The sequence below is a fragment of the Photobacterium marinum genome (genome assembly GCF_000331515.1).
In the GTDB taxonomy this organism is placed as follows: Bacteria; Pseudomonadota; Gammaproteobacteria; order Enterobacterales; family Vibrionaceae; genus Photobacterium; species Photobacterium marinum.
The window spans coordinates 1-57671 of sequence record NZ_AMZO01000002.1 but is presented as its reverse complement, the minus strand read 5'-3'; the positions used below and the strand labels follow the sequence as shown (position 1 = coordinate 57671).

55 protein-coding genes and 1 pseudogene (1 of these 56 running past the window's edge) are annotated in these 57671 nt (G+C 46.7%); 28 read left to right on the top strand and 28 right to left on the bottom strand.

From position 1 onward, the window contains the following. The 4 genes in view from C942_RS01635 to sdhC are tightly spaced (at most 15 nt apart) and all read right to left on the bottom strand, a layout consistent with a single transcriptional unit that may run on beyond the window. On the bottom strand, window positions 1–128 hold the start of the coding sequence (locus C942_RS01635) for a succinate dehydrogenase iron-sulfur subunit (RefSeq protein ID WP_007461737.1). The gene continues 586 nt to the left of window position 1, outside the view; only the first 128 of its 714 coding nucleotides appear in the window; it begins with the start codon at window positions 126–128; its stop codon lies off the left edge, out of view. 15 nt (window positions 129–143) lie between these two features. Beyond that, window positions 144–1910: a succinate dehydrogenase flavoprotein subunit gene (gene sdhA / locus C942_RS01630; RefSeq protein ID WP_007461736.1), complete on the bottom strand. Its 1767-nt coding sequence runs from the start codon at window positions 1908–1910 to the stop codon at window positions 144–146. Next, window positions 1911–2258 carry a succinate dehydrogenase, hydrophobic membrane anchor protein gene (gene sdhD / locus C942_RS01625; protein WP_007461733.1) on the bottom strand — a complete coding sequence of 116 codons (348 nt, stop codon included), beginning with the start codon at window positions 2256–2258 and terminating at the stop codon, window positions 1911–1913. After that, window positions 2252–2632, bottom strand: a complete 381-nt coding sequence (gene sdhC / locus C942_RS01620; RefSeq protein ID WP_036798341.1) for a succinate dehydrogenase cytochrome b556 subunit — start codon at window positions 2630–2632, stop codon at window positions 2252–2254. The genes sdhD and sdhC overlap by 7 nt, the downstream gene beginning before the upstream one ends. Window positions 2633–3041: 409 nt before the next feature. On the opposite strand from sdhC, the gene C942_RS01615 reads away from it, so the two are divergent. Continuing rightward, complete coding sequence (locus C942_RS01615) at window positions 3042–4331, top strand: citrate synthase (protein ID WP_007461729.1); 1290 nt, start codon at window positions 3042–3044, stop codon at window positions 4329–4331. 80 nt (window positions 4332–4411) lie between these two features. Here C942_RS01615 and C942_RS01610 read toward each other — a convergent pair whose 3' ends face one another. Further along, the gene (locus C942_RS01610) at window positions 4412–5170 is read right to left on the bottom strand and encodes a Nif3-like dinuclear metal center hexameric protein (protein WP_007461727.1); all 759 of its coding nucleotides are present in this window, start codon (window positions 5168–5170) and stop codon (window positions 4412–4414) included. 116 nt (window positions 5171–5286) lie between these two features. After that, the gene (locus C942_RS24520) at window positions 5287–5520 is read right to left on the bottom strand and encodes a DUF2517 family protein (RefSeq protein WP_007461726.1); all 234 of its coding nucleotides are present in this window, start codon (window positions 5518–5520) and stop codon (window positions 5287–5289) included. A gap of 134 nt (window positions 5521–5654) precedes the next feature. On the opposite strand from C942_RS24520, the gene C942_RS01605 reads away from it, so the two are divergent. Beyond that, complete coding sequence (locus C942_RS01605; protein WP_007461724.1) at window positions 5655–6458, top strand: DUF1853 family protein; 804 nt, start codon at window positions 5655–5657, stop codon at window positions 6456–6458. Between the two features lie 81 nt (window positions 6459–6539). Here C942_RS01605 and pgm read toward each other — a convergent pair whose 3' ends face one another. Then, window positions 6540–8186 (bottom strand): phosphoglucomutase (alpha-D-glucose-1,6-bisphosphate-dependent), encoded by a 1647-nt coding sequence (pgm, locus tag C942_RS01600; RefSeq protein ID WP_007461722.1) that lies wholly within the window; start codon window positions 8184–8186, stop codon window positions 6540–6542. A 36-nt stretch (window positions 8187–8222) separates the two neighbouring features. Beyond that, a complete protein-coding gene (gene seqA / locus C942_RS01595; RefSeq protein WP_036798469.1) occupies window positions 8223–8765 on the bottom strand; it encodes a replication initiation negative regulator SeqA in 543 nt (180 codons plus the stop codon). Between the two features lie 102 nt (window positions 8766–8867). Here seqA and C942_RS01590 point away from each other — a divergent pair, with 102 nt between their 5' ends. The 3 genes from C942_RS01590 (at window position 8868) to fldA (ending at window position 10723) form a co-directional block, all read left to right on the top strand. Then, a complete protein-coding gene (locus C942_RS01590; RefSeq protein ID WP_007461718.1) occupies window positions 8868–9632 on the top strand; it encodes an alpha/beta fold hydrolase in 765 nt (254 codons plus the stop codon). A gap of 73 nt (window positions 9633–9705) precedes the next feature. Then, on the top strand, window positions 9706–9927 hold the full coding sequence (locus C942_RS01585; RefSeq protein ID WP_007461717.1) for a DUF2788 domain-containing protein: 222 nt from the start codon (window positions 9706–9708) through the stop codon (window positions 9925–9927). Between the two features lie 268 nt (window positions 9928–10195). Next, entirely contained in the window at window positions 10196–10723 is a 528-nt protein-coding gene (fldA, locus tag C942_RS01580; protein ID WP_007461715.1) for a flavodoxin FldA, read from the top strand. A 45-nt stretch (window positions 10724–10768) separates the two neighbouring features. On the opposite strand, the gene C942_RS01575 is transcribed toward fldA, so the two are convergent. Next, a complete protein-coding gene (locus C942_RS01575; RefSeq protein WP_007461714.1) occupies window positions 10769–11278 on the bottom strand; it encodes a DUF4442 domain-containing protein in 510 nt (169 codons plus the stop codon). Window positions 11279–11469: 191 nt separating this feature from the next. Here C942_RS01575 and fur point away from each other — a divergent pair, with 191 nt between their 5' ends. Continuing rightward, entirely contained in the window at window positions 11470–11916 is a 447-nt protein-coding gene (fur, locus tag C942_RS01570) for a ferric iron uptake transcriptional regulator (protein WP_007461712.1), read from the top strand. Window positions 11917–12110: 194 nt separating this feature from the next. Here fur and glnS read toward each other — a convergent pair whose 3' ends face one another. Together glnS and nagE are read right to left on the bottom strand one after the other, a co-directional pair. Beyond that, entirely contained in the window at window positions 12111–13775 is a 1665-nt protein-coding gene (gene glnS, locus C942_RS01565; protein WP_007461710.1) for a glutamine--tRNA ligase, read from the bottom strand. A gap of 415 nt (window positions 13776–14190) precedes the next feature. Further along, window positions 14191–15684 (bottom strand): N-acetylglucosamine-specific PTS transporter subunit IIBC, encoded by a 1494-nt coding sequence (gene nagE / locus C942_RS01560; protein ID WP_007461708.1) that lies wholly within the window; start codon window positions 15682–15684, stop codon window positions 14191–14193. 260 nt (window positions 15685–15944) lie between these two features. On the opposite strand from nagE, the gene nagB reads away from it, so the two are divergent. The 5 genes from nagB to asnB all read left to right on the top strand — a co-directional run bounded on the left by nagB (window position 15945) and on the right by asnB (window position 22856). Next, window positions 15945–16745, top strand: coding sequence for a glucosamine-6-phosphate deaminase (gene nagB, locus C942_RS01555; protein WP_007461705.1), 801 nt, complete (start codon window positions 15945–15947; stop codon window positions 16743–16745). 14 nt (window positions 16746–16759) lie between these two features. Beyond that, on the top strand, window positions 16760–17896 hold the full coding sequence (gene nagA / locus C942_RS01550; RefSeq protein WP_007461703.1) for an N-acetylglucosamine-6-phosphate deacetylase: 1137 nt from the start codon (window positions 16760–16762) through the stop codon (window positions 17894–17896). A 2-nt stretch (window positions 17897–17898) separates the two neighbouring features. Continuing rightward, entirely contained in the window at window positions 17899–19113 is a 1215-nt protein-coding gene (gene nagC / locus C942_RS01545; protein ID WP_007461701.1) for a DNA-binding transcriptional regulator NagC, read from the top strand. 180 nt (window positions 19114–19293) lie between these two features. After that, on the top strand, window positions 19294–20880 hold the full coding sequence (locus tag C942_RS01540) for a cation:proton antiporter family protein (protein ID WP_007461699.1): 1587 nt from the start codon (window positions 19294–19296) through the stop codon (window positions 20878–20880). Window positions 20881–21185: 305 nt separating this feature from the next. Next, entirely contained in the window at window positions 21186–22856 is a 1671-nt protein-coding gene (gene asnB / locus C942_RS01535; RefSeq protein ID WP_007461697.1) for an asparagine synthase B, read from the top strand. Window positions 22857–23053: 197 nt separating this feature from the next. Here the strand turns inward: asnB and C942_RS01530 are convergent, their stop codons facing one another. The 4 genes from C942_RS01530 to htpG all read right to left on the bottom strand — a co-directional run bounded on the left by C942_RS01530 (window position 23054) and on the right by htpG (window position 28325). Beyond that, a complete protein-coding gene (locus C942_RS01530; RefSeq protein ID WP_007461695.1) occupies window positions 23054–24358 on the bottom strand; it encodes an inosine/guanosine kinase in 1305 nt (434 codons plus the stop codon). 133 nt (window positions 24359–24491) lie between these two features. Next, window positions 24492–25472 carry a ferrochelatase gene (gene hemH / locus C942_RS01525; protein ID WP_007461692.1) on the bottom strand — a complete coding sequence of 327 codons (981 nt, stop codon included), beginning with the start codon at window positions 25470–25472 and terminating at the stop codon, window positions 24492–24494. A gap of 130 nt (window positions 25473–25602) precedes the next feature. Further along, on the bottom strand, window positions 25603–26247 hold the full coding sequence (gene adk, locus C942_RS01520; RefSeq protein ID WP_007461690.1) for an adenylate kinase: 645 nt from the start codon (window positions 26245–26247) through the stop codon (window positions 25603–25605). A gap of 176 nt (window positions 26248–26423) precedes the next feature. After that, window positions 26424–28325, bottom strand: coding sequence for a molecular chaperone HtpG (htpG, locus tag C942_RS01515; RefSeq protein ID WP_007461688.1), 1902 nt, complete (start codon window positions 28323–28325; stop codon window positions 26424–26426). Window positions 28326–28571: 246 nt separating this feature from the next. On the opposite strand from htpG, the gene C942_RS01510 reads away from it, so the two are divergent. After that, window positions 28572–29444 (top strand): winged helix-turn-helix domain-containing protein, encoded by an 873-nt coding sequence (locus tag C942_RS01510; RefSeq protein ID WP_007461686.1) that lies wholly within the window; start codon window positions 28572–28574, stop codon window positions 29442–29444. Continuing rightward, window positions 29435–29983 carry a regulatory protein ToxS gene (locus C942_RS01505; protein WP_007461684.1) on the top strand — a complete coding sequence of 183 codons (549 nt, stop codon included), beginning with the start codon at window positions 29435–29437 and terminating at the stop codon, window positions 29981–29983. The genes C942_RS01510 and C942_RS01505 overlap by 10 nt, the downstream gene beginning before the upstream one ends. Window positions 29984–30073: 90 nt before the next feature. Here the strand turns inward: C942_RS01505 and C942_RS01500 are convergent, their stop codons facing one another. The 6 genes from C942_RS01500 to C942_RS01475 all read right to left on the bottom strand — a co-directional run bounded on the left by C942_RS01500 (window position 30074) and on the right by C942_RS01475 (window position 35955). Further along, window positions 30074–31120: a porin gene (locus C942_RS01500; RefSeq protein WP_007461681.1), complete on the bottom strand. Its 1047-nt coding sequence runs from the start codon at window positions 31118–31120 to the stop codon at window positions 30074–30076. Between the two features lie 396 nt (window positions 31121–31516). Further along, window positions 31517–32119 carry a recombination mediator RecR gene (gene recR, locus C942_RS01495; protein WP_007461679.1) on the bottom strand — a complete coding sequence of 201 codons (603 nt, stop codon included), beginning with the start codon at window positions 32117–32119 and terminating at the stop codon, window positions 31517–31519. Between the two features lie 3 nt (window positions 32120–32122). Beyond that, complete coding sequence (locus C942_RS01490) at window positions 32123–32452, bottom strand: YbaB/EbfC family nucleoid-associated protein (protein WP_007461677.1); 330 nt, start codon at window positions 32450–32452, stop codon at window positions 32123–32125. 28 nt (window positions 32453–32480) lie between these two features. Further along, the gene (gene dnaX / locus C942_RS01485) at window positions 32481–34703 is read right to left on the bottom strand and encodes a DNA polymerase III subunit gamma/tau (RefSeq protein ID WP_007461676.1); all 2223 of its coding nucleotides are present in this window, start codon (window positions 34701–34703) and stop codon (window positions 32481–32483) included. A gap of 113 nt (window positions 34704–34816) precedes the next feature. Further along, window positions 34817–35362, bottom strand: a complete 546-nt coding sequence (gene apt, locus C942_RS01480; RefSeq protein WP_036798468.1) for an adenine phosphoribosyltransferase — start codon at window positions 35360–35362, stop codon at window positions 34817–34819. 182 nt (window positions 35363–35544) lie between these two features. After that, window positions 35545–35955: a YbaN family protein gene (locus C942_RS01475; RefSeq protein ID WP_007461672.1), complete on the bottom strand. Its 411-nt coding sequence runs from the start codon at window positions 35953–35955 to the stop codon at window positions 35545–35547. A gap of 393 nt (window positions 35956–36348) precedes the next feature. Here C942_RS01475 and C942_RS01465 point away from each other — a divergent pair, with 393 nt between their 5' ends. Beyond that, complete coding sequence (locus C942_RS01465; RefSeq protein ID WP_007461667.1) at window positions 36349–36711, top strand: TraR/DksA C4-type zinc finger protein; 363 nt, start codon at window positions 36349–36351, stop codon at window positions 36709–36711. A 117-nt stretch (window positions 36712–36828) separates the two neighbouring features. On the opposite strand, the gene C942_RS01460 is transcribed toward C942_RS01465, so the two are convergent. After that, window positions 36829–37467, bottom strand: coding sequence for a YccT family protein (locus tag C942_RS01460; protein ID WP_036798462.1), 639 nt, complete (start codon window positions 37465–37467; stop codon window positions 36829–36831). A gap of 93 nt (window positions 37468–37560) precedes the next feature. Then, window positions 37561–38523, bottom strand: a complete 963-nt coding sequence (locus C942_RS01455; RefSeq protein WP_007461663.1) for a porin — start codon at window positions 38521–38523, stop codon at window positions 37561–37563. A 539-nt stretch (window positions 38524–39062) separates the two neighbouring features. Between C942_RS01455 and dinG the strand changes: the two genes are divergently transcribed. From dinG to C942_RS01420, 8 genes are all read left to right on the top strand, one after another. After that, window positions 39063–41141 (top strand): ATP-dependent DNA helicase DinG, encoded by a 2079-nt coding sequence (gene dinG, locus C942_RS01450; RefSeq protein ID WP_007461661.1) that lies wholly within the window; start codon window positions 39063–39065, stop codon window positions 41139–41141. A 25-nt stretch (window positions 41142–41166) separates the two neighbouring features. Continuing rightward, on the top strand, window positions 41167–41940 hold the full coding sequence (locus tag C942_RS01445; RefSeq protein WP_036798335.1) for a sulfite exporter TauE/SafE family protein: 774 nt from the start codon (window positions 41167–41169) through the stop codon (window positions 41938–41940). Between the two features lie 14 nt (window positions 41941–41954). Then, window positions 41955–42506: a primosomal replication protein PriC gene (gene priC, locus C942_RS01440; RefSeq protein WP_007461656.1), complete on the top strand. Its 552-nt coding sequence runs from the start codon at window positions 41955–41957 to the stop codon at window positions 42504–42506. 3 nt (window positions 42507–42509) lie between these two features. Next, entirely contained in the window at window positions 42510–43445 is a 936-nt protein-coding gene (locus C942_RS01435) for a histone deacetylase family protein (protein ID WP_007461654.1), read from the top strand. 89 nt (window positions 43446–43534) lie between these two features. Next, complete coding sequence (rsmS, locus tag C942_RS24515) at window positions 43535–43705, top strand: pleiotropic regulatory protein RsmS (RefSeq protein ID WP_007461651.1); 171 nt, start codon at window positions 43535–43537, stop codon at window positions 43703–43705. Window positions 43706–44059: 354 nt separating this feature from the next. After that, a complete protein-coding gene (locus tag C942_RS01430; RefSeq protein ID WP_007461650.1) occupies window positions 44060–45391 on the top strand; it encodes a hypothetical protein in 1332 nt (443 codons plus the stop codon). 195 nt (window positions 45392–45586) lie between these two features. Continuing rightward, a complete protein-coding gene (gene dmeF, locus C942_RS01425; RefSeq protein WP_007461648.1) occupies window positions 45587–46525 on the top strand; it encodes a CDF family Co(II)/Ni(II) efflux transporter DmeF in 939 nt (312 codons plus the stop codon). A 13-nt stretch (window positions 46526–46538) separates the two neighbouring features. After that, window positions 46539–46955, top strand: coding sequence for a MarR family winged helix-turn-helix transcriptional regulator (locus C942_RS01420; protein ID WP_007461645.1), 417 nt, complete (start codon window positions 46539–46541; stop codon window positions 46953–46955). A gap of 74 nt (window positions 46956–47029) precedes the next feature. Here C942_RS01420 and C942_RS01415 read toward each other — a convergent pair whose 3' ends face one another. Then, window positions 47030–47770, bottom strand: coding sequence for a glycerophosphoryl diester phosphodiesterase (locus tag C942_RS01415; protein ID WP_036798332.1), 741 nt, complete (start codon window positions 47768–47770; stop codon window positions 47030–47032). Between the two features lie 338 nt (window positions 47771–48108). On the opposite strand from C942_RS01415, the gene lpxM reads away from it, so the two are divergent. Beyond that, a complete protein-coding gene (gene lpxM / locus C942_RS01410; protein ID WP_007461639.1) occupies window positions 48109–49047 on the top strand; it encodes a lauroyl-Kdo(2)-lipid IV(A) myristoyltransferase in 939 nt (312 codons plus the stop codon). A gap of 82 nt (window positions 49048–49129) precedes the next feature. Here the strand turns inward: lpxM and C942_RS01405 are convergent, their stop codons facing one another. The 3 genes from C942_RS01405 to C942_RS01395 all read right to left on the bottom strand — a co-directional run bounded on the left by C942_RS01405 (window position 49130) and on the right by C942_RS01395 (window position 52639). Beyond that, window positions 49130–49636, bottom strand: coding sequence for a glycine cleavage system protein R (locus C942_RS01405; protein WP_007461637.1), 507 nt, complete (start codon window positions 49634–49636; stop codon window positions 49130–49132). Window positions 49637–49898: 262 nt separating this feature from the next. Next, window positions 49899–51377, bottom strand: coding sequence for a methyl-accepting chemotaxis protein (locus C942_RS01400; RefSeq protein ID WP_007461635.1), 1479 nt, complete (start codon window positions 51375–51377; stop codon window positions 49899–49901). 290 nt (window positions 51378–51667) lie between these two features. Next, complete coding sequence (locus C942_RS01395; RefSeq protein WP_007461633.1) at window positions 51668–52639, bottom strand: leukocidin family pore-forming toxin; 972 nt, start codon at window positions 52637–52639, stop codon at window positions 51668–51670. 607 nt (window positions 52640–53246) lie between these two features. Between C942_RS01395 and C942_RS01390 the strand changes: the two genes are divergently transcribed. The 5 genes from C942_RS01390 to yedF all read left to right on the top strand — a co-directional run bounded on the left by C942_RS01390 (window position 53247) and on the right by yedF (window position 57306). Continuing rightward, the gene (locus C942_RS01390; RefSeq protein WP_007461626.1) at window positions 53247–54398 is read left to right on the top strand and encodes an aminotransferase class V-fold PLP-dependent enzyme; all 1152 of its coding nucleotides are present in this window, start codon (window positions 53247–53249) and stop codon (window positions 54396–54398) included. A gap of 104 nt (window positions 54399–54502) precedes the next feature. Continuing rightward, on the top strand, window positions 54503–55687 hold the full coding sequence (locus C942_RS01385) for a double-cubane-cluster-containing anaerobic reductase (RefSeq protein ID WP_083882287.1): 1185 nt from the start codon (window positions 54503–54505) through the stop codon (window positions 55685–55687). Further along, window positions 55684–56469 (top strand): acyl-CoA dehydratase activase, encoded by a 786-nt coding sequence (locus C942_RS01380; protein ID WP_007461622.1) that lies wholly within the window; start codon window positions 55684–55686, stop codon window positions 56467–56469. The genes C942_RS01385 and C942_RS01380 overlap by 4 nt, the downstream gene beginning before the upstream one ends. Before the next feature lie 11 nt (window positions 56470–56480). After that, on the top strand, window positions 56481–56759 hold the full coding sequence (locus tag C942_RS01375) for a DUF3343 domain-containing protein (RefSeq protein ID WP_007461620.1): 279 nt from the start codon (window positions 56481–56483) through the stop codon (window positions 56757–56759). Then, window positions 56743–57306 (top strand): sulfurtransferase-like selenium metabolism protein YedF, encoded by a 564-nt coding sequence (yedF, locus tag C942_RS24265; protein WP_007461618.1) that lies wholly within the window; start codon window positions 56743–56745, stop codon window positions 57304–57306. The genes C942_RS01375 and yedF overlap by 17 nt, the downstream gene beginning before the upstream one ends. 101 nt (window positions 57307–57407) lie before the next feature. Here yedF and C942_RS01365 read toward each other — a convergent pair. Continuing rightward, window positions 57408–57671 (bottom strand): annotated as a pseudogene (locus C942_RS01365) (calcium-binding protein); the annotation flags it as partial.

Genomic DNA, 57671 nt, shown 5'->3' with positions numbered 1-57671 from the left:
TTCAGCAAGATCAAGGCGTCAAGCACCATCATGTCAGAACCATCAGGCACTTCAAGGATATAACCTTTCATGTGCGGCGCGTTATCTACATCAGGGTTGTAACGGTAAATTGAGAAATTCAGCTTCATAATCCCTTCCACCCCTTAGTAAGTACGCGCTTTCGGCGGAAATGCCTCACGATAAATCGGTGTCATATTCACATCACGCTTTGACATTTCTTCTGTCACAGGGTTGTAAATAGAGTGACACAACCATTGTGTATCATCGCGCTCAGGAAAGTCGAAACGGGCATGGGCACCACGGCTCTCTGTCCGGTAGTTTGCCGCTACTGCTGTGGCATAAGCCGTTTCCATCAGGTTATCCAGCTCCAGGCATTCGATACGCTGAGTATTAAACTCAGTCGACGTGTCGTCCAGTCGTGCTTCTTTCAAGCGCTCGCGGATAACCTTCAGCTCTTCAAGCCCTGTTGCCATTGCTTCGCCTTCACGGAATACCGAGAAGTTATTCTGCATACAAGTTTGCAGGTCTTTTCGAATTTGAACCGGATCTTCACCCTTCTGGGTATTATTCCAACGGTTAAGGCGGGCAAGCGATGCTTCTATGTCTGACTCTGTCGCCGGACGGGCTTCAGCCTGCGCCAACAGCGTTTCACCAAGATGCAAACCAGTCGCACGACCAAATACCACCAAATCAAGCAGCGAGTTACCACCCAAACGGTTGGCACCGTGCACAGATACTGATGCAATTTCACCACAGGCGAACAGCCCCTGTACTTCGACATCCTGACCGGCTTCATTTTGTTTGATCGCCTGACCGGATACCTGAGTCGGTACACCACCCATCATATAGTGACAGGTAGGAATAACAGGGATCGGCTCTTTCACCGGGTCAACATGGGCAAAGGTACGAGAAAGCTCACAAATACCCGGCAGGCGGGATTCAAGCACATCTTTACCAAGGTGATCCAACTTCAGTTTGATATGAGGTCCCCATGGGCCATCACAACCACGACCTTCGCGAATTTCAACCATCATGGAACGGGCAACAACATCACGGCCGGCCAAATCCTTCGCATTTGGTGCATAACGCTCCATGAAGCGTTCACCATCTTTATTAAGCAGGTAACCACCTTCACCACGACAACCTTCTGTTACCAGAACCCCGGCTCCGGCAATGCCTGTCGGGTGGAACTGCCACATTTCCATATCCTGCATCGGTACACCGGCACGTAACGCCATTCCGACACCGTCACCGGTGTTAATATGGGCATTAGTTGTCGAAGCATAAATACGGCCTGCACCACCTGTTGCCAGAATCGTCGCTTTGGATTTGAAATAGCAAAGCTCACCGGTTTCCATGCATATAGCGGTACAACCTAAAATTGCACCATCCTGATTTTTCACCAGATCCAAGGCGTACCACTCAGAGAAAATCGTCGTCTGGTGCTTAATGTTCTGCTGATACAAGGTGTGTAATAAGGCATGACCAGTACGGTCAGCAGCAGCGGCTGTACGAGCTGCCTGCTCGCCGCCAAACTCTTTAGACTGTCCACCAAAAGGACGTTGATAAATAGAGCCATTATCAAAGCGCGAAAACGGCAGTCCCATTTTTTCCAGCTCAATAACTGACTTCGGCCCATTCTTACACATGTACTCGATGGCATTCTGATCACCGATATAGTCAGAACCTTTGACTGTATCGTACATATGCCACTGCCAGTTATCCGGATGGGAATTCCCCAGCGCAACAGTAATACCGCCCTGAGCCGATACGGTATGAGAACGGGTCGGGAAAACTTTAGACAGCAAGGCACATTTCAGGCCCTGCTCAGAAATTTGAAGTGCGGCACGCATGCCAGCACCACCAGCACCGATTACTACGGCATCAAATTCACGAACTGCAATGCTCACTTACGCACCCCACACAATAAAGAAACCAGAAAACAGGTAAACAAATAAAACGGTTACCACAGCAAACTGGATCAATGCCCTAATCGCCGCGGGTTTAATGTAATCAGTCAATACCTGCCACAAGCCAATCCATGCGTGGATCAGCACCGAAAGCAGTGCCAGCATAGTAAACACCTTGGTGCTCAGCTTGCCGAAAAATGCCGTCCATGTTTCGTAGTTAAGGTCAGGGCCGAAAGTAAAAAATCCGACCATATAAATGGTGTAAAAGGTAAGAATTACTGCGGTTGCACGTACAAGAATGAAGTCATGAACACCATTACGGCCGACTGTTGATACGTTGTTTACCATACTAAGCCTCCTGCAAAGAGGGAAAGCACACCAACGATCACGAAACTAATTTTCGCACTCGCAATGCCGGTTTCCATTTCTTCGAAATATCCCATATCCATCAGCAAATGACGTATCCCCACCACAATGTGGTAGAAAAGAGCCGTCAGCACACCCCAGAGCACAAATTTCACGAAGAAGCTGTCAACAATGCTGGCAGCACTTGCGAAACCTTCCGGGGAAGAAAGGGACAGGCCTAATAACCAAAGTAAGATTGCAACAGAAATGAACGTAATGACGCCCGATACACGGTGTAGGATTGACGCTATCGCAGTCAAAGGAAAGCGAATCGTCTGCAGGTCGAGGTTGACAGGTCTTGGCTTATTTACTTTCACGGTATTTGCCCACTCAGCTCCATTGAAGCATTTATTCTTATTGATCTCTCCGGTTCAGTGCTAACCCTCGTCATCCAATTAAACAATTTTGCAACTTTTCGTTACGATAATGTTTTTTTTGAGCCGTGAAACATTACCGCGGCTAAGTGCTTAATATTGTTAATAACTTAAACATTGGATTCTGGCAACGACAGAACCAGAGGCCTGTCGCGAGTATACGCCCCGTAACAACCAATTACAAACCTTGTAACATGACCTCTAACACGATTTGGGAACTTTTCAGATTTTCACACACTCTTATTAACAAGCGCACACATAACGGCACAAAAATTGACAAACGAGCCACCTAACGGTACAACATTTAAACATCCGTTTTTGGATCAGGACTATAAAAGCAAAGGAGATTGTTATGGCAGACAAGAAAGCGACTCTTCATATTGAAGGGAAAGCGCCAGTCGAACTGCCGATTCTCGGGGGCACACAAGGTCCTGAAGTAATTGACGTGCGCAAACTTGGCGCCAACGGTTACTTCACATTCGACCCTGGATTTATGGCTACTGCATCATGTGAATCTCAAATTACTTACATTGATGGCGATAAAGGTATCCTGCTACACCGCGGTTATCCGATCGACCAATTAGCCAATAATGCTGATTACTTGGAAGTCTGTTACATCCTTTTATACGGCGAAGTGCCAACTCGTGAGCAATACGAGACATTCAGGACTACGGTCACACGCCACACTATGGTCCATGAACAAATTGCCAGCTTCTTCCACGGCTTCCGCCGCGATGCTCACCCAATGGCAATTATGTGTGGTGTAGTTGGTGCACTGGCTGCTTTCTATCACGACTCTCTGGATATCAATAACGATACCCACCGTGAGATCACGGCATTCCGTCTGTTGTCAAAAATGCCGACACTGGCTGCGATGTGTTACAAATACTCTATCGGTCAGCCATTTATCTTCCCACGCAATGACCTCGATTATGCAGAGAACTTCCTGCATATGATGTTTGCAACTCCGTGTGAAGAATATGAAGTCAGTCCGGTTGTTGCCCGTGCAATGGATAAGATTTTCACTTTGCACGCCGATCACGAGCAGAACGCATCAACCTCAACAGTGCGACTTGCAGGCTCTTCCGGTGCAAACCCGTTTGCCTGTATTGCAGCTGGTATTGCTTCACTTTGGGGACCGGCACACGGGGGCGCCAACGAAGCATGCCTGAAGATGCTTGAAGAAATTGGTTCCGTAGACAAAATCCCAGAGTTCATAGAACGAGCGAAAGACAAGGATGATCCATTCCGCCTGATGGGCTTCGGTCACCGTGTTTACAAGAACTATGACCCGCGGGCAACTGTGATGCGCGAAGCTTGCCATGACGTTCTGGAGGAGCTGAATATTCAAGACCCACTGCTCGATGTGGCAATGGAGCTTGAGCGTATTGCCCTTTCAGATGAGTATTTTATCGATAAAAAACTATATCCGAATGTCGATTTCTACTCAGGTATCATCCTGAAAGCGATTGGTATTCCGGTATCTATGTTTACCGTGATCTTTGCCATGTCCCGTACTATTGGCTGGATTGCCCACTGGAATGAAATGCACAACGATCCGCATAATCGTATCGGTCGTCCTCGTCAGCTATACACTGGCTACAAGCAACGAGACTTCCAGCCAATTCACGAACGAGAGTAAAACTAACGTACCTTAAGGTATTAAACAAAAAAGGTTGAGTTGCAAGGCTCAACCTTTTTCTTTTCAATCAGCAAAAAATGTTATACCGGGTTATCAATATCGATGAAAGTGACGTCGAAATCGTGCTCCTGAGCCAGCCACTCACCTAACGATTTCACACCATAGCGTTCAGTAGCATGATGTCCGGCGCTGAAGTAATGGATCCCCAACTCACGGGCGGTATGCACAGTACGCTCTGAAATCTCACCGGAGATAAATGCATCAAGGCCTTTTTGCGCAGCCAGCTCAATAAAATCCTGACCGCCACCTGTACACCAACCCACCGTTTTGATCTCTGCTGGCGCATTATCGCCGATATGCAGCGGCTCACGATGCAGCGCAATAGATAAACGGGATGCCAGCTCTTCACCTGTCAGCGGTTGCTCAAACTGACCATAGACAGAGACAGAATTTGGATTACCGTCTTCAAGACCACCCAACACTTCAATTTCCATCAGTTCAGCCAGCTTAGCGTTATTACCAAGGCGCGGATGAACATCCAATGGCAGGTGATAGGCGTACAAATTAATACCGTTTTCAATCAGTGCCTTAATTCGACGAAATTTCATGCCGCGAATTTCCGCCGGCTCCCCTTTCCAGAAGAAACCATGATGAACAAGCAGCGCATCTGCCTTTTCTTCGATAGCGCGTTCTATCAGAGCCTGGCATGCCGTAACACCAGTAATAATTTTCTTAACTTCGGACTTACCTTCAACCTGCAAACCATTCGGGCAATAGTCTTTGATCAGGTGAGGGCTCAGCAGCTCGTTGAGTACGGCTTCCAGTTTTAGGTTATTCATTTTCGCTTCCTTTTATACCATTCAGGGTATTACGGTTAGCGTTATTCTATACCAACTGACAGAATCAAACCGGAAATTATCACCGTTAAACAAGACGATGACAGCTGTAAAATCGTTTAATTATTTACACGAGGAGCCGTCTGGATCTTTAACTCTTTGGACCAGGATTCCGCCTGCTGTAACCAAACAGGTTTATCACTGGTTTTGAGCCAATATCGATACAGATAGCTATAAAATTTTGACCGAGTTGAAACAGGCAGGCATACCATGACGGGAAAGGCAAACACACCGACAATAATAGCCAAGCTACGACGTAGAATAATGCGAGGAACTGAGAATGGTGTATACATGAGACCTCCAAAACTGGTCCAACCTGTAAACACTCTAATTGATGACGTCCTGTGTCTCTATACCATAAAGCTTGTTTTTTACCCAAGTTTGAACTAAATAGCTAAATTAATATCCTTTGATTCCTTTTGTTTACATGACAGAAACAAAGCCTCAACAATATACAACTGATTTAATATCAATTCTCCACTATCCCCTACTTTTTGACAGTGCTCCCTTTGCGGCAGATGACGACTGGTTAAGTCAATTTCGTCGCAGAGCTACCATCCCTGAGCCATCCGGTTATCAGGGCAACCGGAGGCTTGGCTTTTATTATCAGTGGCTCTGGAAACAACTGATAAAGGCTCACCCGGACTATGAACTGGTTGCTGAAGAAGTCCAGATTCAATGGCAAAAACAGACAGTGGGAGCCATTGATTTTCTGGTCCGAAACCTAATGAGCGGAGAACTGGAACACTGGGAAGTTGCGATTAAGTTCTACCTTGCGTATCAATGGTCCTGGCCCGGTCCCAATGCCAAAGATAATCTGGATAAGAAAATTCAGCGCATGCTCGACCACCAGCTAAGGTTATGTGAACATCCAGCATACCAATCACAACTGGCGAAAAGATATGGTCAACCGACTAAAAAGCGACTGATCATGCAAGGGCGTCTTTTCTACCCGGTGCAGAACAATGCTTATGGTTCTAGCCCTGGTTCTGATATACAGCTAAACCCCAAGGCATTTACCGGATTATGGGGCTATCGTTCTGAGACCAAGGAACGGCCACTAAAATGCATTGGCAAAGAAAACTGGATCAGCCCGCCAACCTATCATGCCCTGGAAATGACACAGGTCCCCGACCCAATTAGTACGCCGGTTCAGGCAGTTGATCCTGATAACAGGATCTGGTTCATCATGCCAGATGACTGGCCACATAATCAAAGCAACTGTAAATAACATCAAAAAACGCCCCGACTTGATATTATTCAAATCGGGGCGTTTTAATTAATTGATGCTTCAATCGATGGTAATTAAACCTTACAAGCCAGCATCCGAGAAGACTTTACTTACAATTTCCTGTGCTTCTTTTTCAATCAGAGCAAGGTGCTCCTTACCCTTGAAGCTTTCACAGTAAATCTTATAGATTTCTTCAGTACCTGACGGACGAGCAGCAAACCAGCCATTTTCAGTGGTTACTTTCAGGCCACCAATTGCAGCACCGTTACCCGGTGCATGGGTCAAACGGGCTGTAATTGGATCACCAGCCAGCGTTTCCGCAGCAACCATTTCAGGCGACAGCTTGCTAAGTACCGCTTTCTGCTCACCATTCGCAACAGCCTGAAGACGGTTGTACTCAGATGCACCGTGCTTAGCAGCCAACTCTTCGTAGTACTGCTGTGGGTTCTTACCCGTAACTGCGGTGATTTCGGCAGCAAGCAGACACAGCAAAATGCCGTCTTTGTCTGTTGACCATGGTGTGCCATCCATACGCAAGAAAGATGCACCGGCACTTTCTTCACCGCCAAAGCCCAGTTTGCCGGAGTAAAGGCCATCAACAAACCATTTGAAACCAACCGGTACTTCACACAGCTCACGACCAAGGTCAGCAACAACGCGATCGATCAAGGCACTGGAAACCAGCGTTTTACCAACAGCAACTTCCTGACTCCAGTCAGGGCGGTGACGATAAAGATAATCAATGCACACTGCCAGGAAGTGGTTAGGATTCATCAGACCAGACGGAGTAACAATACCGTGGCGGTCGTAATCAGGGTCATTACCAAAAGCAAGATCGTACTTGTCTTTGTGAGCCAGCAGACCAGCCATTGCGTAAGGTGATGAACAGTCCATACGAACCACGCCGTCTTTATCAAGAGACATGAAACGGAAAGACGGATCAATAGACTCATCAACCAGAGTCAGATCCAGACCGTAATGGCTAGCAATTTGGCGCCAGTATTCGATACCAGAACCACCCAGCGGATCGACACCGATTTTCAGGTTGGCTTTCTGGATCGCTGCCATATCAATGACATTCACCAGATCATCAACATACGGTGCAACCAGATCATGCTCCTGTACCAGCTCGCTGGCAAAAGCATCCTGGATAGATACACGCTTAACATCTACCATACCGTTGGCAATGATTTCGTTCGCGCGTTTTTCGATAGCTGATGTCAGCTCACCTTCAGCCGGGCCACCATGTACTGGATTGTACTTGATACCACCGTCCTGAGGCGGGTTGTGAGAAGGCGTGATTACAATGCCGTCAGCCTTATCTTCATTGGCACAGTTGTAGCAAAGAATAGAGTGAGAAATACCCGGTGTCGGTGTATAACCACGATCTTTCTGAATAACAACTTTCACATTGTTCGCAACCAGCACTTCAAGTGTTGACGTGAATGCAGGCTCAGACAATGCGTGGGTATCTTTACCCAAGAATAGCGGACCTGTAACACCGTTAGCGGCACGAACTTCCGCAACAGCCTGAGCAATAGCCCAGATATGGTGCTGGTTAAATGTTCCCTTATCAGCCGTACCACGGTGACCAGAAGTACCAAAGGCAACTCGCTGCTGTGGTTCAGAAGCACTCGGCTCAATCAGGAAATAGTTCGCAACCAGTGCGGGAATGTTGTGCATATCTTCTTGCTGGGCACGCTGCCCAGCACGAGGATGGATCGCCATTAACTTATCCTTGTAAATTGTGAGGCATATAGCCGATTAAATTTCGCCGCAAACTTTTTCAACGATATCCGCACCGAAGCCCATCTTGGTCATCAGTTGCTCTACCATCTGGCGTTTGCGATCAGTATTCGTATTGGTAATCACCCAGAATGGGGTGTTAGGAATGGCTTTCGGCTTAGTCGTTTTACCACTTGCCAGCAAGGTATCTTCATCCTTGGCAAAGTATACGCGTGTACGACCTTTAATTGCCGTGGCATCAGTAAAGCTTTCCGGATCGATACGATAGAGCGAGGACAGGATCAGCATAAATCGGCCGATCGCCTTTTCCTGAGCAGCAAACTCATCAGAAATCAGCACAGATCGCATTTCCTTAACACGATCCACTTTAACCACGTTACCCGCGTCTTTACTTACCACAACACCCTTTGGACGCACAGGCATCACAACTTCCGGCTGTGCTGAGGTTTGATCCGGCATCATAAGCAAGCGGCGCAAAATGTCAGATGCACTCTCACCAATATGCTGGGTTTGGCTGGCGATATAACGATATAGCTCTTCGTCTACCTCAATACTCTTCATCGTAGTGTTCATTATCGTTCCGTTTGAAAATCACCGTGAGATTATAACGTGATCCGAGGTTATACTCTACGGTAAAGCGTTATCAACAAGAGAAAATAGTCAGTGAATCTTCATTATCAAGTGGAAGGACAAGGCGATGCGATCATTTTGATCCACGGCCTGTTCGGCAGTGCCGACAATTTAGGCCTTATCGCCAGAGCATTGAAAGATAAATACAAAGTCATCAGCATTGATCTTCGTAACCACGGACGATCCCCTCACACCGAAACCTTTACCTATCATGAAATGGCTTCTGATGTCGTCAAAGTGATCGATCAATGTGATATAGAACGCTTCTCACTGATTGGTCATTCTATGGGCGGAAAAGTGGCCATGGCGATGACACAGCTGGTTACAAACAGACTAAACCACCTGATCGTACTTGATATGGCGCCGGTACATTACCACGTTCACCGCCATCAAAATGTGTTCGCAGGGCTCCAAGCAGTCGCCAGGCAGAGCGTCAGCAACCGGAAAGAAGCCGAAAGCTATCTCGCCCAACATGTTGTTGAACCCGGCGTTCGCCAATTCCTGCTCAAATCATTTGCGAAAACCGACACCGGCTATGACTGGCGTTTCAATGTTGAAGGCCTGATTGCCAATTACGACACCATCATGGGTTGGGAAGAAATCCCGGCATTTCACGGCAAAACCCTTTTTATCAAAGGCCAGGATTCAGAGTACATCCTGCCAGAACACCGCGAATCTATCGCCCGCCAATTCCCGGCTGCCAAGGCCCATATGGTAGCCAACACCGGCCACTGGCTTCATGCAGAGAAACCGGAAATCGTAAATCGTATTATTCTTAACTTCTTACAATCGGCCTAACCGTTAACAGTCGCCTGTTCTCTGTGTTATAGTGCGCGACTGGCTCGGTTTCGACCGCGGTATGGAGACTGAAATGCTATACGAGCATATGGAGTTGCTTGAATCGATTGGGCTGGACTTGCTGTTTGCTGCCATTTTTTTCTTTATTGGCATGGCCATTAAAGATGTTCTGAAGCAGGGCAATGTGCCACCTTTTGGCCGTAAAATCGTCTGGCTGGTTCTTTTTCTCGGCTGTGCCGGTTTTGTAGCCAAGGGTCTGATCCAACTAAGTTGGGAAGGAGCCGGGATCGGTTAACATATCTTTCAGGCATCAGAAGTTAGCTTCAGCAGCCATTGAGCTTCATGTCAGTAATCACATGAAGAGCATGATGCCTGAACACAGCGCAAAAACTGCGTGCACATTAAAAAACAGCACCCGGTTAAGCGCATTCGATCTCTCGCTTAGTTAAACTCGTAGATCGAACTAAATGTCATTGAAACTCAGGGTATTCCCCTGACAGGATTTTTGTATACCGTTACCAATAGAGGTGACGGTCAACAACTAAATACAGGTAATCTCTACTATGGCGAGTGTAGGACTCTTCTTTGGTAGCGACACTGGTAACACAGAAGCTGTCGCTAAAATGATTCAAAAACAACTGGGTAAACACCTGGTTGAAGTAAAAGATATCGCGAAAAGCAGCAAAGAAGATATCGACAATTTTGACCTGCTGATCTTGGGTATCCCAACCTGGTATTACGGTGAAGCACAGTGCGACTGGGATGACTTCTTCCCTGAACTGGAAAACATCGATTTCTCAACCAAGCTGGTAGCAATCTTCGGTTGTGGTGATCAGGAAGACTACGCAGAGTACTTCTGTGATGCAATGGGTACTCTACGCGAGATCGTAGAAGGTCGTGGCGCAACTATCATCGGTCACTTCTCGACTGAAGGCTTTGAGTTTGAAGCTTCTAAAGCACTAGTTGATGACAACCACTTTGTTGGCCTCTGTGTCGACGAAGACCGCCAGCCAGAACTGACTGAAGAACGCGTTGAAAAGTGGGTTAAGCAAGTCTACGAAGAAATGTGTCTGTCTGAGCTGGAAGACTAATCCTTCGCTTTTTCAGCATTTAAAAACGCGCCTCAGGGCGCGTTTTTATTTTGAATCATAATCGCCAATCTCATCAAACCATGCCTGCTGCCTGTGCTGAGGCTTCTTTCTCACATATAGCACTCTTCGAACTCTTGAAACGGCCTCTCCCCTGTCGTTCATCACATTAACAATAAACTCAGGCAAGTATTTCTCGCCATTGACGGTAGCCTGTTTGATTTCCTGTACAGTTTCGTCAGACAAGATAAAGTCAGCCGTCAGATCTGTATCACCCGGCTTAATAAAACTAATCTCAGCCTGTTTATCCCAAACATAATATTCATCCCCTAATATCCCCATAAGCATCAGTGTATAAATAGGATCTGTCAGAGAAAATATACTGCCACCGAATTGGGTTCGGTAAGGGTTCCTGTTCCACCACCTGAGTTTCAGACGCAACCTTACCCGTCGGTAGTCTTCAGAAATGCTCTCTACTTTAATACCGGCTCCCCAAAACGGCGGCCACATATTCAGGGCAAAACGGAGCAAACCCGGACGATAAAATTGGTTCTCCATAACCTCCCCTTGTTATGTTACAACACGCATACTGTACATTTTTATAACAAACCTGCAAAATAAAGAAAAGTTACAGATCAGGTAGATTCATCGTTTTTTAAGGTTTATTGTTACCTTGTGGTCACTTATAATGAAGTTATATGAGAAGACTACCGCATCATGTTGTTGCGGCTAGCCAATAGGAAACTCGGATGTCAGATAATAATCACGCACTTAAACAAGCAGGTTTAAAAGTTACACTTCCGCGCCTTAAGATTCTGGAAGTTCTTCAACAACCTGACTGCCAACACATTAGTGCTGAAGACTTGTATAAGAAATTAATCGATATTGGTGAAGAAATTGGCCTGGCGACAGTTTATCGTGTTCTGAACCAGTTCGATGATGCCGGTATTGTTACCCGTCACCACTTTGAGGGCGGTAAGTCTGTGTTTGAGTTGGCAACTCAGCATCATCACGATCATCTGGTTTGTCTTGATTGCGGCAAAGTAATTGAGTTTTCAGATGAAATTATCGAGCAGCGCCAGAAAGAAATTGCAGCTAACTTCAATGTTCGCCTGACAAACCACAGCCTGTATCTATACGGTCACTGCATGGAAGGTGACTGTACTGAAGACCCAAGTCTGCATGATAATAAATAATTAACTGACAACAGACCTTCAAATTAACGACTTATCACTTAGGTGCTCAACCCTAAGTAAAAAAACCAGCCAAATGGCTGGTTTTTTTGTTATACCAAACTGAAGAATAATCTTATCGAAAACGATCACGCATAAAAAAAAAGCCAGAATTAATCTGGCTTTTTTATCAGTCCGGTTTTACTCACAATTTGTGATTAGTCGCCGATCTTAGCCCACGTATCACGCAGACCAACAGTGCGGTTAAATACCAGATTCTCTGCTGATGAATCTTTATTATCAGCACAGAAGTAACCGGTACGCTCGAACTGGAACGCCTTCTCAGCTTCTGCAGATACCAATGACGGCTCAACAAAGCCTTTCTTCACTGTCAGAGACTCTGGGTTGATCACTGAAACAAAATCTTCTGCTGAACCTGGGTTTGGTACTGTGAACAGACGGTCGTAAAGGCGGAACTCAGCAGAAACACCTGCATCAGCTGATACCCAGTGAATAACACCTTTAACTTTACGACCATCAGCCGGGTTCTTACCCAGTGTTTCGTTGTCGTAAGTACAGAAGATAGTAGTGATATTGCCAGCTTCATCTTTTTCGATGCGCTCAGCCTTAACCACGTATGCACCACGCAGGCGAACTTCTTTACCCAGAACCAGACGCTTGTACTTCTTATTTGCTTCTTCGCGGAAGTCTTCACGCTCAATGTAGATTTCACTGGTAAACGGAACCTGACGGGTACCCATCTCAGGCTTGTTCGGATGGTTAGCAACTTCCAGCATCTCAGCTTCACCATCGAAATTTTCGATAACAATCTTAACCGGATCCATTACAGCCATCGCACGAGGTGCATTCTCGTTCAGGTCATCTCGGATACAAGATTCCAGAGAGCCCATCTCGATGGTGTTTTCCTGCTTAGTAACACCGATACGCTTACAGAACTCACGAATAGATGCAGACGTGAAACCACGGCGACGCAGACCTGAAATAGTCGGCATACGAGGATCATCCCAGCCTGAAACCAAGTTATCTGTTACCAGCTGGTTCAGCTTACGCTTAGACATCACCGTGTATTCTAGGTTCAGACGGCTGAATTCATACTGACGAGGCTGGCAATCAATCGTAATGTTATCCAGAACCCAATCGTACAGACGACGGTTGTCCATGAATTCCAATGTACAGATAGAGTGCGTAATGCCTTCAAGTGCATCAGAAATACAGTGAGTAAAGTCGTACATTGGGTAGATGCACCACTTATCACCAGTCTGGTGGTGATGTGCAAAACGAACACGGTAAATTACCGGATCACGCATAACCATGAACGGTGACGCCATGTCGATTTTTGCACGAAGACACATCTTGCCTTCTTCTACTTCGCCGTTCTTCATTTTATCGAACAGCTCTAAGTTTTCTTCTACGCTGCGATCGCGGTATGGGCTTGGCTTACCAGGCTCAGTAAGTGTACCGCGGTACTGACGCATTTGCTCTGGACTTAGCTCATCAACGTACGCTAAGCCTTTATTAATCAATTCAATAGCAAACCCGTATAGCTTGTCGAAGTAGTTTGATGAGTAACAAATCTCACCGCTCCACTCAAAGCCCAACCAGTTAACATCGCTCTTAATAGACTCAACGTATTCGATGTCTTCTTTCTCAGGGTTTGTATCATCAAAACGTAAGTTACATTGACCCTGATAGTCCTGAGCAATACCGAAGTTCAAACAAATTGATTTCGCATGGCCGATGTGCAGGTAGCCATTTGGCTCCGGCGGAAATCGGGTATGTACGCTTGTATGTTTGCCACTTGCTAAATCCGCATCGATAATTTGACGGATAAAGTTAGTTGGACGAGCTTCAGATTCACTCATCAATTATACCTCGTGTGCTGACAGGATTTTCGAACTCTCTATGATCCATAAATATGGGTCACGACTCAACAAATAGTGTGCATTGTTTGCCGATATGTATAAAAAAACCCCGCAATTGCGGGGTGAAATATAAGTATAGGTCTAAAAGCAGACCTAATAGACAACATTCCACTCAGGATTTCACAACGGAAAAAGAAAACCTGAAATATGAAACCGCCTCAGCAGCTTCTGATTGTACTCAGCATTAAGCACACTCAGAAACAACCATTCAAACAGTAACGTCGTAAAACCTGCAATTATTTACCAAAGATAATCGCATCTAATTAAAGGATAAAGTTCGTATTAGTCTTGTGAGGGAGTTACCGGCCCTTATCAGGACCGGTAACAATCAGGATTACTTACTGCAATGAAGTAATTAAGGTAGTTTTACTGAAGATAGGTCTTCTGAAACCGGGATTTTCTTCATCTCACCAGCTACGATTTCAGCCAGTGGGCCAAGAATAACCTGAAGGTTGTTTGAGCCCAGTTTAACAACACCCATTGCACCCAGAGCTTTCAGCGTTTTCTCATCAGCCAGGCTGCTGTCTTTAAGAGTAAGACGCAGACGGGTAATACATGCATCGATATTCTCAAGGTTACCGTGACCACCCAGTGCTTTCAGGTACTGCTTAGCCAGTTCACCTGTTTCAGCAGAGCCCGCAGCAACAGCACCTTCTTCTGCATCATCATCTTCACGGCCTGGCGTTTTCAGGTTGAACTTGATGATAACAGTACGGAAGATTGAGTAGTACAGACCGAAGAATACCAGCCCCTGTACAACCAGCATGTACCAGTTAGTTGCCAGTGGGTTACGTGTCTGCAGAACCATATCTACGAAACCTGCAGAGAAACCGAAGCCTGAAATCCACTGCATTGACGCTGCGATGTATACAGAGATACCTGTCAGCAATGCGTGAACAACATACAGGGCAGGAGCCAGGAACATGAACGCAAACTCAAGAGGCTCTGTAACCCCAGTGAAGAATGATGCAAAGCCGGCAGCGATCATGATAGAAGCAACTTTTTCTTTGTTCTGAGGCTTAGCTGTGTGGTACATAGCTAGTGCTGCACCAGGCAGACCAAACATCATGATTGGGAAGAAACCACCCATGTAAATACCAGTCACACCCGGAGTTGCAAGACCAGCATCAATAGAAGCCTGACCACCAAGGAAGTTTGGCAGATCATTTATACCTGCAACGTCAAACCAGAATACTGAGTTCAGGGCATGGTGTAGACCAACAGGAATCAGAAGACGGTTGAAGAATGCGTAAATACCGGCACCAACTTCACCCAAGCCCTGGATACCTTCACCGAAAGATACCAAGCCGCCGTATACAGCAGGCCAGATATACATAAGAATAAAAGAAATCAGGATACCGGCAACAGACATCAGGATAGGAACCAGACGCTTACCAGAGAAGAAGGCCAACGCTTTGTGCAGCTCAACATGTGAATAACGGTTGTAAATTTCCGCTGCAACAATACCCACAAGAATACCAACAAACTGGTTGTTAATCTTAGCGAATGCAGCAGGAACGGCACTTAGTTCAATACCTTGAATGTGAGCCACAGTTGCAGGAGCAAGCAGTGTTGTAACGACCAGGAAGCCAACAAAACCGGACAATGCAGCCGCACCGTCTTTATCTTTAGACATACCGTAAGCAACACCTACAGCAAACAGTACCGACATATTATCAATAATGGCCGCCCCTGCTTTAATCAAGAAGGCCGCCAATGCACTGTTCGCACCCCAGCCTGTTGGATCGAGCCAGTAACCGACACCCATAAGAATTGCTGCGGCAGGCAGCGTGGCGACTGGCACCATCAACGCCTTACCTACTTTTTGAAAATATCCAAGAATGTTCACCCTTAGTTCCCCCTATGGTTTTCTTATCTTAGATTCGAAACAGATAACTTATTTTAGTTACCCGATTAAGTAATATGCAGTTTAAGAGTTTAAATTCGCCCCGCAAATTAAACTCTCATCTTTTGTGATCATTATCACCCGGATGAACGATGACGGAGCGATTTTGCTAGCTCGATCATAAAACTTATTTTATTATCCAAAACAAGAGTTGTAATACGCTATTATTCTATTGTTATTTTTTCTTGAAACGAGGTGTAACCGTGAGACTTATCCCACTGAATAATGCAAGAGATGTCGGTTTGTGGTCTGCTCGCTATATTGCTGATCGTATTAATAAATTTCAGCCTACAGCAGAGCGTCCTTTTGTCCTTGGTCTGCCAACTGGTGGTACTCCATTGGCAACATACAAACGCTTAATCGAACTTTATGAAGCAGGTGAAGTAAGTTTTAAACACGTTGTTACTTTCAACATGGATGAATATATCGGAATTCCATCCGATCACCCAGAATCCTACCGTAGTTTCATGTACAACAACTTCTTCAACCATATTGATATTCAAGAAGGAAATATCAATCTGCTCAATGGCAATACGCTAGATCACGAAGCAGAATGCCAGCGTTACGAAGAAAAGATTAAATCTTATGGCAAAATTAACCTATTCATGGGCGGCGTAGGCAACGATGGTCACATTGCCTTCAATGAACCAGCCTCATCTCTGGCATCTCGCACCCGTATTAAGACGCTGACAGAAGATACACGTATTGCTAATTCTCGATTTTTCGATAACGATATCAACCAAGTACCTAAATACGCACTGACAATTGGTGTAGGCACTCTGCTTGATTCTGAAGAGATCATGATTCTGGTTACCGGTCACAACAAAGCGCTAGCACTAGAAGCTGCAGTAGAAGGTTCAGTCAACCACCTGTGGACGGTTTCCGCCCTGCAAATTCATCCTAAATCACTGATTGTCTGTGACGAGCCCGCGACTCAGGAATTGAAAGTAAAAACAGTTAAATACTTCAAAGAGCTCGAAGCAGAAAATATTAAACATCTTTAACAAAGGACTTGTTCATGTACGCGCTTACCAACTGCCGCATATTCACCGGTAGCGATGTGCTGAATAACCACGCCGTTATTATTAACGGCGTGAACATTCACGCTGTTTGCCCCATCGCAGAGCTACCGCAAGACATTAAAACCCTGGATCTTGAAGAGGCTAACCTGACACCAGGCTTCATCGACCTGCAACTGAATGGCTGTGGCGGCGTTATGTTTAACGACCAAATTAACGCTGATAGCCTGCATACCATGCACAGGGCAAACCTTAAATCAGGTTGCACAAGCTTCCTGCCAACGCTGATCACCTCATCTGATGAGGATATGAAAGCAGCTATCACAGCAGAACGAGAGTATCAGAGTCGTTACCAGAACCACACTCTTGGCCTGCACCTGGAAGGCCCTTACCTTAGCGTCATGAAAAAAGGTATTCACTGTGTGGATCACATCCGCCGTTCTGACGACGATATGATCCAATACATCTGTGATAATGCCGATGTGGTAACCAAAGTAACCATGGCACCTGAACAGAACCGGCATGAACATATTGAGCAGCTGGTTGATGCGGGTATTGTTGTCTCTGCCGGTCATACAAATGCTACTTATGCAGAAACTCGTAAAGGCTTCGCTGCCGGTATGACCTTTGCTACCCACCTGTTCAACGCAATGACACCAATCGCAGGGCGTGAACCAGGCGTTGTCGGTGCAATCTACGACACACCGGAAGTTTACACCGGCGTCATTGCCGATGGTTTCCACGTCGATTATGCCAACATCCGCATCGCTCACCGCCTGAAGGGCGATAAACTTATTTTAGTGACCGACGCAACTGCGCCAGCAGGAGCAGACATTGATCACTTTATTTTTGTCGGCAAGAAAGTATATTACCGTGATGGAAAGTGTGTTGATGAAAACGGCACACTCGGTGGTTCGGCGCTGACAATGATCGAAGCAGTTCAGAACAGCGTCGAACATGCAGGTATCGCCCTGGACGAAGCGATTCGTATGGCTACCCTATATCCCGCTCGAGCAATCAGTGTGGACAACAAACTGGGAGCTATCAAAAAAGGTATGGTTGCTAACCTGGCTATTTTTGATCGTGACTTCAACGTTCGGGCGACTGTTGTTAACGGTGAATACGAGCAGAACTAACTATGACAGGCGGACAAATTGGTAATGTCGATCTGGTAAAGCAGCTGAACAGTGCAGCTGTTTACAGACTCATTGACTTGCAAGGCCCTATATCACGCATTCAGGTTGCTGATGTCAGTCAGCTGGCCCCAGCAAGTGTTACTAAAATCACCCGCCAATTGCTTGAGCGCGGCCTGATCAAAGAGGTCGCGCAGCAAGCATCGACCGGTGGTCGACGTGCTATCTCGCTGACCACAGAGTCAGCCCCATTCCACTCAATTGCGATCCGCCTTGGACGTGATTACATTGAGCTTTCTTTATTTGATCTGAGCGGCAAACACCTTGCCGGTACAGCACATCAATTTATCTATACCAATCAACAAGAGTTGACCGACGGGTTACTTAACCACATTCGCCAGTTTATTGGTGAAAACCAGGGAGTCATGCGCGAACTGGTTGCATTTGGTATTACCCTGCCGGGCCTGATTGACCCTGAAAATGGCATTATCGAATACATGCCGCATATTTCAGTTGACCGATTCCCGCTTTCTGAAATCATCAGTGAGAAGTTTGGCGTTTCCTGCTTTGTCGGTAATGACATTCGTGGCTTAGCTTTGGCTGAACATTATTTTGGTGCCAGCCAGGACTGTGTTGACTCTATCCTGGTCAGTGTCCATCACGGTACCGGTGCCGGTATTATCGTTAACGGACAGGTATTCCTTGGCCATAACCGTAACGTCGGTGAAATTGGTCACATCCAAATCGATCCTTTGGGTGATAAATGCCAGTGTGGCAACTTCGGTTGTCTTGAAACTGTTGCTTCTAATCCGGCTATTATTACTCACGTTCAGAAGCTACTGGATCAAGGTTACCAAAGCAGCCTACAAGAACTTGAAGACGTAACAATGCCTGCTATTTGTGAAGCTGCAAACAAAGGTGATGAGCTTGCCAGCCAGGCATTGATCAAAGTCGGTAATCAACTTGGTAAAGCACTAGCAATGACCATCAATCTGTTTAACCCGCAAAAGATTGTAATTGCAGGCGATATCACCCAAGCCAAAGATGTCGTGTTCCCGGCTATTCGTCGCTGCATTGAGACTCAATCTCTGTCTACATTCAACAAAGATTTACCCATTGTTGAATCAGAACTTTATAACCAACCGACGATTGGCGCCTTCTCAATGATCAAACGTGCGATGCTTAACGGCGTTCTTCTACAACGTTTACTGGAAGATTAAGGTGTCAGACTGCACTCAGATGAAGATGGAAGAGATCGTCACGAATAGTTAATCAGGCTTACTCAGAATAGCGCCAAGGGGCATGTATCAGACAGATACATGCCCCTTGTGTTATATTGCAACAATAACTGCTGTACCAGCATCCCACCAAGACCATAAGAAAGGATTGCTAAGCTCATTATGGAACTTGTTTATATTATTGCCGCCTTTCTGGCAGGCTTCATTGCACTCAGGTGTAAGCTCCCACCGCTAGTGGGATTTCTGATTGCCGGCTTTGCTCTCAATAGCGCTGGCTATCATTCCACAGAAGTCCTAACGTCACTGGCAGATTTAGGGGTCACCCTATTGCTGTTCTCGATCGGACTGAAGCTCGATGTAAAAACCTTGCTCGCCAAAGAAATCTGGGGCGGTGCAACCTTGCACAATTTGCTTTCAACCGGTTTATTCACCCTGATACTGCTTGCGCTTAAACAGCTGGGCATTGGTATGCTGGTTGAACTCGATATCATGCAGCTTGCTCTGCTGGCCTTTGCACTCTCCTTCTCCAGCACCGTATTTGCCATCAAAGCACTACAGGAGAAAGGTGAACTGAATGCCACCTACGGCACACTGGCAATCGGTATTCTGGTAATGCAGGATGTCTTTGCGGTAATTTTCCTGACGGTTTCTACCGGAAAAATTCCTGAAATTACCGCTCTGGGATTGTTTGCCCTGCCGTTGCTACGCCCTTCTCTGTTTAAGATCCTTGATCGGGCCGGTCACGGTGAAATGCTGGTATTGTACGGTATCTTCCTGGCGCTGGTCGCCGGAGCCGGTTTATTTGAAGCCGTTGGCATGAAAGCTGACCTGGGGGCTCTGATTATGGGGATGATGCTGGCAGCTCACCCGAAAGCTTCAGAGTTATCCAAATCTTTATTCAACCTGAAAGAACTACTGTTAGTTTGTTTTTTCCTCAACATCGGCTTGTCAGAAGAACCAACCGTTAACGGCTTCCTCATGGCCATGGTCTTTATTCTGCTGCTGCCGATCAAAGGCGTGCTCTACTACGTTATCTTCAACCTTTTCCGGTTCCGGGTCCGTACTTCACTACTGGGGACCCTGACTCTGTTCAACTACAGTGAATTCGGCCTAATTGTGAGCGGTTTGGCCTACAACATGGGGCTTCTGCCGGGCAGCTTCCTGGTTGCCATCGCTATTGCGGTTTCCATTTCCTTCCTGCTTGCTGCGCCGCTGAACAGTATCAGTCACCGCATCTATAAAGATGCCTCAAAATGGCTCAAAGAATATGAACCGGAAAAACTGAACGCAGGCGATCGTCTTATCGACCTTGGTGACAAGAAGATCATGATCCTCGGGATGGGACGTATCGGTACCGGAGCCTATGACGAACTGGTTCAACGCTATGGCCAACAAGTTATCGGTATTGAAACCCGTGAAGACTCAGTACAAGGCCATCGCGATGAAGGACGTAACGTGATTCATGGCGATGCAACTGACCCCGACTTTTGGGCTAGAGTCATCTCCCGCCACAATACCGAGCTCATTTTGCTGGCGATGCCACACAGCCAGGCCAACAGCTTTGCACTTGAACAAATCCGCGAACGCAATTACCAAGGTAAAATCGCAGCTATTGCGAAATACAGTGATGATGTGGATCTGCTGAATGAAATGGGGGTTGATGCCGCTTTCAACATCTACAATGAGGCCGGCAGCGGCTTTGCCCGTCATGTTTGCGAACATTTATCACCTCAAATAAAGCCTCTCTAGCGCATTATTCTGTTCTTTTCTTCCAACGGCAGCTTCGGCTGCCGTTCGTTTTTCTGCTCAAAACACCAACCAATATTAGATGAAATTCATTTAAATCCAATTTTATTAAATAAAATTCACCGCAAAGCCTTTTCTTTAATTGAATTAAGGTTTCTGGTTGCATTTATTTGCTGAATACGCAATTTTAAAAATCAAGAACGGCGAGGCAAGGTTCTAAGCCCGAATAGTAAGTTCCTTACACATGGAACTTACTCGCCAAGAAATTCAGGGACAGCAACAAGCAATTTAAAGTTGGAGTGGGAAGTATGTGTTCAATTTTTGGTATCTTAGACATTAAAAGCGATGCAGCAGCATTGCGTGAAACCGCACTGGAAATGTCTAAAAAAATGCGCCATCGCGGCCCTGACTGGTCAGGCATCTATTCATCAGACAAAGCGATCCTAGTGCACGAACGCCTGGCTATCGTTGACCTGAACAGCGGTGAGCAGCCTCTGTATAACGCCGATAAAACACATGCCCTTGCTGTTAACGGTGAGATCTACAACCACAAAGAACTCGAAGCGGAATTCGCACCGGACTACCCTTTCCAGACCCAATCTGACTGCGAAATCATCCTGGCATTGTACAAAGAGAAAGGCCCTGAACTGCTGGATTACCTGAACGGTATTTTCGGTTTCATCCTGTACGATGAAGTAGAAGATGCTTACCTGATCGGCCGTGATCATATTGGTATCATCCCGCTTTACCACGGCTACGATGAGCACGGTAACTACTATGTTGCTTCTGAAATGAAAGCCCTGGTTCCGGTTTGTAAGAGCATCAGTGAATTCCCTCCAGGTCACTACCTGTGGAGCAAGAAAGGCGAGCCAGTTCGTTACTACAAACGTGACTGGATGGAATACGACAGCGTAGCCGAAGCGAAAACAGATAAAGTTGAACTGGCTGAAGCCCTGGAAGGCGCGGTTAAACGTCAACTGATGACAGACGTACCTTACGGTGTACTGCTATCCGGTGGCTTGGATTCATCAGTTATCTCAGCGATTACTAAGAAATTTGCTGCTCGCCGAATCGAAGATGACGAGCAATCAGAAGCCTGGTGGCCAACCCTGCACTCTTTTGCTATCGGCCTTGAAGGTGCACCTGATCTTAAAGCAGCTAAAGAAGTTGCCGACCATATCGGTACCGTTCACCACGAGCTGACTTACACCATTCAGGAAGGTTTGGATGCAATCCGCGATGTGATTTACCACATCGAAACTTATGATGTGACAACTATCCGTGCATCAACACCGATGTACCTGATGTCACGTAAAATCCGCGCTATGGGTATCAAGATGGTACTTTCCGGCGAAGGTGCAGACGAAGTATTCGGTGGCTACCTGTACTTCCACAAAGCACCAAACGCGAAAGAGTTCCATGAAGAAACCGTTCGTAAGCTGCTTGCGCTGAACATGTTTGACTGTGCCCGTGCCAACAAGTCGATGGCTGCATGGGGTATCGAAGCACGCGTACCATTCCTGGATAAGGAATTCCTGGAAGTGGCAATGCGCCTGAACCCTGAAGACAAGATGTGTGGCGGCGGCAAAATGGAAAAACACATCATCCGTGAATGTTTCGGTCACTACCTGCCAGAATCAGTGGCATGGCGTCAGAAAGAACAGTTCTCTGATGGTGTAGGTTACAGCTGGATTGATACCCTGCGAGAAGTTGCAGAAGCTAAGATTACTGAGCAACAACTTGAAACAGCGAAGTTCCGCTTCCCGTACAACACGCCAACGACAAAAGAAGGCTACATGTACCGTGAGATCTTCGAAGAGCTGTTCCCGCTGGCTGATGCTGCGAAATGTGTTCCGGGCGGACCTTCAATCGCATGCTCAAGCGCTAAAGCAATTGAGTGGGATGAAAGCTTCAAGAACAGCGCCGATCCATCAGGCCGTGCCGTAGCAGCCGTTCACAACGAAGCGTACGACAAATAAGTATCAGTTTCTGAAACAAAACTTAAGCGGGAACCAATGGTTCCCGCTTTTTTATATTAAAAGTAGCGATAAGTGTTTATCTCTACTCAATTAATGACTGATGTACAAACATAAAAAAACCGCCTTCCGGCGGTTTTTCTGTCTATTACGGCGAATCACTTGCTCAAAACTATTTTTTCAAGGACAAAGAGCAGGAATTAACGTTCCCAGTATGCTTCTTCCAGGCTATCTTCACGCTCAGGCAGACAACGAGAAAGACGTGGAGAGTGCTGCGCCAGTACCTCGTAACTTACACGGTTAGAGTACAGACATACCTGAGAGAAAGAAGAATAAGTCAGGTAGTTATACTGATGCTTGCTCGACTTAGGCACATTCTCTTTGTGGTAACGATTTGCAGCCATATCATGCAGCAGTGCAGACAGTGCACCGTCACCAGCACCGTTAGTATTCTTGATTCGCTCTGGTCCACCCATGTATGGCGCGATATGCGAGAATACCTTGATCGGATCGCTACAATCTTTCTTGATCATCGGACGGCTGAATTCGTAGCGGTTGAATTCTGGGATTTCACCCGGTAGCAGTGGCAGGCTGGTTTCACGCTTAGCTGAATTTTCAGTGTAGCCAGCAGTGTACAGACCAACAGGTCCGGCAGTACAAAGAACCAGGTCAACCCACTCCAGCGTTTTTTCAGAAGCCATCAGCGGATCCGCGATGCCGGTCAGCGCTTCTGCTTCGTCTTCGTTCATCGCAACCACTGATACGTGATCACGCAGGAAATCACGCCACCACTGTGGATCGTCTTCGATTACAAACTTAGTACCCAGTGTCAGTACAACCGGAACATCATGCTTTTTCGCATATTCGATAGCACGCATGGTTGCTTCAGGCATCGGGTCACCATCTTTACAGCGAACCAAGTACGCAGTCAGAACCAGTGCAGATGCACGCTCAAACACTGACTCAGGAATGCTGTTCGGGCAAAGCTGGTTCATACGACCTTCGTTGATTGCAAAGGTACGCTCACCTTCTTTGGAAATCAGGGCAAAACAACGACCAATAGGACCTTCAACAGGCTGCAGGTGGTTCATATCCATGCGGCTTGATGTGTTGCAAAGATAGCGGTAAGCATAGCTGCCGATTTCAATATCTTTACTCATCACACCCAGAAGTACTGAACGGTCATCAGCCAGTACCGAGTAGTTGTGCAGGGTATTACCGATTGTACCACCGGCAAATTCATGGCTGATCAGATCATTTTCTTTCAGCTCCTGATACAGGGCTTCTGCTTTCTCGTCGGTAATAACCAGAGAGTGACCTTTACTCAGCTCATAACGATCCAGGAATTCATCATCGACACACGCTTCGATATCAACCAAAGTCTGATCGATCCCTACCACATGGGTACGCGTCAGACGTTTTTCTTGTTTGGTTTGACTCAGAAGAGGATCACGCGCATGTACTGGAAAATAATGCTTTGATTTTCTTTGACCTGGAAATTTCATGTTAATGAGCTGTCTGTTGGGAAATTTTGCGAATTCTATCACAGAATATAGAACAGAAAAGAAAAAGCTCTCACACTTTTTGAGAGCTTCAACTTTTTTTAAGGAAAGTTTTGAGTACAGCCTTTACAAGTCGTTACCAGCCCTGACAGTGTTGTTCCACCAGCGCTGCCATCATATTGATATGGGCCGGGTTATCGTTCAGGCAAGGGATCAGATTAAATTCTTTCCCTCCGGCTTCCAAGAAGATCTCTTTGCACTGTTCAGCGATTTCTTCCAGTGTTTCGAGACAATCAACAGAAAACGCCGGGCACATCACATCCAGACGCTTAACGCCTTTTTTAGCCAACTCTTCAATGGTCTTATCCGTATAAGGCTTTAGCCACTCTTCCCTACCGAAAATTGACTGATAGCTCATACTCATTTTTTCGCGCGGCATATCCAGAGCGTCAGCCAGCAAAGCCGTTGTACCGTTACAGTGCTCCGGATAAGGATCACCGTTATCAGCATAACGTTTGGGGATACCATGATAGGAACACAGCAGGTAATCCGGCTTACCATGCTTATTCCAGAAATCTGTCACCGAGCCCGCCAGCGCCGAAATATAATCAGGATGGTCAAAGTACTGATTAACAAAACGCAACTCAGGAATTTCTGCGCGCTGTTTTAGTACTTTGGCAACTTTATCGAAAACCGCCGCCGTTGTAGTTCGTGAATACTGCGGATAAAGCGGCAATACCAGCACCCTGTCGCAACCTTGCTGCTTAAGGCTGTCAAGACCGGAAAGAATACTTGGGTTACCGTAAGTCATTCCCAACTCAACCTGAATTCCAAGCTTAGCACCAAGCTGCTTCTGCTGGCGGCGCGAATACACCATTAACGGTGAACCTTCATCCATCCAGACAGACTGGTACAATTTGGCAACTTTCGGTGAACGGACCGGCAGGATCACACCGTGCAGGATTGGGCACCATAACCAGCGGGTAAGATCGACCACACGCTGATCATGCAAAAATTCAGACAAGAAACGTTTCACTGCCGCCGGGGAGGCTTCATCAGGAGTGCCAAGATTAACCAGTAACACCCCATATTTATTGTTATTGCTTTTCTGGCTCATAGTATGCTTCGTTAAGTGCTGACATATCAAAACTTTAACAGCTTTAGGCTAAACTGAACACCCATAAAAAAACGGGCCGGCCTCAGGGCCAACCCGTCTGTCACTTTCGTTTAATCGCTTATCTATGCGATTAAGCCAGTGCTTTTTCCAGTTCTGCGCTAACAGCTTCAACAGTCTGAGTACCGTCGAATTTCAGGTAAGTTGTGTTACCTGCTTCAGCTTCTTTGCCGTAGTAAGCAATCAGTGGTGCAGTTTGATCGTGGTATACACCCAGGCGAGCACGTACTGTTTCTTCTTTGTCGTCGTCACGAACAACAAGATCTTCACCAGTTACGTCATCTTTGCCTTCAACTTTAGGCGGGTTGTAAACAACGTGGTATGTACGACCTGAAGGCAGGTGCGCACGACGGCCAGCCATACGCTCAACGATAACTTGGTCAGGAACGTCAAACTCGATAACGTAATCTACGTTTACGCCAATTTCTTTCAGGCCGTCAGCCTGAGGAATTGTGCGAGGGAAACCGTCCAGCAGGAAGCCATTTGCACAATCTTCTTCAGCGATGCGCTCTTTAACCAGACCCAGGATGATGTCATCAGATACTAGCTGACCAGCATCGATAACAGCTTTAGCTTGCTTGCCTAGTTCAGTACCCGCTTTAATTGCAGCACGTAGCATGTCACCAGTTGAAATTTGAGGAATACCAAATTTCTCCATGATGAATTGAGCCTGAGTACCTTTACCGGCACCTGGAGCGCCCAGAAGGATGATGCGCATTTTGATCCCCTTTTAATAAAATGGAGTTTTGCAAAAAAATGAAAAATACACTGATTAGCCTGATGTAGCAAGCCCGGCACACTGACCGGGCTGCAATTTCATGCTTTATCAGGATGGTATTTGATGCTGACAAAAACATCGATAAGCCCCTTGGTCAAACCGATTTTCCAACCCTGTTATGCCAGCAGTTTGTTAACCGCAGACAGGAATTGAGACGGGTCTTCAACAGAGCCGCGTTCCGCCAACAGAGCCTGGCCCAGCAGCATTTCAACCCAAAGGCCAAATTGCTCTTCATCAGCTTCATCAGCCATCTTGTTAACCAGTTTGTGTTCAGGGTTCAGCTCAAGAATGTATTTCACTTCCGGAGCTTCGTGACCCGCTGCCGCCAGCAGCTTCGCCATTTGTGTACCCATTTCGTGTTCACCGGTCACAACAACGGCTGGCGTATCATGCAGCTTAAATGTCGCACGAACATCCTGAACACGCTCACCCAAGTATGATTTTGTGCGTTCAATCACAGACTGGAATGCTTCTTCTGTCTCTTTGTGCTTCTCTTTCTCTTCCTCGTCTTCGAACGTGGACAGGTCCAGATCAGCCTTGGTAATCGCCTGGAATGCCTTACCGTCAAACTCCGGCAAGTTACCCATCAGCCACTCATCAATACGATCATGCATCAGCAGCACTTCCAGGCCTTTCGCTCGGAACTGCTCCAGGTGTGGGCTGTTTTTCGCTGCGGTGAAAGTATCTGCTGTCAGGTAGTAAATCTTATCCTGGCCTTCTTTCATACGCTCAACATAAGCAGCCAGAGATACGTTCTGCTCGGTGCTGTCAGTATGGGTTGAGCTAAAACGCAACAATTTGGCAATCTTGTCACGGTTAGCGAAATCTTCTGCCGGGCCTTCTTTCAGTACCTGACCGAATTCATCCCACAGTGTCTGGTATTTTTCAGCATCATTGTTCGCCAAACGTTCCATCATCGTCAGTGCACGCTTGGTACAAGCTTTGCGCAATGACTGAGTGACTTTGTTGTCCTGCAGGATTTCACGGGATACGTTCAATGGCAGATCATTCGAGTCAATCAAACCACGCATAAAGCGCAGGTAAGACGGCATAAACTGCTGCGCATCGTCCATAATGAACACGCGCTGCACATAAAGCTTCAAACCATGTTTACTATCGCGGTTGTACATATCCCACGGCGCTTTTGAAGGAATATACAACAGGCTGGTGTAATCCTGTTTACCTTCCACACGGTTGTGACTCCAGATCAGCGGTTCTGCAAAGTCATGGGAAACATGCTTATAGAATTCCTGATACTCTTCGTCGGTAATGTCAGACTTATTACGGGTCCACAAGGCTTGTGCCTTGTTGATCTGCTCCCACTTCTTATTGCCTGTTTCCTTGCCTTCCTCATCACGTTCGGCAGTCTGAATCTGTACTGGGATACCGATATGGTCTGAGTATTTACCGATGATATCGCGCAGGCGGTACTCGCTCAGAAACTCTTTTTCTTCTTCACGCAGATGCAGAATGATCTCGGTACCACGGCCTGCTTTCTCGATATCTTCAACCGAGTAATCACCTTCACCGGTTGAATGCCAGCGTACAGCCTGATCAGCTGGGGTTCCGGCAGCACGAGTATTTACAGTTACCGCATCAGCAACAATAAATGCAGAATAAAAACCAACACCAAACTGGCCGATCAGTTGCGAGTCTTTGGTCTCTTCTTCACTCAGCTTGGCAAAGAAATCTTTAGTGCCAGATTTAGCAATGGTACCAAGATGTTCAATCACCTCATCGCGGGTCATACCAATACCATTATCACTTACGGTAAGCGTACCCGCTTCTTCGTTGTATGACAGCTTAACGCCAAGTTCAGCATCGTTTTCATACAAATCAGATTGTGATAGTGCACGGAAACGCAGTTTGTCTGCGGCATCAGATGCGTTGGAAATCAACTCACGTAAAAAGATCTCTTTATTTGAATACAGTGAGTGGATCATCAGGTGCAGCAGCTGTTTTACTTCTGACTGAAAGCCGCGCGTTTCTTTGTTTTTGTGGGTAGTTTGTTCGCTCATTTCAACTCCGTAATAGTTGTATACCCAAGCCCCAACTGATTTTTTGCTTAACCAATATCAAGAAGTGCCCGGGTATATTACGCAATTTATAACAATTCATTACATAGATATGGTCACTACCGGTAATTTCAACCTAAAATACCGACTTTAGATTTTTTCAGCCAATTCTTATCATTATTTATATTCAGATCAGATTCAGGGAACTGATGATATATATGCTGCTCAACTGTACCATTGGTGCTTACAATGAATAACGCTTCTAATAAGTTTCTGATTGGGAATCGATTTATATTCGATCCATATGACAACAGCCTTATAGACCAATTTGAAAACGACGAACTAACCCGGCTTGGCAGTAATGAAAGCCGGGCTTTGAGCCTGCTCATCGAAGAGCCAGGGGCGATCATTCCCCGCAATCGCCTGCACGACTATGTCTGGCGTGAGCAAGGCTTTGAAGTTGATGATTCCAGCCTGACCCAGGCAATTTCAACCCTTCGCAAAGCCCTGAAAGATTCCACTAAATCACCGGAATTTATTAAAACGGTGCCGAAACGTGGCTATCAAATGATTGCCGTTATTGAGCAATTCAGCGCAAAAGTTGAAGCTGTCGTCGAGCCGAACTATAAGAAAAACCTCTCTGACTCAGCTGAACCGGAATCAGGCAGCTTACAGCCAGCATCAGTGCCACCGGTACAAAATGCGACAGATATTGCCAGGACTATCCCAGCAGCTAAAGCTAAGCCGCATAGCACAAAAGCCAACCTGAACCTGCTCAGTGGCATCGCAATTCTTATCGCCTGCCTGTTTCCTATCTTGGTAAATATGAGTGTGCCGCCAAAGTCTGCTGCTTTTGAGCCGCTACTGGAAGTCGACAGTGTCCAGATACTGACACCGAAAAATCATCCATCCGTTTCTCAGTGGAGCACGATGATCACCAGCTGTGTACAAAATTACCTTCAATACCATGAGAGCGGAGCTCGCCCGATAGAGGTCATCGCGACAGGCGGACAGAACAAACAGCTATGGCTCAACTACATTCACAGCCCGTCTGAGCCATCAGAAAACGTAACTCTGCGTTTACTAACAAGCCATGAGGACAATACTCAGCTATGTCAGTAATTAACAAACGTGAACTAATGCCATCTTTCATCAAACGGTACTGGGCATTCGTCATCCTGGCGCTGTCAGCAATATTCAGCACCTGGCTATATTTCTCCAGCGATTACAAGCAGGAACAGCTTCTGATGTCACGTGAATGGTTATCTACTTCGGTTAGCCGAATCCAACCAACTCAGCTGGATGAACTTGGCATGTTGCGCCGGGTTGAACAAACCAGCCATGTGGTTTACCTGCCTAACCACTCCTACTCTCGGATTACCCAGCTCAGACTGTTCAGTGATAATGAGCAACCACTGACGCTTCACATTTCTGAGTCCGGTAACTGGGATGTCAGTGGTGGTTATCTGCTGACTGAACCACTTGAGTTTAAAGACATTACTTCCGGCAAGAATGAAGACTTCAAGAAGCATCACCTGGCTGTGATCAAGCAAGTTTTCCGTATGGATGCTCAGCAAAGCCGTCGAATTGATGTGATTAATGAAAAATCATTGTTGCTGACCAGTCTGACCTACGGTTCAAATATTCTTTACTCGCTGTAAAACAAAAAAGGGGGGAAGCATCCGCTTCCCCCAAGACAATGAACATTCCTATTATTTAAAACTAAGCTCTTTATTCAGATTGTCAGAAGCTTAGAAGTACACACGCATACCGATAGTAAACGCGCTGTCATCCTGGAAAGTCTCACCGTTTGAGCTCTGCTTATCGTAGCTCATATCTGCGTATTCCATGTAAGACACAACGCTGTCGTTCAACCAGTAATCAGCACCGATTGTGTACTGATCCAGCGTATTGTCATCAGTGTCATAATCAACGTAATCATAAATACCGTACAGACCAATACCTACCGGCAGGTCGTAGCGAGCCATGGCACCGATACCTGTCTGCTCATTACCGGCAAAGTCGTAATCAGAGTACATTGCAGCCAGAGACAGCTCCTGGATACGATAGGTGGCGTTCAAAGTCCATGATGTATCGTCATCACCGCCATACTTCACGTCCTGCTTAGTACGCTCAGAGTATGTGTAAGTACCGGACAGACCCAGACCGAACTCAGATTCCCATGCCACACCCAGAGCATATGCCTGATCGATACCCAGCTCACCGTTGTTCGGATTTGCATTACCGGAGGCATCAACACCTTCATCACCCGTGTGGTACTGAACCATCATAGTCAGACCATAAGGTGCCATATCGTATTTGTACTGGAAGCCATTTGTCAGGCGATCAGTCGCATACGCGTCATCTTTGATGTTCGCCGTACCAGCGTACTCCCAAGAGATATCGTATTGGCCAGCCAATGTATCCTGAATCGCTGACATACGACCGATACGAAACTCACCGAAGTCACCGCCAAGGGCAATCGAGCCGAACTTCAGGAAGCTGTCATCATCATTACCGTCACCGTCTTCAGGGATAATGTTCATCTCACTCAGAACATCACCGTTTACGTACAGGCCATCTTGCAGGAAGTAAGTCACACCCAGGCCAAGCTCTGTACCCTCGCCAGTGAACGTGCTGTCCGCCCCCATTACACCGTTATCTGTAGTCTCATAACGGGCACGCAGGTTACCGTAGGCATTCACAGACAGTTCATCTGACTTATAGACTTCGGCAGCCATTGCCGATGCACTTGCGACCACTGAACCAATTACGGCTGCAACTACTGTTTTTTTCATGGTTACTCCTAATAATTCCACCCCTGCTTTACCCTCTGTTGGAGTAAGAAATGCAGGTCTGCTTTTGTATTTTTATCCTTTAAGCCGGATAACAGACCTCTTCACCACATGATGGAGATGGCCAGTTCCCGACAGCTCAGATAGTTCCGAGATGAAATAATTAAATACGAAATAACAATGAGTTATGAAGAAAAACAGCCTGAAATATTATTTATATAGAACGAGTTAGAAATTAACCAGAGCTAAAAACTAAAGGCGTCTTTAAAGAACTAAAACAACTAAAATTTAAGCTATTGAAAGAACGGGTTTAATTTCGAAAAGACAAAAAAATACCAACCTCCAGATAATTCTGTCAGTTGGCATTTTTCAAAACAGTTTGAAGAGCAATCTGCAAACTTAATAGAGCTTGTGACGTCCCGCAAAAGAGTGAGACAGAGTAGTACCATCGACCAGTTCAAGTTCACCGCCGACAGGGACACCGTGAGCAATACGCGTTGCCGGAATACCATACTCACTACATAGCTCTGCAATATAGTGTGCAGTCGCTTCACCTTCCACAGTCGGGTTGGTAGCAAGAATCAGCTCGGCAATCTGCTCATTCTGCAAACGCTGCTCAAGCATATCCAGACCGATGTCTGAAGGACCAATGCCGTCCAGCGGAGACAAGTGCCCCATCAGGACAAAGTAACGCCCCGAAAACTGACCTGTCGCCTCAATGGCAACGATATCAGCCGGACTCTCAACTACGCAGATCTGGCCATTTTCCTGACGTCGCGGATTAGCACAAATCGCGCAGGTGTCTTCTTCAGTGAAAGTACGACAGCTCTGGCAATGGCCGATTTCCGTCATTGCCTTGTTCAGGGCATCTGCAAGCTGCAAACCGCCCTGACGATTGCGCTGTAGCAGACTGAAGGCCATACGCTGTGCTGACTTGGGACCAACCCCGGGCAAACAGCGTAAAGCCTCCATTAGCTGCTCCAGCAGAAGACTGGTACGCATTGATTAGAATGGCATCTTGAAGCCAGCTGGCAGGTTCATGCCACCTGTAACGCTAGCCATTTTCTCTTTCTGCGCTTCTTCAACACGACGAGCAGCATCATTGAAAGCTGCCGCAATCAGATCTTCCAGCATATCTTTGTCGTCTTCCATCAGGCTTTCATCCAGCTCAACACGACGCACACTGTGGCTACCAGTGATCGTTACTTTCACAAGGCCAGCACCAGACTCACCGGTTACTTCCATATTTGCGATTTCTTCCTGCATCTTCTGCATGCGCTCTTGCATCTGCTGCGCCTGCTTCATCATGTTAGCCATACCGCCTTTACCAAACATATTTTCTCTCTCTATTGGTCTGGTTAATCTATAAGGGTCTCACGCTATCTTCATCCAATACGGCTGCAAACCGCTGGCAGATGAAGTTCACGTTCGGATCACTGAGCAAACTCTGTTTTGCCTGATCCAGTTTCTGATGATAAATCGCCTCACGCCATTCCAGTGGCGAGCGGCCTTTATCACTTAATTCAATTGTCAGCTCTACCGGGCCTTCAAGAAGCTCGGACAACGCAGGTACCAGCTGCTCGCGCGCCTTAGGTGTATCCAGGTGCTTCTGCGAATGACGCAGGAACAGAGTCACGTTCCCGCCATTTTGTTCAAACGCCGAGTTTAATGCCAGCTGTTGAACCATACGCCCTACGTTTAGCTTAGTCACTAAATCTGACCAACTATCCTGATTTGCCGCTTCTTTGACAAGCTGTTTCGCCATCTCAGGCGTTTTTTCATGCTCCAGCGCCCGCTTTAAAGTCGCCGGATCCACTTCCGGCTTCTTCTCAGCAATTTCAGGACGAGCCTGAGGTTTCCATTGGTACTCTTCAACCGCAGTATTCGCCTGCATTACAGGTGCGTCCGGCGCTGGCATCGCTGGTGCTCCGGAAACCGGAGCTGGCTGATCCTGATGCTTGCTGGCAATCCGATCTAGCACATTCGTTGCGACTTTTTTAGCTGGCGCCGATTCAGTCTTTTTTACTGAAGACTGTTCCCCGTTACCGCGCTTGGTCTGACTACGCAGTTTGTTTCTTGCGGCCAACAAACCGGAAGCCGGAGACGAAGGTCTGGCCTGAGTTTGTGGCGGTACATTTTGCTGAACCTGCGGCTCCGCCTCCTGGTGCGGAGCCATATGCGGAGGCATTTCAGGCGGCATCGACGGCGCAGGCTGCGAAACATTCGGTTGTGCCGGAGCTGATTGCGAATACTGTGCCGGTTGGTTAACAGGAGCCGAGGGCTGCTGTTGCAGTCCAGGCTGAGTTGTATGCTGAGGCTGAGCCGCCTGTTGTTGTGGCTGTGCACCCTGCATCTGCGCTTTGAGCGCCTGCACCCGCTGCATACCTTGCTGTCCCTGAGAAGCCTGATTCGGCGCATGAGACACAGGTTGAGTCGGTTGCATTGGAGCCTGAGGCTGTGTCGCAGGTACGGCAACAGGCTGAGGCATGATTCCCTGACCGGAAACCGGACGGAATGCCAGCATGCGCAGCAAAACCATTTCTAGGCCTGTGCGGCCGTCCGGCGCATAAACCAAATCCTGGCGTCCCTGCAAAGCGATCTGATAGCAAAGCTGCACATCCTGAGGTGACAGTTCTTTGCTAAGTGTGATTACACGATCTGCATCCGGTGCACTGTCATCCAGCGCTGCAGGCAAGGCCTGGTACATTGCCACACGGTGAAGCTGGGCTGCAAGCTCACGCAGCAGGCTGTCCCACTCCACGCCAACACCAGCCAGTTCTTCAAGCGCAGCCATCGCAGGCTCAGCTTGTCCATTGGCCATCGCTTCCAGCAAATACAGCGCCTGGTCTGTATTCAGGGTTCCCAGCATGGCAGAAACCGAATCGGCACTCACCTTGCCATTGCCAAGCGCAATCGCCTGATCAGTCAAACTGAGCGCATCACGCATACTGCCTTCAGCAGCACGGGCCAGCAAACTCAGAGCGCGAAGTTCAAATTCAACCTGTTCCTGACCCAGAACATTCTCAAGCTGAGACTGGATCTGAGTATTATCAAGATGTTTGAGGTGGAACTGCAGACAGCGCGACAGGATGGTCACCGGCAGCTTTTGCGGATCAGTCGTCGCCAGAATGAATTTTACATACTCAGGCGGTTCTTCCAGAGTCTTCAGCAAGGCATTGAAACTGTGACGGGACAACATGTGAACCTCGTCAATCAGGTACACCTTAAATCGGCCCCGTGCCGGCTTGTACTGGACGTTATCCAATAGCTCGCGGGTATCTTCGACTTTTGTCCGTGACGCCGCATCGATCTCTAGCAGATCGACAAAGCGGCCTTCATCTATTTCACGACAAGTCTCACACTGGCCGCATGGTTTATCTGTAATACCCTGTTCACAGTTAAGCCCTTTGGCAAAAATACGGGCTATCGTGGTTTTACCAACACCTCGGGTGCCACTGAACAGATAAGCGTGATGAAGACGGTTGTGGGCAAGCGCATTAGACAGCGCTGTTAAGACGTGTGACTGTCCTACCACATCCTCAAAGTGATGCGGTCGCCACTTCCGTGCCAGAACCTGATAACTCATGTTAACTAACCTTACAAAATCAAGAGCTCAATGCTAGCACAGGGAGAATTTTTGAGCGAGAGGGCGCTACCATGAGCGCCCAATGATTCGCCAGAAAGACCGGCGGGGAGGAATTAGTGACCTTCGAAGTCACAAATGCTGAAGATGTTAAGGCCCATGCCTTCCAAACGTTTAGCGCCACCCAGCTCAGGCAGGTTAATCACAAACGCCGCGTCTTCAACAACACCACCAAGGCGACGAACCAGTTTGGTTGTTGCTTCAATGGTACCACCGGTTGCCAGCAGGTCATCAACAAGCAGTACCTTGTCGCCTTCTTCAATGGCATCAACGTGAATTTCCAGCGTATCCTGACCATATTCCAATTCATAGCTTTCGCCAATCACTTCACGTGGTAGTTTGCCAGGCTTACGAACAGGAACGAAACCTACACCCAGTTCCAGTGCTAAAGGAGCACCAAACAGAAAACCACGCGCTTCAGTTCCGATCACCTTGGTAATACCTTTATCACGGAACTGTTCAAGCAACACTTTCATCGTCAGGCTATATGCCGTTGGGTTTTCCATCAGGCTTGTTACGTCGCGGAACAAAATGCCCGGCTTTGGATAGTCTGGGATTGATTTGATGCTGCTCTTGATCAAAGCGAGGTTTTCTTGAGTCATAATCATTTTCCGTGCACCTTTCAGGCAAGGGCTGTAGAGCTAATTAAAAAGCCTGCTGTGGTTACCCATTATCAGCAGGCAAATAAAATCCAAACGCAAATATTATTGATTTTCCCCAGACGGAGCAACAAATATGCTTGTAACTTTACCACCAATCAGAGCTAAATTTGACACAGGTCGGATTACTTACTGATAACCTGCTGATGTAATGGTTTACTTTGATTTTCAATTACAGGCAGCCGATTAAACCAAACCAGCAGAACCGTACCAATCACTACCAGCATGACTTTATGCCAAAGCAAAGGCACCAGAAGAATCGACAGCGAAAAGCTGGCAACAATGGTGATATTAGCCCGTCGCTTCACTGTTTTTGATATAGCCCGGTTTTCATGCCAGTTACGCAAAACAGGACCAAAATGAGGATGTTGATGTAGCCAGCGGCTCAGGCGGGGGGAACCGCGCATAAAGCAGGCACTGGCCAATAGCAGGAAAGGCGTAGTCGGCAATAATGGCAGAAATACACCAAGTACGCCTAAAACCACAGATAACCAACCGATACTGAGCAGTAAAGCTCGCTTAACTAAGTCTTTCACATCCCCTCTCCTGCCGAGCAGAGAGCTGTTGGTATTATGAAGCCAACACACCCAGCCAGGTCAAACTTGCAGGCAATGTCGGCAATGCTAATGCCATCAGAAAACCGACAAAATACTTAAAATTATAAGGGTCTTTAAATCCTTGTTCCATGTTACGCTTCCTTTATTGAGGGTTATAACTAATACTTTTCCAGCCCTTCGTTGGGGCCAGTTCTGGAACCAATTGGGGTTCGTTCTTAAGCAAAATCACTATATCGGATTAGTTATGCGACAAAAACCGAACAAAATTAGGGTTATTAACCTGATTACCCTCTAAAGGTTTGATTCAAATCACAATCAATCGCGTCAGCAACCTTAGACTGAAAATATTACAAATTAAGACAATACAGAGATATGACAACGTCAGAGATTACTTACCAGCTTCTGCAAGAACAGCTGGCTCAGGAACATGGTGCTCTAGCCAGTGAACTAAGGCTCGAAATGCAGCTCAACACGCTGGTGCCGTCAGCAGAAGCGATTAAAAACGCCGACCTCAGTGAGCTGATCACTATGGCGAAATCATCCTTTATTCCGAATCTTTTTGATATGGCCGTTAGAATGGAAAAAGTGGATGCCGCCGTATGCTCAATAAAACTGGGCATGTACGGGCTGTGTGTGGACTGTGAAGAAGAAATTGAAATGGAAGATCTGCAAGCTGATCCGGCACAACCACGCTGTCGCGCTTGCCGCATTCACAGCCGTTATCATCATGCCTGAACAAAACAAGCGGGACAAATCACCAATCAGATTCCAATACTAATATCCGAAAGTCAGATTGCCCCGCAAAATTCCGGTTGCTTTAACCCGTTAGAATTAATAACAATGAGCATTAAATCACAGTGCGTCCTGCTCTTTAGCCCACTGCTGGAACGCTGCTTTTTCTTCAGCATTCGCTTTGCTGTACCATAGCTTCAGCTGAGCAAGCGCATCACCGGTGATCTTCACTTCACCTTTGTCCGTGACTTCTACTGCTGCTTTTTTCAGGTCAACCGCATAGCCCTGCTCAAATGTAATGCCGTGCTGACGGTTATACTCTGCAACCAGACCTTCAATGTCTTTATGAGCAATAAAGCCTTTTCCATGAAGCGGAACATAATTCAGCGCACGTACTGAACCATCAGAAAGTTCAAGCTTCCACTCCGGACCTCGCTCAAAATGCGCCTTTGCTTGTGTTACAGAGTTCAAACGTGGCAGCATAATAACAGAATCCTGCTCGGGCACCTGTAACTCAAACAAGTAAGGTCGCGTGGTGTACATTTTAGACTTAGAACCATTTTTAAGTTCGCCATCAAAACGAACCACAACCTGATGCTTACCCGGCGCCAGATCAACACTCTCTATCGGATTCCAAAAAGTCGATTCAACTTTCTTCCCGTCAACGGCCATTAACTCAATATTGTCACCCGTCGACAGTGTTGCAGCCTGCAAACTCAATGGCAATGCCATCACCCCGGCAAATAAAATCTTTTTCATTTTCATCCCTAATCAACACATTGAAACAGGAGTATAAAATAACAAAAAAGCCGCCAAAAGGCGGCTTTTTCTTATTCTCAGATTAAAGTAATCTTAGAATAGAACTTCCATACCAACTAGGTAACCTAGATCGTAGTCAGCCTTGTCAGCATCAGCCCAACCTAGCTCAGCGTATGCTTTAACATTGCTGTGTAGCTGGTGAGTAACGTTCGCGTAAACGTTATCAACAGTATTGTCTTTTTTGCTGTCATCTAGACGGTTGTAACCCAGAGCAAAAGTGTTCTTGCCTAGAGTGTAAGAGCCATTGATTTCGATAGCATCGATATCGTTCTCAACAACACCACCTGATTTCTTTTCAACCTGGCCGTAAGAAGCAGCGAATGCGAATGCATCCATTACGTACTCTGCTTCTAGGTTGAATGCATCAGTCTCAACTTTAGGAGTTACAGAAGAAGCAGTTTCAGAAGTGTAGTAGTAGCCACGTACGTCAAAGTCAGCAAAACGCGCACCTAGACGAGCATCAGTGATAGTACCGTCGTTCTTCTGGAAGCGCTCATCAGCAGGCTTAGAACCTTCAGCATCTAGATCGTGAGAGAAACCAAAGTAGAACTGACCGTTGTCAAATACATACTTGACAGTTTCTTCGCCTTCAGTAGTACCAAAGCTGATTTGTTCAAAACCTAGCTCGATATCTTTACCGATACCAGAGTCATCAGAGATTAGTAGCTGACGACCGAAAGTTAGCGTACCGAAGTCACCGCCTAGACCAACCCATAGTTCGTCGTTCTTAACTTCTTTAGATTCGAACTTGAACGCAATACCACCCAGAGCGTTTAGCTGGTCGTTAACTGCGATAGTTGTGTTCAGAGCAAGATCACCGTCGTCTAGACGAATGCCTGCGTCATCGTTTGAATCTTTGTTTACGATTTCCTGAATGTATTGAACTTCAGCTGCAGCAGAAAGGTCAACTAGAACGCCGTCTTGGTCGTAAAGGTTAACGCCTGCGTTAGCAGTACCTGCTGCTAGAACTGATAGTGCAAGAAGAGTCTTTTTCATGATATCCACTGCCTTTTCTTATTTAGACTGGAATTCCTGTTTCCAGAATTCCTTTTCTTTATATCGCCTCTGGTTTCCATCGCTTTCTCGTATAAAGAAAGATAAAAAAACCAAAGATGAGTAACTTGTGGGCATCATCCTGACAGAAGTTTTATCTTGATGTCAAATAACCTAAAACAGGCATCAAAAAACATCAAAGAGAATAATTATCAACGAGTTACGACCACCATTGAGTATTTATTGAACACCATTCATTGCTAAATTCCTTGCTGAACGCTTAATTAACAACCACAAATAACAAGACAAAAAACTTCATAAAGAACAAAAAAACACAAAATACAGAATAAAACCCTACCGCTTTGCGGTTTATATAGTTAATCCCTTGTTTATAAACAGCTCATCACTTTTTCTAAATTAGGTTCAATCTTATTTCGTGAGCCAAATCTCATTTTGCTCATGAAATTATCCAGAACACGCCAACGCTCACATTTATCGGTTCGTGGTATACTGCCCGCCCCTGTCCCGACAATGTTTCAGTTATGCTACACAGCCAGATAAAACGTGATATCAAACAATGCTATGAGAACCTGGGAAACCAGCTCGACAACTTCATTCCCAGACGAGCACAAAACTATCTTGTGGCAGAAATAGCCAAAACCCTGGCTGGTGAATATCACCCAAAACACCGAATGCTGGTTGCTGAAGCCGGAACGGGGATAGGTAAATCTCTTTCATATCTGTTGGGCGGCATTCCGTTTGCTTTGTTCAACAATAAAAAAATCTTGATCTCCACAGCTACCGTTGCGCTACAGGAGCAGCTAATCCATAAAGACCTGCCTCTGTTCAACCGCATTTTTCCTAAAGAGTTCAGCTTCATTCTGGCTAAAGGTAGGCAGCGCTATTGCTGTAGCCATAAACTTGAAGCCAGCTGTAGTACAGAAGCCGACCAACAGGTTGCACTTTGGGAAGAAAAACCTAAAAAGTCCGATTTAGAACTTTTGAAGCGAATGCTCAAAGCAAAAGAGGCTCAGAAGTGGGATGGAGACCGTGACAGCTGGCCGACAACGATACCGGACCGAATCTGGCAACAAATCGTTGCTGACAAGCACAGCTGTCATGCCGGTTTGCCCAAGCACCGTAACTGCCCTTTTGCCAAAGCCCGTGAGCATTTGGAAAAAGCTGATGTGATCATTGCGAACCATGCTCTACTGATGGCTGATATTGAACTCGGCGGAGGCATCATCCTGCCCGAACCAGAACAGACAATTTATGTAATTGATGAAGCCCATCACTTGCCTCAGGTTGCCCGTGATTTCTCTGCTGCAGCTGCGAGCTTGATCGGGGCCTCAAACTGGCTTGAAAAGCTGAATCAATCAACAGCAAAAATGGCGGAACTTGCCGACTATAAAAAGTCAGGCCGCTTCCAGACCACACTAAACGAAAACATCGCCCACCTGATCCCGGCGTTGAGACAAATCGCTAAAAATATCGACCCAAGCCTGTTTAATAAGGATGGCATCTATCGTTTTGAACACGGCGAACTGCCAACCTGGCTGACAGAAGAAGCAAAAAGTTGTAAAGAAGCCAGCAAAAAAGCACTGCAATCACTCGGTAAAATCCATGACTTAATTGCAGAACGCCTTAAAGACAATGAAATCATGGTTCGCCTTGGCGAACCTGCTCTGGCTGAATCCGGCTTTTATTTGCAACGTCTGGAGAACCTGGAAAAAGTCTGGGCATTAATGGCCCAACCAAATAAGGATAAAGGTGCTCCGCTTGCGCGCTGGATTGAAAAGAACCCGGATCGGGAAGGCGACTATATTATTGAAGTCTCACCGCTTGAAGTCGGCTATCGCCTTGATCAGCAGCTCTGGAGCCGAGCTGCTGGCTCGGTGCTGGTATCGGCAACCATTAGAGCACTGAACAAATTTGACTACTTCTGTAGACAAGCAGGAATCTTTGAGACAGACGGAACCCGCTTTCTGGCGCTGGCTTCTCCTTTTGACTACCAAAATAATGCCAGATTAGTTATTCCGGCAATGTCGCTGGAACCACAATCAGAAAAATTCACAGACCTACTAGTCAAAACGCTGCCGGAGTATCTGGAAGGTGAGAAATCGAGCCTGGTTCTGTTCTCTTCCTACTGGCAGATGAACAAAGTCGCCGAAGAACTCAAACCTTTAGCGAAGAAAAACAAGTGGGAACTACTGGTTCAGGGGGAAGAATCCCGAAATGAAACCCTAAAAAAACATAAAGAAAACTGTAAAAAAGGTAAAACCAGCATTTTATTCGGCACAGGAAGTTTTTCTGAAGGGCTCGACCTGCCGGGAGACTTGCTGACTAACCTTATTATTACAAAAATCCCATTTGCAGTACCGACCTCACCGGTCGAAGAAGCTCATGCCGAATATATTGAAAGCCGTGGCGGCAATCCTTTCCTGCAAATTTCAGTACCGGAAGCCAGTAAAAAGCTGATCCAATCTGCCGGACGCCTGCTGCGAAAAGAACAGGATTCTGGTAGAGTCGTGCTGCTTGACCGCAGGGTGATTAACCGCCGCTACGGCAAGGCGTTGCTGGACTCTTTACCGCCATTTAAACGCGTCATCGAATATCCATAATACTGATCAACCAAGATAACGATTAATGATAGAAATGATTGAACCAGGTGTGATGATCATACTTGGTCTGGTAGCTTTCGCTGCAGGATTTATTGATGCCGTTGCCGGCGGAGGCGGAATGCTGACTGTCCCGGCCCTATTGTCTCTCGGGCTACCGCCGCATATCGCCCTGGGTACCAATAAACTGGCAGCTACCTTTGCTTCTTCAACTGCGGCATGGACCTATTACCGGAAGCAACTGTTTTCTCCGGCGTTCTGGCGTGCATCATTCCTGGCCACCCTTTGCGGTGCCATTGGCGGTACTTTAGTTGTAGATCTCATCAGTACCGACTGGCTTGAAAAAGTACTACCTCTAATCATTTTGGCGGTTGCTATTTACACAGTCTGGCACCCGCAGCCAAAAGGCAAAGAGCACAAACTACCGGAAAAATGTCGCCAGCTGACAAAAAAACAGTGGCTGCAGGGAAGCACTCTCGGTTTTTACGATGGCCTCGCCGGCCCCGGAACCGGAGCATTTTGGACCGTTTCAAATATGGCACTCTACCGTCTGGATATCCTGATGGCATCCGGACTGGCAAAAGCCATGAACTTCACCAGTAATATGACTTCCCTCATTACCTTTGCTGTATTGGGACATATTAATTTCGCCCTCGGCCTGACCATGGGCTTATGCTTAATGCTGGGTGCTTACATTGGTGCCCACTCTGCCATTCGGTTCGGTGCCAAATTCATCCGTCCGGTATTTGTGACTGTCGTTATCGTATTAGCCATTAAACTAGCCTGGCAAGCCTGGTTCTGATTTACGGAAACTCTATGCCTGATTTAAAACGCCTGGAAAATATCCTTGACCAACTGGCACACGAAGCGGCTCAGACCGATCGCAAACGCGGAGAAGCACAACGCCCCCTGTTTGATGAGCAGCTATTCCTGTGCCGGAGTAAACTACTGACCCCCTGTGTCAATGAAGTCCGCAGCGAAATCAAAGCATTGAGGGATGAGCGCAGGGCTGGAAAGTTGAATACAACCCGTACTCAGCATATCTGTGAAAAGTTAGTCGCACAGATTCAGGCAATCCAGCGAGAACTGGCAACTAAGCAGATTCGTAAAAATGAACCTAAACGAAATCAAGGCTGGCGCCGACCGATTCATGAGCTCTATCAGGATCTGGCACAACACCAGGACTGGGAGCGCAGACTGGCTGCCATGCAGCGAGACAAAGAAATGATGCTCACTCGCTGTACTACACTGGCAGAACAGCAGAAAATGCAAAAAGAAGTATTGGCGCTAGATGGTCGTCTGAGCCGTTGCCGTGCATCACTCGCCAAAATCGAAAAAGAGATCAGCCAGAGAGAGCGAAAAGGATAATTCATGCTACCGCTTGTTTATCATCCGATTTATTCCCAGCTCGATCTGCCTGAAGGCCACCGCTACCCGATAACCAAATATCGGCTGCTTTACGATTACCTCAATTGCGAGTTAAACATAACCAATCGCGCCATTACAGCCTTTCATCAGCCAATACCCATCGAAGCACATGAACTGAAAAGCCTGCATTGCCCTGATTATATTGAGGCGCTGGTAAACAATTCCCTGCCTGCTGCAAAAATGCGCAGAATCGGCTTCCCATGGAGTCAACAGCTGATCGATCGTACTTTGATGTCCGCTGCCGGTACCCGGCTCACCGTTGATCTTGCATTTGAACATGGGATCGGAATCCACCTCAGCGGCGGTTATCACCATGCCCATCATGATTTTGGCAGCGGTTTCTGCCTGATAAATGACTTGGCTTTTGCTGCCCGCCATGCCCTGACATTAGATGGTATCGAAAAAGTAATGATCATTGACTGCGATGTCCATCAAGGCGATGGCACCGCAACCTTGTTAGCCGATGAGCCAAACATCATTACGTTTTCTGTCCACTGTGACAAAAATTTCCCGGCCCGAAAGCCGGATTCGGATATCGATCTTGCCTTACCCAAATCGACAACAACCAACGAATACATCGAAACCTTCGAAAGCATTCTTAACTTAGCTCTTGCCCAGCACCAGCCAGATTTCATCCTATACGATGCCGGAGTTGATATTCATAAGGATGACGAACTCGGTTATTTCGATATCAGCCTAAATGGAATATTCGAACGAGACCGCCTTGTATTAAACCACTGTCACAGCGACAGAATACCTATAGCAGCTGTCGTAGGTGGCGGATACCGTAAAGATCATCAACAATTAATTAAATTACATACTCAGTTAGTACATGCGGCTATCGCGGTTTACCAACCAGAACGAATGTTCAGGCCATAACGCCAACCCATCATACTATGCTGGCAAACCTGAAAAAATGTTAAGCTCGCTCAATAAGTACTTAATGACGAATTTAGACAAAAAGCATTATGACAAAGAACAAAACACAAAACCCGCTTGATGATGCTCCGGAAGAGATCAAGCTGGCTGTTGACCTTATCTACCTACTCGAAAGCAACGATATCTCACCGGAAGTTGCATTATCAGCCCTTGAGATTGTAACTCAGGACCTTAAAGCAAAATTGAATCAGAACAGCTGAACCAGCCCCCTGACATAAAATATCTATCGCAGCTCAATAACAGAATAAAGTGAACTACCCGCCAGCAGCAGTTTTCAACAGCTGCTGCCCCCTCTTTTTGTGTATTTTTTCACCACTACGTTCTCCGTTAAAATAATAACTTCACTAACCACCAATGCGTCAAAAAAATGACCAATAATTAATCAAACTGTCAATCGATCATCTATTTTATTTAGACGTCAAAAATCACAATAAATAAGTTTCATCCGATTTAATTTCTGGTGAAATATATCTAAAATACGGGCAGCGTATATTATTACTACAGCGCTAATTGTTTTTATTTTTATTGTTTAATTCCACAATCAAGGAGTCCTCATGAAGAGGGAATTTAAAATTGCAGCACTAGCTGCCGCTGTTGCACTGTCAGGGTGTGCATCTGATTCAGCGTCCACATCATCGCTCCCATTGGAAACCAACCAGGCCCAGGAGCAAGTTTCAGTTCAAATCAACAAGGTTAAACAATCCATTGATTCAGCTGAGAAAAAACTTCAAGAGGCGAAAGAAAACAAACTTGATTGGTTTGCTACACTTCAAATTCGTGATGCGCAAAATGCCCTTGCCGAAGCTAAAGAATATTATGCCGAATATGAGCTTGATCCCAATGAAGCTAATAGCAGCAGTGGCTTCTTCAGCTCAACAACGAATATTCAGGCTACAGAAGAAAGCCTTGCTAAATTCAGTGCACATTTAACTAAAGCAGAAGCTATTCGTGTTTCAGTGCAAACAGTATTAGAAGAAGCTCTTAGCTACCGCGATCAATTGAATAAAATTAACGCTGTTAAATATTACCCTACATCAGCAAAACAGTTAGAGAGAAAAGTTAAAACGCTGGTCGACTATGTTGCTGATGAAAAGGCTGAAAGAGCAATCAGTGCCCAGCCAGAACTTGTTCGCAAGCAGCGCGCACTTGAAGTTCGCACGGTAACCCGCATCTACCTGTTCGATGCACAAAAAGAGCTTAAGCGCTTAAAACAAGCCCGTATCAGCATGCATGCGCCAGAAACCTTAGCTCAGGGTGCAGCAGCAGTAAAAGCAGCAGAAGCTTTCATTGCAGCCGAACCTCGCGCTACAGCGCAAATCATCGACAAAGCCGACGAAGCTATGTTCTCACTGAAGCACGCTCAGCAAGTCGCTAACGTGGTGAAAAAGCTAAAGGCGATGCCAGAGAAAGACTACGAGCGCCATGTCCTGAGCTTCGAGAAGATCCTGCTGAATGTCTCGCTTGCACTTGGCTCAGAAGATGTTCGTGATCAACCTATCAGCAAGCAAGGCAAACACCTTGTCGACTTTATCAAAGCCAACCAGCAAGGTGAGCAAGAGTCTGCAATTGCCCAGCAAAAACTGCGCAGCGAACTAGGTGATGAAAAAGCCCGAGCTGCAATTCTTGAGCAAAAAGTAGCTGAATTGTCTGCCCAACTTCTTGCTGCACAGCAGGCACCTGTACTACCACTAACACCACCGGTACCAGTACAACCTGTACCTGTAGCACCAACTAAGACAGCTACAGTTGCGCCAGTTCAGGCTCCGGCTTCAGCTCCTGCGGCAACACCTGCTGAAGCAGCAGAGATTCAGACACCAACTCCGGTCCAACCAGAGCAACCGGTTCAGGTACCTTCCGAAGAAGCAGCCACCGCTAATCAGGGCTAAAAAGCTCCTCTTCATTACTTCAATTTAAAAGCGCCTTCCTGTCATCAGGGAGGCGTTTTTTTATCTCCAATCTACGCTATTTGATGAAGATCCTGACAAATAAGAAATTTACCTTGATCTTCAAACTATATAATGAAAATATACTTTGAAAACCAAACAATATAAGTTTCAAACTAATTTACACGGAGCAACACGGTGCATTCACACTCAATCAACCACTGGCAACATAAACATGACTTTGTATCCATAAACCCCAACGGTGAAAAACGAACTCTTTGGGTGTTATGGCTGACCCTGATCACTATGGTTGCCGAAATTGCAGCCGGCAGCGTCTTCGGCTCAATGGCCTTACTAGCCGATGGCTGGCATATGGGTACCCATGCAGCTGCTTTTCTTATCACCATTTTTGCCTACCGCTACGCCCGAAAGCACACCAACAACAAAGCCTTTTCATTTGGTACTGGAAAGGTAAGTGTTCTGGGCGGTTTCACCAGTGCCATAGCTCTCGGCCTGGTTGCGTTACTGATGATGGTTGAATCTGTTCAGCGTTTATTCTCCCCAGAAGCTATCCGTTTCAACGAAGCGATCCTGGTTGCGGTCATCGGCCTAACGGTTAACATAGCCAGTGTCTTCTTACTCAAAGACGATCACCACCATCACCACGATCATGATCACCACAGTCATGACCATACTCACCACCATCATGACCATAACCTGAAAGCCGCCTATTTCCACGTTCTTGCTGATGCTTTAACCTCGTTGCTGGCAATCGCTGCCCTGTTGTTTGGCAAGTACTACGGCTTCAACTGGCTTGATGCCATTATGGGGATCGTCGGTGCCGTTATTATTACCCGCTGGGCCTGGGGGCTGATGAAACAAACCGGTCCTATCCTGCTCGACAGCAGTATTGAAGATGGCTATCAGCAACAAATCATCAATACACTGGAAGAAGGCACTGATATCAGGATCAGTGATATTCATATCTGGAAAATCAGTGCCAACCACTATGCTGCGATGATTTCTCTGGTTACCCATGAACCGAAACCGGTGCAGGTTTACAAGCAATTACTTGAGAAATTCGATAAAATCAGCCACCTGACCATAGAAGTAAACAGCTGTCAGGACACACACTGACAACGGATTTTTCATGAACGAGATTGAACAGTTAAACCACACCATCATTGAGTTTTACGAGAAGCTTTCATCATGGGAGCAGTCAGTCGTCAGAGGTAAAGGCTTTACCCTGCCCCAGGTGCATATCGTAGAAATTCTCGGTGTTCACGGTGCCATGCGCATGAAGGAACTGGCAGATAAGATAGGTGTAACTACCGGCACCCTGACTGTTCAGGTCGACAAAATGGTTAATACAGATCTGATACAACGCAGACCGCACGAATCTGACCGCCGTTCAATTCTGGTTGAGCTGACAGAGAAAGGGCAGGAAATGTACCAGGAGCACGATAACCTGCACCTGGCACTGACTCAGGACATTACCGCAAAGCTGGATGACACCGAGCGGCAGAACCTGCTCAGCTATCTAAAGAAAATGAATCAGGAATTCTAATCAATTCCTCTTAGAACAAAAAACGCAGGCTGAAACCTGCGTTTTTTACATTTTATAAATGGTTTGAAGTACTTTCAGCTTTGCTTATATTTCGACGGAAAACGATGAGCAATATCGGTAAAGACCCCATCCACGCCCCAATTAAATAGCTGGTTGGCCCGAGCTAAGTCATTAACGGTATAAACATTTATCTTGTAACCTGCCGCCTTGAACGATTCCACCATCTCCCGGGTCAAACCTTCATCTTCAGGATGGATATAGTCTGCCTCACAGGCCTGCAATACTGACTGCCAATCATCCCCAAGTGTTGCACTTTCAAACAGACAGGCAACCTGAGTCTGTGGTCGGCGACGTTTAAATTCCGCCAATGCCAAGTGATTGAAACAAGAAACGATCAACTCTCGCTCTGAATCCAGTTTCTCTAGCCCAGAGGTAACATTAGTCAGCAACTTATCCGTCATCTCCCAGCCAGCAGTACACGACTTAATCTCAACATTGATATTGAGCTGATGTTGATTAACCAGCTCAATCAACTGCTCAAATGTCGGGAGCGGTTCACCAATATAATCATCATGAAACCAGCTTCCGGCATCTATTTCAGTCAAATCTGCCTGTGTCATGTCATAAAGGCTGCCGCTGTGGTCGGTACAACGATCAAGCGTATCATCGTGGGAAACAACTACTGTTCCATCAGACAGGATATCGACATCACACTCAATCCACTTAATACCATGCTGGTGGCACAGCGAAAACGCAGCCAACGTATTTTCTGGTGCAAGCGTCGACATACCACGGTGGGCGAATAATTTTTTCATGCAAAAACCTGTTTTTCCTGACGTTGAATTCAGCATACCTTTGATATTATTAACAAACTACATATCTTGCTATCCATTAAATTATCGCCTTTATTGCTTCAGTAATCACCGACAACATAGAAAGAAACTGACATTCCTGCTAGTTAGGCTTGATTCCCATCCTGTAAAACTTACAATTCAGCACTTAAATGAGAAAAATGAATGCCAATGCAATAAATTGATAAACAGGTAATATCAATCGAATATATACCCGATTTTATCTAGCGCAGATTTAGCGGAAATACTTTTAGCGGAAAGCACTTCGCTGACGGCCAAACAGCATCTTTGGATTTATCAACATGAGCAATAAAACGTACAGCGAGTACGACCCGGTTTTCACCACGTCATTTCTTCATCCTCGGCACTGGCTGACCTGGCTGGGAATCCCGTTTGCCATTTTGCTGGCCCTGCTACCACACCAGCTGAGAGCAGCCATGTCTCGCCGGCTGGCACGATTCTTTGTCCAGAAGAACAACCGAGCTAAACAGCGGGCGATGATGAACCTGCAAATGTGTTATCCGGAGCGAAGTGAAGAAGAGCAACTCAAAATGCTTGAGGATTCCTTCGCAACAGCCGGAGCAATTTTGCTCGGCTTTGCCCAACCTTTTATCAAAGGCCGCAGATATGTTCTTAACAGTCATAAAGTCGAGGGCGAACACTTCCTGCACGAGCTGCGTGAACAAAACAAGAACATCATCATGTTGGTACCGCACACCTGGGCGATTGATTTCAGTGCGCTGTATTTTGCCGCCAAAGGCATGCCTATGGTAGCTATGGTTCGCCCGCAGCGAAATCCGATTGCAGAATGGCTGATGAACCGTCAGCGCCGACTTTTCGGCGGCCGGATTTATCAACGAAACCAAGGTATCAAACCTTACCTGAAATCGATCAAAGACGGTTATCTGGCCTACTACCTGCCGGATGAAGATCATGGTGTCAGCCAGAGTGTCTTTGCTCCTTTCTTTGGCCATGAGAAAGCGACCCTGAAAGGTGTCGGCAAACTGGCTAAACTGTCAAATTCTGCCGTTGTCCCGGTTTTCCCAGGCTTCAACATCGATACTGGAAAATTTGAGCTGAAAATCCAGGCTCCGTTGGAGAACTTCCCTTCCGGTGATGAACGTACCGACGCGATCCGAATGAATAAAGTACTTGAAGATATGATCCGCTCTAATCCTGAGCAGTACATGTGGATCATGAATATCTTCCGTACCCGTACTGACGGCACTCGACGCGACTAAACAGTACATTATTTAATATCTATAAAAAACGGCGTGAAGTGAATACTTCACGCCGTTCTGTTATTTATTCTTCAGTTCACTATCAATCTACAACACTGACCCGCATATCTTCTTCGACCTGCTGCATGGCTTCCAGTAGCTGCTCGACATTCACTTCAGCAGGAACATCCACCAGCAGTTCTGCTACAAACAACGCCTTACCAAGATCCGGAACACCAATCCTGTGGTTTTCGATATGAATAATATCAATACCGATATCATCCAGAACATTAGTCAGATCGTGTACCAGTCCAGAGCGATCATTAGATTCAACTTTAAGCTTAAGCTGCTCAAATTTACCCAGCGGAACCGGCTGAGTGACATCAATAACACGTGCATGTAATTCGGGAATTCGGGTGAACTCACCTTTCAGTAGCTGCGCATTATCTGCGGGAATATCAACTTTTATGATCCCCACGATCTGGTTATCAAGGCGATTAATTTTACTGATCAACCATTTGCCGCCCAGTTCATGAGTTTTCGCTGCAAGCTGATTAATTAATTGAGGGTGATCCTGACCCGCAATGGTAATCGTCAACTGAGTGTTCATAAGCTATCCCCCTCTGTAAATACATCAATGTATTAACGCATTGTAACCACAACAAAAATATTGGTTACCCTTTGAGACTAGCAAGCAAGCTGACTTTATGCAGTGATTCACCTCATACTAACCATGCATAAAAACATACTTTTATATGCCAAGATTGCATAAATGCAGTTCTAAGCACCGAAATCCACAACCTTTTATTCATAAAAAAATGCCAGTCAGCTTGAGCAGACTGGCATTTGATTAATAAAACTAAACGGGGAGATTAACCGTTGACCTGGTTTACACCTACTGTCCGGTATTTTTCCAGAATATCACCCAGCGCTTGAGAAGCATCTGTTAATTCTTGCACGCCGGAAACCGACTGCTCTGTTGCCGAACGAATTACACTCGACTGGTTACGGATATCATGCAACTCAGAAGCAATATCGTTGGCCACCGCCGTTTGCTGCTCTGCAGCGGCTGCGATCTGAGTACTCATATCCATCACCAGCTTGGCTGACTCAGCAATATGGTTTACGTCATCGCCGATCTCGGTGATCATTTCGCGACTCTGATATGCCTGCTCCAACGTTTCTTCAGTGATCCGGGAGATCCCATTGGTTTCAGCCTGAAGTTTGTCGATCATCGTCTGAATCTCAACCGTAGCCTGCTGGGTTCGTCCGGCTAGGGTACGAACTTCATCAGCAACAACGGCAAAACCTCGGCCCTGTTCACCGGCACGTGCCGCTTCAATGGCTGCATTCAACGCTAGCAGGTTAGTCTGTTCTGAAATTGCATTGATGGTCGTAATCACTTCCGTGATTTCAGTTGCTTTTTCATTGAGGCTGTTAACTGTTGCCGAAGCAGCGTCTGTCTGTTCAGACAGCTTAGTGATCACCACAATGGCGTTCTGTACTTTCTCGTTGCTCTGGCCAACTTTGGTTGCATCCTGTTCGGACTGATCACAAGCCTGCACCGCAATACCTGCGATATCTTTTGCTGACGCAGTCATCTCTTCCATCGCCGTAGCGACCGAATCCAAAGAGGTATACTGCTGATTGATCTGCTGTTCTGAGTTCTGAGCTTCCTGACCGAATGTTGACGCAGTGCCATGCAGGGTAACTGAGCTTTCTTTCACCGTTTCAACCAGTTCACTCAGCGTATCCATGGTACGGTCCAGCTCAAAACCGATAATCCCAAATTCATCGCGGCCTACATGGAAACCAAGGCGAGAGGTTAAATCACCGTCGGCAATACGACGAGTCGCTTGATACATCACCCACAGCGCACCACCAAGGAAAGTCGCAAGCCAGTAGCAAAGTAGACCAGCAGGCAGCAATACCAACAGGGAGTAAAGAAAATGAGAGCGGGCCTGCGATTTTGCATCATCCTCAGCGCTACCAACAGACTGAGTCAATACTGCTGTACCTTTTCCAGGAACAGTGACAGCCGCCGTCAGCACATCCCCTTGACGGGATGACACCACATTATTCGACACAATCCGGATATTCTGTCGCGCCAATGTTTGTGTCTGTACCTCAGAACTGAGCCCTACTGACTGAATGGTATCCACCGTCGCTGTTACTCTGGCTTCCGCCTGCATCAAGGATGCAGCCTCAATCCGAGCAAGTGCAGAATAATAATGGCTACCTGAGATTCCAACAACAACCGCCGCTATTGCAATGAACAATAACCAGAATTTGTCATTGATAGACATTTTGACAAACAGGCGATCGACTGTTCTGAATTCAACTTCTCTCATTTTTTTTCCATGTAAAAAGTCAAAAAAATCATGGTAACAGCTATCCCCAGCAACTTGTGATGCATAACCGATGTTTTAGTGATATGAAAAACGATTATTTCAAGGAATATAGACAATGATCACAATTAGTTAGAGTTCACTATGAATCACTGTTAATAGGTTAGTTTAAGAGTTCGGTAAGAATCGAGATAAGAGATAAGAGATAAGAGATAAGAGATAAGAGATAAGAGAACAGTATGCGGCTTTAACAGCCGCATACAAATAACTATCAGTTCCGAACAGCAAGTATCTTATTGCTTGTTTACCGCTAAGTTATTCCAATCGATAGTGAAACGAACCTGCGCCTCTGTGTAGTGCGTCTTAGTACCATAATCTGACCAAGTACAAGCACTGCGGCTGAAGCCTTCTTCAACCTGCTTCATTCCGGCACGGACGATCATATCCGTTTGCGGCTCTGTTCCCTGCTCAAACTCAGGAGTAAACACGTACTGGAACTTAGGTTTGAAGCCATAAATCAGGCGAGGCAGGTTTTCTTCCGGTAACAGGTTTTCGTTGTAACAGTCTGTGTAGTGATATACGCCGGCCCACTTACCGTAGTACTGATAATCATTGGTATAAAGCTGGTTAAGAGAAGTACTCCACTTCACCCCTGTACCGCGCTTAATCGCCGCATGTGGCTTAACCGCAGTTACATAATCCTTGCTGGAATAACGCGACGTGTAAGCAACACCTAGCTGGCTGCTCAGTGAACCAGTAAAGTTAGGTGCAGCGCCTGGTGTAGCTGTCGCCGTCAGGCCAATCGATGGAGCAACTGTTGTAGTGGAAACTGAAATGTCATTGGTTTCATTCTGTGGTGAATAATCTTCACCGAAAATCGGCGTACCACCTGCTTGGTAAATGCTGTAATCAAAAGCAACAGGATAGTTCTGAGTGAAACGAGCAAGTAGTGGTGCATCATGGGTCAGATCCACACCCGGTTTACCCGGAATATAACCATTGCCCAGAGTAATAACACGAGCCGCTTTCTTGCCATTGGTTGAGTTGTGGAAAAGTTCAACCAGCAGTTTCATCTGAACCCGGCTGCCTCGGAAAGCGTACGGGAAAAGTTCAGGTTCGCTTTGCAGCACCACCTCATAACTCTTCTTGGTGTAACCGTTTAACGCGATATCGTCGACAAGAACACTCTCAACAACATCATTAGCAGAAACTGACGCAGCTGCGGAAAGGCCCATCATTAAGGGCAGCAATATTTTCTTATTCATTATTTTATCCATTGAATTGGAACTACCAAAAAACCTAACAGCATCATTTCATGGCATCAACAAACCCCAAAACTGGACAGACCTGAATAAAATACGCTGACAAAATAGTCAAAAAACAAAACCAAAAACAGCAAAAGGAATAAGAAAAACAACAGTAATACCTTTTGCCAATGCAAATTCATTCAGTGAAGATAGGATTGTCAAATAGTCATAAAGAAACAAACAGAACGCCTGCCCCCAAATGAGAATTAATGTCAATTAAATTGATCTTAATCAGATAACCCTATCAATAAAAGCTGAAAAACCGTTCATTTCGCCTCATTTTTACACAAGTGGTGATCATTAAAGAACTAAGCGACAAGTGAACAAATGGTGCTAACATTGGAAAAATTGTTACCAGTCAACCACAAAGACAACATCCATCACACATTAATGGTAACGATTGCAACAATCCAAAATTATTGCCTCTTTACAATCAAAGATATGAGACTAGGCTCACTGAAGTTCACCAATTAAATCAAGACTATAATCATCGCCTCCGGGAGCCGGCGGCACTGTCTCGTTATACGGGAAAGGTATTCGATGTTGGATAAGAGATGTTGTAGCCATGATTTACCTTGATCACGCAGCCACCAGTAACCCCAAACCCGCTTCAGTTGTTGATGCGATGACCCATTTCATCAGCCAGGGCTGCGCCAACCCCGGACGCGCCAGTCATCCGCTGGCCAATGACGGTGCCCGACTGATCTTTGAAACACGGGAAAGGTTACTTAATTTTTTCGGTGCAGAAGATTCTGCCCAAGCCATTTTCACCGGCAACATCACCGAATCACTGAACCTTGCGCTCAAGGGCTTACTGAAAGCCGGAGACGAAGTTATCGTCAGCAGCATGGAACACAACGCCATGATGCGCCCTCTGCGCCAACTAGAGCAGGACGGCATCACTGTTACGGTTATTCCCTGCAACTCTGAAACCGGGCTGATCGATATCGAAGACATTGCTGCCGCCATAACCCCGGCAACAAAACTAATAGCAATTAACCATGGCTCCAACACGTTTGGCACCTTACAGCCAATCGCAGATATCGGCAGACTCTGCCGAGAGCAAAACCGTTTGTTTCTGGTTGATACAGCCCAGACAGCCGGTTGCATTCCGATTGATATGACCAAAACCAACATCGACTTTCTGGCTTTCACTGGTCACAAAGGACTACTCGGGCCAATGGGGATTGGCGGTCTGATATTAAATTCACGGGCACAGAAAGCAGGCCTGACTCCACTTATTAGCGGCGGCACCGGTAGCAATTCAGAACTAGAAAACCAACCCGATTTTCTGCCCGACGCGCTTGAAAGCGGCACCCCTAACCTTCCCGGCATTGCCGGTTTAAATGCTGGTATCAGCTGGCTTGAAGAGCAAAGCGTGGAATCTGTCTTCCAACACGAACAACAACTGACAACACAGCTACTTGAAGGGCTTAACGCCATTCCCGGGGTGAAAGTGTTCGGCCCGACAGCCGAAATGCCTCGCGTCGGTGTAGTTTCGCTGATTATCGAAGGCAAGGACAACGGAGAAGTCGACGAAATGCTGGCCTATGACCACGGAATTTACTGTCGTACCGGACTGCACTGCTCGCCAGCTTCACATAAAACTATGGGGACCTTCCCTGACGGCACAGTCCGCCTGAGTGTCGGCGCATTTACTACAGCCGATGACATTAACCGGGTTCTTACTGTGATCGAGCAAATCGCTTCACATTAATCCTTCTACCCATAATTTGGGACCAATGACGATATTCAAAGTGCCGGGAATGTTTAGTGTCCGGCACAAACTTTCATTATTCATATAAGAAACAAAGGAATGCAATGATGGCAATGAGCAATACCACGGTTCAACCACCACACACTCAAAGCCCCGACACTTCAGCTCTCGACTATTTCAAAAGCGCAATTTCTGATGAAATCCGCTATGTTTCGGAGCAAAAGGCCGCAGGACGTGGCATTGTCGGCTTCTATTGTGAATTCACTCCACGCGATCTGATCCTCGCTGCCGATGCAGTGCCTATCTGTCTGTGTGGTACCAGCCAGAACACCATCAGTCACGCCGAAACTCTGTTACCAGCCAACCTGTGCCCGATGATCAAATCTTCTTTCGGCTATGCCCTGACTGGCGGCTGCCCATTGCTCAACGATTCTGATCTGCTGGTTGCGGAAACCACCTGCGACGGCAAAAAGAAAATGTATGAAGTGCTGTCGCGTGACAAAAACATGCATGTGCTTGAGCTGACACAAAAGCCGGATGAAGAGCGGGCATTCAAGCATTGGCTGGCAGAAGTGGAAGAGATGAAGGAAAAACTGGAGCAAACCTTCCAGCTAAAAATCACCGAACAGAAATTGCGTGATGCCATCAAGGCCATGAACGAAGAACGCCGCCTGATCCTTGCTATTCAGGAACTGGGTAAGCACAAACCTTCAATCGTATCCGGTTATGAAGTCGCTCAGACCCGCTACCGCGTAGCTGGGTTCTACCAGCATATGGAACAAATGGAAAACTTCCTGACTATGGCACAGGAAAGGATCGCTCAGGGTTATCAGGCCGCGCCTATTCATGCCCCACGTATCCTGTTAACCGGCTGCCCAACCGGCCATGGCACAGAGAAGCTGATTGAAATCATTGAAGAGTGCGGCGGTGTTGTCGTTGTGCAAGAGGCCTGCTCCGGTATTAAAGGCGTTTACGAAGAAGTGTCTGAACAGGGTGATCCGCTGGAAGCTATCGCTCGCAAACACTTCAACATCCCTTGCTCCTGCATGACGCCGAACAAAAAACGTGAAGAGATGCTGAAAACCTTAGCCCGGGATTATCAGGCCGACGCTGTTATCGACCTGGTCTGGCAAGCCTGCCACACCTATAACGTCGAATCTGTCCTGCTCCATGACTTCGTTCGCAATGAACTGGGACTGCCGTACATGAAAGTTGAAACCGATTATTCAAGCTCGGACCGAGAACAGCTCAAGGTCCGTGTTCAAACCCTGCTGGAGTTAACGCAATGATCACATGTGGTGTCGATATCGGCTCTCGGACCATCAAAGTCGTTCTCTTTGATGGCGAAAAAATTCTCGATTCCGCCGTTACCCTGAGTGGCTCAGCGCCGCAGGAAAATACCGAGCGAACTTACCTGGAAATGCTTGCGGCCAACCATATGACCCGCTCAGATGTCGCTATGACGGTCGCGACCGGCTATGGGCGCAACTATTTCGAACTGGCAGATAAAGCCTCATCGGAAATCATCTGCCATACCGCCGGAGTAGCCTTCCTGTGCCCGAACGTCAGAACCATTATTGATATCGGCGGGCAGGATTCCAAAGTCGTACAGGTTTCCGAACAGGGTAAAGTGGCCGACTTTGTCATGAATGACCGCTGCGCCGCCGGAACCGGCAAATTTATTGAAATGGTAGCGCATACCTTAAACATGCCGGTAGAAGAAATTGGCCAGGCCGCTTTGTCATGCAATGAGACCTGTGAAATCTCATCCATGTGCGCCGTTTTTGCCGAATCCGAAGTCGTTGGCCTGCTGCACAGAGGGATTCCTGCCGAAGTGATCCTGCGCGGCGTTTTCCGCTCCGTTGCCAAGCGCGTTGTATCGCTCGGTCGCAAAGTCGGATTTCAGGGACAAATCGTCTTCACCGGTGGTGTTGCACAAAACCCCGGCGTACTGGAAGCCATCCGTGAACATGTCGGTGACCCAACTATTACTGCGCCGTGCAGCCCGCAGCTTACCGGCGCCCTGGGGGCTGCCATTATCGGCCACCAGACCGTATCGCAAAATCAGTAACAGGAAACATTATGACAGCGTCAGCAGTAACGACGATGGATTACATCGTCACCTTCACCTCCAGCCACTTTGCGCTGAAAGCTGAAAGTGCACTGAAAAAGTCAGGCATGGCCTCTCGTCTGATTTCAGCACCAAGGGCAATCAGTTCACAGTGCGGCTTTTGTCTTCTGCTGGAGAACTGCGAATGCCAGGAGCTGGCCGCAAAGCTGGAACAGCTGACCGTGACCTTCTCACATATCTACACAAGACAACTGATCGATGGAGTAAAACATTATGCACAACAAAATTGATGTTCGCGGTATCAACCAGGATCAAGCCCTTACTCTTCTCGAGCAGGCATTAAAGGCACAGGAACTGGCTTCTCTGGAGATACTCAGCTCAGATCAGGAAAACACCACTGCGCTGATCAAAGCTCTTGCTCAGCACGGCGCGACCTGTGAAGTACTTCAGGCAGAAGAAGGGCAAACCATTATCGCCAGCTTTGCCGACGAACAAATCATGAAGCAAAAATCCTATGTTGTCGGCTCTGACACTTTAGGAAAAGGCGATGATGTAATTGGTCACAAGCTGATGAATGCATTTTTCAATGTCAGCTCCGATTATGAGCAGGTTCCGGCTTCAATTTTCTTCATGAACACCGCCGCTAAGCTGTGTGTGGAAGGTGCTGATGCCCTGGCCGCTCTGCAGAAGCTGGAAGAAAAAGGCACTGAAATTATCGTCTGCGGCACCTGCCTGGACTTCTTCGGTATCAAAGACAAGTTGGCTGTAGGCCGTGTTGGTACCATGCACGACCTGATCGGCATCTATCACAAACAAAAAGAAGTTATCAGTCTGTAAGACTCTATTAGCAGACAAAGCACAAGTGATAAAAAAGCCGCCTCCCAAAAGGGAAGCGGCTTTGATTTTATTTCGTCTTTAAACCTGATGTTAGTTACGTCTTAAGCTATCGCGCCCTTGCCGTTAGTCACATCAGACCATGCCGTTGTCACGGCAACACGTGCCTTGCTGTCCAGGTTGTCGATGAAGCCATTGTCACCAGCCTGAGGTGCAAAGCTGCTCATCGCCTGTACCAAAGCATCGACAGCGTTATCAGACAGAGCACTGTATTCACGCTCACCGGCTGCATCTTTCTCGCCCATGCCGATAACCAAATCTGCACGATTACCGTTGAAGTAATCAGCAAAGGTCACTGAGCCGACGCT

Bases quoted from the DNA above. Each gene is read 5' to 3' on its own strand.
- sdhD (WP_007461733.1), bottom strand. From the start codon at position 2,258: ATGGTAAACAACGTATCAACAGTCGGCCGTAATGGTGTTCATGACTTC.
- C942_RS01615 (WP_007461729.1), top strand. From the start codon at position 3,042: ATGGCAGACAAGAAAGCGACTCTTCATATTGAAGGGAAAGCGCCAGTC.
- C942_RS01610 (WP_007461727.1), bottom strand. From the start codon at position 5,170: ATGAATAACCTAAAACTGGAAGCCGTACTCAACGAGCTGCTGAGCCCT.
- C942_RS24520 (WP_007461726.1), bottom strand. From the start codon at position 5,520: ATGTATACACCATTCTCAGTTCCTCGCATTATTCTACGTCGTAGCTTG.
- C942_RS01605 (WP_007461724.1), top strand. From the start codon at position 5,655: ATGACAGAAACAAAGCCTCAACAATATACAACTGATTTAATATCAATT.
- pgm (WP_007461722.1), bottom strand. From the start codon at position 8,186: ATGGCGATCCATCCTCGTGCTGGGCAGCGTGCCCAGCAAGAAGATATG.
- seqA (WP_036798469.1), bottom strand. From the start codon at position 8,765: ATGAAGAGTATTGAGGTAGACGAAGAGCTATATCGTTATATCGCCAGC.
- C942_RS01585 (WP_007461717.1), top strand. From the start codon at position 9,706: ATGCTATACGAGCATATGGAGTTGCTTGAATCGATTGGGCTGGACTTG.
- fldA (WP_007461715.1), top strand. From the start codon at position 10,196: ATGGCGAGTGTAGGACTCTTCTTTGGTAGCGACACTGGTAACACAGAA.
- C942_RS01575 (WP_007461714.1), bottom strand. From the start codon at position 11,278: ATGGAGAACCAATTTTATCGTCCGGGTTTGCTCCGTTTTGCCCTGAAT.
- fur (WP_007461712.1), top strand. From the start codon at position 11,470: ATGTCAGATAATAATCACGCACTTAAACAAGCAGGTTTAAAAGTTACA.
- glnS (WP_007461710.1), bottom strand. From the start codon at position 13,775: ATGAGTGAATCTGAAGCTCGTCCAACTAACTTTATCCGTCAAATTATC.
- nagA (WP_007461703.1), top strand. From the start codon at position 16,760: ATGTACGCGCTTACCAACTGCCGCATATTCACCGGTAGCGATGTGCTG.
- nagC (WP_007461701.1), top strand. From the start codon at position 17,899: ATGACAGGCGGACAAATTGGTAATGTCGATCTGGTAAAGCAGCTGAAC.
- C942_RS01540 (WP_007461699.1), top strand. From the start codon at position 19,294: ATGGAACTTGTTTATATTATTGCCGCCTTTCTGGCAGGCTTCATTGCA.
- asnB (WP_007461697.1), top strand. From the start codon at position 21,186: ATGTGTTCAATTTTTGGTATCTTAGACATTAAAAGCGATGCAGCAGCA.
- C942_RS01530 (WP_007461695.1), bottom strand. From the start codon at position 24,358: ATGAAATTTCCAGGTCAAAGAAAATCAAAGCATTATTTTCCAGTACAT.
- hemH (WP_007461692.1), bottom strand. From the start codon at position 25,472: ATGAGCCAGAAAAGCAATAACAATAAATATGGGGTGTTACTGGTTAAT.
- adk (WP_007461690.1), bottom strand. From the start codon at position 26,247: ATGCGCATCATCCTTCTGGGCGCTCCAGGTGCCGGTAAAGGTACTCAG.
- htpG (WP_007461688.1), bottom strand. From the start codon at position 28,325: ATGAGCGAACAAACTACCCACAAAAACAAAGAAACGCGCGGCTTTCAG.
- C942_RS01510 (WP_007461686.1), top strand. From the start codon at position 28,572: ATGAATAACGCTTCTAATAAGTTTCTGATTGGGAATCGATTTATATTC.
- C942_RS01505 (WP_007461684.1), top strand. From the start codon at position 29,435: ATGTCAGTAATTAACAAACGTGAACTAATGCCATCTTTCATCAAACGG.
- C942_RS01500 (WP_007461681.1), bottom strand. From the start codon at position 31,120: ATGAAAAAAACAGTAGTTGCAGCCGTAATTGGTTCAGTGGTCGCAAGT.
- recR (WP_007461679.1), bottom strand. From the start codon at position 32,119: ATGCGTACCAGTCTTCTGCTGGAGCAGCTAATGGAGGCTTTACGCTGT.
- C942_RS01490 (WP_007461677.1), bottom strand. From the start codon at position 32,452: ATGTTTGGTAAAGGCGGTATGGCTAACATGATGAAGCAGGCGCAGCAG.
- dnaX (WP_007461676.1), bottom strand. From the start codon at position 34,703: ATGAGTTATCAGGTTCTGGCACGGAAGTGGCGACCGCATCACTTTGAG.
- apt (WP_036798468.1), bottom strand. From the start codon at position 35,362: ATGACTCAAGAAAACCTCGCTTTGATCAAGAGCAGCATCAAATCAATC.
- C942_RS01465 (WP_007461667.1), top strand. From the start codon at position 36,349: ATGACAACGTCAGAGATTACTTACCAGCTTCTGCAAGAACAGCTGGCT.
- C942_RS01460 (WP_036798462.1), bottom strand. From the start codon at position 37,467: ATGAAAAAGATTTTATTTGCCGGGGTGATGGCATTGCCATTGAGTTTG.
- C942_RS01455 (WP_007461663.1), bottom strand. From the start codon at position 38,523: ATGAAAAAGACTCTTCTTGCACTATCAGTTCTAGCAGCAGGTACTGCT.
- dinG (WP_007461661.1), top strand. From the start codon at position 39,063: ATGCTACACAGCCAGATAAAACGTGATATCAAACAATGCTATGAGAAC.
- C942_RS01445 (WP_036798335.1), top strand. From the start codon at position 41,167: ATGATAGAAATGATTGAACCAGGTGTGATGATCATACTTGGTCTGGTA.
- priC (WP_007461656.1), top strand. From the start codon at position 41,955: ATGCCTGATTTAAAACGCCTGGAAAATATCCTTGACCAACTGGCACAC.
- C942_RS01435 (WP_007461654.1), top strand. From the start codon at position 42,510: ATGCTACCGCTTGTTTATCATCCGATTTATTCCCAGCTCGATCTGCCT.
- rsmS (WP_007461651.1), top strand. From the start codon at position 43,535: ATGACAAAGAACAAAACACAAAACCCGCTTGATGATGCTCCGGAAGAG.
- C942_RS01430 (WP_007461650.1), top strand. From the start codon at position 44,060: ATGAAGAGGGAATTTAAAATTGCAGCACTAGCTGCCGCTGTTGCACTG.
- C942_RS01420 (WP_007461645.1), top strand. From the start codon at position 46,539: ATGAACGAGATTGAACAGTTAAACCACACCATCATTGAGTTTTACGAG.
- C942_RS01415 (WP_036798332.1), bottom strand. From the start codon at position 47,770: ATGAAAAAATTATTCGCCCACCGTGGTATGTCGACGCTTGCACCAGAA.
- lpxM (WP_007461639.1), top strand. From the start codon at position 48,109: ATGAGCAATAAAACGTACAGCGAGTACGACCCGGTTTTCACCACGTCA.
- C942_RS01405 (WP_007461637.1), bottom strand. From the start codon at position 49,636: ATGAACACTCAGTTGACGATTACCATTGCGGGTCAGGATCACCCTCAA.
- C942_RS01400 (WP_007461635.1), bottom strand. From the start codon at position 51,377: ATGAGAGAAGTTGAATTCAGAACAGTCGATCGCCTGTTTGTCAAAATG.
- C942_RS01395 (WP_007461633.1), bottom strand. From the start codon at position 52,639: ATGAATAAGAAAATATTGCTGCCCTTAATGATGGGCCTTTCCGCAGCT.
- C942_RS01390 (WP_007461626.1), top strand. From the start codon at position 53,247: ATGATTTACCTTGATCACGCAGCCACCAGTAACCCCAAACCCGCTTCA.
- C942_RS01385 (WP_083882287.1), top strand. From the start codon at position 54,503: ATGATGGCAATGAGCAATACCACGGTTCAACCACCACACACTCAAAGC.
- C942_RS01380 (WP_007461622.1), top strand. From the start codon at position 55,684: ATGATCACATGTGGTGTCGATATCGGCTCTCGGACCATCAAAGTCGTT.
- C942_RS01375 (WP_007461620.1), top strand. From the start codon at position 56,481: ATGACAGCGTCAGCAGTAACGACGATGGATTACATCGTCACCTTCACC.
- yedF (WP_007461618.1), top strand. From the start codon at position 56,743: ATGCACAACAAAATTGATGTTCGCGGTATCAACCAGGATCAAGCCCTT.